The following is a 56,779-nucleotide window of genomic DNA, read 5'->3' on the forward strand; positions in this document are numbered from 1 at the left end:
ATGTCAGGGTCCTTTTGTCTTTGCCCGTACCGCATGGATCTGGATCTGTAGTATAGCAACCTCCGATTGACCAACCCGTATCGATTTTAGGATTAGTGGAAGAAAAATAGTCCTTGCCTTGAAATGTAATACCCGTTGCGATGTCTGGGCCTAAATTGATATTTTTTAAGTAAATAAATACGTTCTCGGTTGGTGATCCTTTTCTGTCTACCCAGCACTCGAGATTCACATTTTGTACCGGTTGACGCCAGAGCACGGTTTTCGCAGCCGCTGAGTTGGGGATGGCGATGGTCTCAGTTATTGTTACGCTATCTTGTGTTACTTTTGAATTGACGGTCCTACAGATCATGGCATAAGCATTCGGGATGCTAGTTAGAAGTAAGCAACCCATTAAGATCAGTTTCTTAATAAACATCCTGAATCCTCTTGTGCTGATTATGGTTGGACGTTGTTACGATAAGCCTGGGGTGTTCCACCGTCACTGACGAGCGAGTAAGTCACCTCGCGTACCGGTCTGTCGCAAGCCATTATTGGAAGTTCGTAGGTGGCAAACGGAGCCACCATCAAATGATCAATGGTTTTTCCGCAGTCGACGCCCTTCGGATCCCGCAGGATCACTTCGGTGAGGGTAAGGTAATAAGGGGAATTGTTACGGACCTGATAAGTGGTTGAGCCCGATGGGGACCAGCGAAGGGTTTTAATTGCCTCTTCGGGCGAGCCGAGCAACTTCGGCCGGTAGAACAACTTCAGATTGTGCTGCAGCGCGATGGAAATCAGATTTTCATCGCTGCTTTTCTTCGGCACTGACAAGACTTTCAGCAGCAGAAACGATTCTCGGTCGGTTGGCAAGCCGGCCCCTTGGTAGAAGATATCGACCGATGCTTTACTTCGCTCTGCAATCAACAGCAGTGGCTTCGACAAAGCCATCGGTATATCCCGGTTTTCTTGAGGATCGCCCCAACTGAGATTGACTTGCGCCAGTGCTGGTTCGTTGCTGTCATTGACCAGAATGACAGGCACCTGGTGTTGGCCGGCTTCATAAATAAAACGCGTGTAACCATCGAAACTGATCTCGGCTTGCGCCGTCGGGGCGAGCATGAGCGCCAAGAGCAATCGGGTACTGAAGGTGAGGGGGCGGAGCTTGTGATTGAGAGTGAATAGCATGGGCCAATCATGGCAGTGCAAGGCATCTGAGGTGTATCAGACGATCCCTAAAGGCTGAGGGCGGCACTCGTCCCCCTTCATTTGACTGATAGCAAGCAACCTAATTATTCCATTTGACATTCGCTGCCTAAGCAGTAACATCTCGTCACACACTCACTGCCTAGGCAGTAATAAGGTGGCTTTCGATGCCTCACTTCACCCCTGACAACTTCCACAACTGCCATCTCGGCCTGTTGCTGGGCCGCGCCGCGATCCTTAAGGACCGCATCATCGACACCCATATGGAACCCCACGGCATCACTGCCGCGCAGTTCAAGGTGTTGATCAACATGGCCCAGTTCGGCGTCGATACCCCGGCGGAGCTGTGCCGCAACCTGTCCCTGGACAGTGGCTCGATGACCCGCATGCTCGACCGTCTGGAGCAAAAAGACCTGTTGGCGCGCAAGCGTTCCGAACAGGACCGGCGCCAGGTGCAGTTGGTGCTGACCGCAGAAGGCCAACGTCTGGCGGACATGCTGCCGTACATCGGCGCCCAGGCCTTGAACCAGTTGGCAGGCGCATTGGAGCCGGGCGAATTGAAAACCCTGGAACATATTTTGACGAAAATTCTCGTGGCTGCAGGTGATGCAATGACCATTCAGCGGGTAGGTGGGAAATGAACAATCGCGCTTTGCGTGCCGGCCTCAGCCTGGTGCTGGTGGCCATGACTGTCGCCGGTTGTGCCAATTACAGTGGCCTGGACACCGAAGGCAAACGCCTCGAAGCCAATCACCTGCAAGCCGGCAAATCCCTCAGTGGCGTGACCCTGTCGCCTGCTGCCTGGCCCAAAGCCGACTGGTGGAAAAGCCTCGGCGACCCGCAACTCGACGGCCTGATCCATGAAGCCCTGCGCGACAGTCCCGACATGCAAGTGGCCAGTGCTCGTGCCCACCAGGCCGAAGCGGCCGCTTATGCTGCTGATGCTGCACGCATGCCGACCCTGGATGCCAGCGCGGGTGTCAGCCGTTCGCGCCTGGCCAAGGATCAGGACCCGCAAGGGATTGGTGGCACTTACGCCACCGTGCGTAACATCAGCGCCGGTTTCAACTACAACTTTGACCTGTGGGGCGGCCAGCGTGCCGCCTGGGAAGCGGCGCTGGGCCAGGCGCGCGCCGCCGAAGTCGATCAGCAGGCCGCTCAACTGACCTTGGCGGCCGACGTTGCGCGGGCCTACAGCGACCTGGGCCGGGCCCATATCGTTCGGGACCTGGCCAACGACGACCTCAAGCGCACCCGGCAAATGCTCGACCTGAGCAAGCGTCGGCTGAGTTCCGGGATCGACAGCCAGTACCAATACCAGCAAACCGAAAGCCTGGAAGCCAGTTCCGAGTCGCAACTGATCGACGCCGAGAAAACCCTGCAAAGCGCCAAGATCAGCCTGGCGGTGTTGCTCGGCAAAGGCCCGGACCGGGGCAATGAACTGGCACGCCCTAACGTCCTCAAGCCCAGCGCCGTCGCTGTGCCTTCGGTGCTGCCGGCCGAGCTGCTGGGGCGTCGACCGGACCTGATTGCCGCCCGCTGGCGGGTGGAGGCGGCGAGCAAGAACATCGTCGCCGGCAAGGCCAACTTCTATCCCAACCTGAACCTGAGCGCGAGCGCCGGGGCCGAGTCGTTGCTGGGGGATGCGATGTTCGGTTCCGCCAGCCGGTTCTTCAGCATCGCACCGACGGTGTCGCTGCCGATTTTCGACGGCGGCCGCCTGCGTGCCGACCTCGATGCCCGCGACGCCGATTACGACCTGGCGGTGGCCCAGTACAACAAAAGCCTGGTGAAAGCCCTGGGGGATGTCAGCGACAGCCTCTCGCAGTTGCGCGATATCGGCCGGCAGATTCAGGCCCAGCAACATGCGACGGACATTGCCCAGGAGTCCTACAACACCGTGGTTCAGCGTTACGGCTCAGGTATCGGTAATTACCTGGACGTGCTCAGCATCGAACAGCAATTGCTGCAGGCCCAACGTCAGTTGGCCAGCCTGAATGCCGAGCAAATCGATCTTTCGATTCAATTGATGCAGGCCCTGGGCGGCGGATTTAACGCCGATAACGTGGCCTCGACCACCCCAGCCACGCGCACTGAATAATTCAAGGTACTAGTCATGGCCACTGCCGAAACCAATAACACAAGCCAACAACCTGCAGACACCAGCAATCCGGGCAAACGCAGATTCATGCTGCTGGTCCTGGCGTTGATCGTCATCCTCGGCGCCTTGGGCGTTTGGGGCTGGTATGAGTTTTACGGACGCTGGGGCGAAAGCACCGACGACGCCTACGTGAACGGCAACGTGGTGGAAATCACCCCGTTGGTGACCGGTACCGTAGTGAGCATCGGTGCCGACGATGGCGACCTGGTCCATGAGGGCCAGGTGCTGATCAATTTCGACCCTAACGATGCGGCCGTCGGCCTGCAAAGTGCCCAGGCCAACCTGGCGCGCACGGTGCGTCAGGTGCGTGGTTTGTACAGCAACGTCGATGGTATGAAGGCCCAGGTCAATGCACAGAGAGCCGAAGTGCAAACCGCCCAGGACAATTACAACCGTCGGAAAAACCTGGCGCAGGGCGGGGCGATTTCCCTGGAAGAACTGTCCCATGCTCGTGACAGTTTGACCTCGGCGAATAACGCGTTGGCCAACCTTGAGCAGCAACTCAAGACCACCAATGCTCTGGTTGACGACACAGTAATTTCTTCGCACCCGGACGTGCAGGCCGCCGCCGCGCAATTGCGCCAGGCTTACCTGACCAACGCCCGAAGCACGCTGATCGCGCCGGTCACCGGTTACGTCGCCAAGCGCACCGTGCAACTAGGCCAGCGTGTGCAGCCGGGTACCGCGTTGATGGCGGTTATTCCACTGGACCAACTGTGGATCGACGCCAACTTCAAGGAAACCCAACTGCGCCAGATGCGCATCGGCCAGCCGGTGGAGATCGAAGCGGACATCTACGGCAGTGACGTGAAGTTCAGCGGCTCCATCGACAGCCTCGGTGCCGGGACCGGCAGTGCGTTTGCCTTGCTGCCGGCGCAGAACGCCACCGGTAACTGGATCAAGATCGTGCAGCGCGTGCCGGTGCGGATTCATATCAATGCCGAAGAGCTGGCCAAGAACCCGTTGCGGGTTGGCTTGTCCACTGTGGTTAACGTCAACTTGCACGACCAGAGCGGCCCGGTATTGGCCCAACAGGCGCCACAAAAGGCGTCGTTCAGCACCAACGTGTACGACCGTCAGTTGGCCGAGGCCGATGCGATGATCACTCAGCTTATCCATGACAACAGCCTGGCCGCCCCCAAGGCCGTCCAGCGCTGATTCGCCGATCCGTCAGCTACGGCCCTTGCTGGCCGTAGCGTCCACTCCGTTTCACAGGATTAGCGATGAGCAATAACGCCTCCTTCACGCCGCCCAGTTTGCTGATGGCCACCATCGGCCTGTCGCTGGCGACCTTCATGCAGGTGCTCGACACCACCATCGCCAACGTGGCGTTGCCGACCATTTCCGGCAACCTGGGCGTGAGTTCGGAGCAGGGCACCTGGGTCATCACCTCGTTTGCCGTGAGCAACGCCATCGCCTTGCCGCTGACCGGCTGGCTGAGCCGTCGCTTCGGCGAGGTGAAGCTGTTTCTGTGGGCCACCATCCTGTTTGTGCTGGCCTCGTTTCTCTGTGGTGTCTCCACCTCGATGCCCGAGCTGATTGGCTTCCGGGTGCTGCAAGGCCTGGTAGCCGGCCCGCTGTACCCGATGACCCAGACGCTGCTGATCGCCGTCTACCCGCCGGCGAGGCGCGGCATGGCCCTGGCGTTGCTGGCGATGGTCACGGTGGTGGCGCCGATCGCGGGGCCGATTCTCGGTGGCTGGATCACCGACAGCTACAGTTGGCCGTGGATCTTCTTTATCAACGTGCCCATCGGGATCTTTGCGGTGATGGTGGTGCGCTTCCAACTGAAGAAGCGACCAGTGGTTACCAGTCACCAGCCGATGGATTACGTGGGGTTGCTGAGCCTGATTGTCGGCGTCGGTGCCCTGCAGATCATCCTCGACAAGGGCAATGACCTGGATTGGTTCGAGTCGAACTTCATTGTTATCGGTGCGGTGATTTCGGTGATTGCCCTGGCGGTGTTCATCATCTGGGAAATGACCGACAAACACCCGGTGGTCAACCTGCGGCTGTTCGCCCATCGCAACTTCCGTATCGGCACCATTGTGTTGGTGTTGGGCTATGCCGGGTTCTTCGGGATCAACCTGATCCTGCCGCAATGGCTGCAGACCCAGATGGGTTACACCGCCACCTGGGCCGGTCTCGCGGTAGCACCGATCGGGATTCTGCCGGTGCTGATGTCGCCCTTTGTCGGCAAGTATGCCCACAAGTTCGACTTGCGCCTGTTGGCCGGGCTGGCGTTCCTCGCGATTGGCTTGAGCTGCTTCATGCGTGCCGGGTTTACCAATGAGGTGGACTTCCAGCACATCGCTCTGGTGCAACTGTTCATGGGGATTGGTGTGGCGCTGTTCTTCATGCCGACCTTGAGTATCCTGATGTCCGACCTGCCACCGCACCAGATTGCCGATGGCGCGGGCTTGGCGACCTTCCTGCGGACCCTGGGCGGTAGCTTTGCGGCGTCCCTGACCACCTGGATCTGGATTCGTCGGGCGGATCAGCACCATGCCTACATGAGCGAAAACATGACGACCTACGACTCGGCCACCCGCGATGCGTTGAATGCGCTGGGCGGGGCAGGGCACAAGGCATATGCGCAGTTGGATCAGATACTGACGAGCCAGGCGTACATGATGTCCACCGTGGATTACTTCACGTTGCTGGGGTGGATGTTCATGGGCTTGATTGTGCTGGTGTGGCTGGCCAAACCGCCGTTTGCCGCGAAGGCGGGCCCGGAAGCTTCAGGCCACTGATCTGGAGTTGGAATGCAATCCAATGTGGGAGCTGGCTTGCCTGCGATGGCGGTGGGTCAGCTTACGCAGAGGCTGACCGACAGTCCGCTATCGCAGGCAGGCCAGCTCCCACATTTTGGGTGGTGTTGTTCTGGAATTAAGCGCCAGGCAGCGCCAATTGCGGGTTGACGAAGTCAAACGCCGCCAACTGAAACCCTTGCTCGTCCACCTGCAACGCCCAACCTTGCTTGTCCCAATCCCCCAGCACAATGCGCTTGGCCGCTTGATCACCAATCTGCAACTTGTGAATGGCCGGACGATGGGTGTGCCCATGCACCAGGGTTCGCACGCCAAACGCCTGCATCACCCGTGGCACTTCCTCGGGTGTCACATCGACAATGTCGTTGGCCTTCATCCGCGTTTGCGCGCGGCTTTCACTGCGCAGCTTGCGCGCCAGCTTGTGCCGGGTACGCAGGGGCAGGTGGCGCAGGATAAACAGGGTGATGGGGTTACGCAGGATACGCCGCAGCTTCATATAGCCGACGTCGCGGGTACACAGGCTGTCGCCGTGCATCAACAGCACCGGCTCGCCATACAACTGCACCACACTCGGGTCCTTGAGCAAGGTAGCGCCTGCGGCTTTGCAGAAGGCCTTGCCGATCAGGAAGTCCCGGTTGCCATGCATGATGAAAATCTGGGGGCCGCTATCGCTCAGCTCGCGCAGAGCCTCGCAAATCGAACGCTGGAAGGGCGTCATCCCATCGTCGCCAATCCAGGCTTCGAAGAAGTCCCCCAGAATGTACAACGCCTGGGCGGAACGGGCGCGGCCGTTCAGTAAATCCAGAAACGCCCGGGTAATATCCGGGCGCTCCTCTTCCAGATGCAAATCTGAAATCAGCAATATCACTCAACGATCTCGGCTTTCTCGACGATCACGTCTTCTACCGGGACGTCCTGGTGACCGGACTTGCTGGTGGTCTGTACGCCTTTGATCTTGTCGACCACGTCAGTGCCGGCAGTCACTTTGCCGAATACCGCGTAACCCCAACCCTGCATGTTCTTGCCGCTGTGGTTCAGGAAGCTGTTGTCAGCCACGTTGATGAAGAACTGTGCGGAGGCCGAATGCGGCTCCATGGTACGGGCCATGGCGACGGTGTATTTGTCGTTGGAAAGGCCGTTGTCCGCTTCGTTCTGGATGCTTGGACGCTTGTCTTTCTTTTCTTTCATGCCTGGCTCGAAACCGCCGCCCTGGACCATGAAGTTGCCGATCACACGGTGGAAAACCGTGTTTTCGTAGTGGCCGGCTTTAACGTACTCGATGAAGTTGGCGACGGTGATCGGCGCTTTCTCGGCGTTCAGCTCGATGACGATGTCACCGTGGTTGGTGGTCAGTTTGACTTGAGTCATGTTCGCTACTCTTTCAAGGAATTCGTGGATTTGGGCGCCGATGGCGCTTGCACCTGTTTGGCAAAACACTGCCAAGGCGCGCAGTTTAGCGTGACCTGCAGGAATTTCGAGGTGGTTTTTTACCGCCCATGCAATAAATGCAGCAGTTTTTGACCACGCTCTGTCAGGTGCTTGACAGCATCGGCTATGATAACGCCTTTGTTTTATCTGGCCTGACCTGGCCACGTACCTGTCTGTTCAAGGATCCTATGAGCAAGCCCACTGTCGACCCTACCTCGAATTCCAAGGCCGGACCTGCCGTCCCGGTCAACTTCCTGCGCCCGATCATCCAGGCGGACCTGGATTCGGGCAAGCACACGCAGATCGTCACCCGCTTCCCGCCAGAGCCCAACGGCTACCTGCACATCGGTCACGCCAAGTCGATCTGTGTGAACTTCGGCCTGGCCCAGGAGTTCGGTGGCGTCACGCACCTGCGTTTCGACGACACCAACCCGGCCAAGGAAGACCAGGAATACATCGACGCGATCGAAAGCGACATCAAGTGGCTGGGCTTTGAATGGTCCGGTGAAGTGCGCTATGCCTCGAAGTATTTCGACCAGTTGTTCGACTGGGCCGTCGAGCTGATCAAGGCCGGCAAGGCCTACGTCGACGACCTGACTCCTGCGCAAGCCAAGGAATACCGTGGCACGTTGACCGAGCCGGGCAAGAACAGCCCGTTCCGTGACCGTTCGGTAGAAGAGAACCTGGACTGGTTCTCCCGCATGAAAGCCGGCGAATTCAAGGACGGCGAGCGCGTGCTGCGGGCCAAGATCGACATGGCCTCGCCGAACATGAACCTGCGCGACCCGATCATGTACCGCATCCGCCATGCCCACCACCACCAGACCGGTGACAAGTGGTGCATCTACCCGAACTACGACTTTACCCACGGTCAGTCGGACGCCCTCGAAGGCATCACTCACTCCATCTGCACCCTGGAGTTCGAAAGCCACCGTCCGCTGTACGACTGGTTCCTCGACAGCCTGCCGGTACCGGCGCACCCGCGTCAGTACGAATTCAGCCGCCTGAACCTGAACTACACCATCACCAGCAAGCGCAAGCTCAAGCAACTGGTGGATGAAAAGCACGTCCACGGCTGGGATGACCCACGCATGTCGACGCTGTCGGGCTTCCGTCGTCGTGGCTACACCCCGGCATCGATCCGCAATTTCTGCGACATGGTCGGTACCAACCGTTCTGACGGCGTGGTCGATTTCGGCATGCTCGAATTCAGCATCCGCCAGGACCTCGACGCGAACGCTCCGCGCGCCATGTGCGTGCTGCGTCCGTTGAAGGTGGTGATCACCAACTATCCGCAAGACCAGGTCGAAAACCTCGAACTGCCGCGTCATCCGCAGAAAGAAGAGCTGGGCGTGCGCAAGCTGCCGTTCGCCCGTGAAATCTACATCGACCGCGATGACTTCATGGAAGAGCCGCCAAAAGGCTACAAGCGCCTGGAACCGAACGGCGAAGTGCGCCTGCGCGGCAGCTACGTGATCCGTGCCGACGAAGCCATCAAGGACGCCGATGGCAACATCGTCGAACTGCATTGCTCGTACGATCCGGACACCCTGGGCAAGAACCCTGAGGGCCGCAAGGTCAAAGGCGTGGTGCACTGGGTACCGGCTGCGGCCAGCGTCGAGTGCGAAGTGCGCCTGTATGATCGTCTGTTCCGTTCGGCCAACCCTGAGAAGGCTGAAGACAGTGCCAGTTTCCTGGACAACATCAACCCTGATTCGCTGCAAGTTCTCACTGGTTGTCGTGCTGAGCCATCGCTTGGCAATGCACAGCCGGAAGACCGTTTCCAGTTCGAGCGCGAAGGTTACTTCTGCGCGGATATCAAGGACTCGAAGCCCGGTGCTCCGGTATTCAACCGTACCGTGACCTTGCGTGATTCGTGGGGCCAGTGATTCTTTAAGGAAACTGTTGTGCTAACGATCTACAACACGCTCAGCAAGAGCAAAGAAGTCTTCAAGCCCCTGGATGGCAACAAGGTGCGCATGTACGTGTGCGGCATGACCGTGTACGACTACTGCCACATCGGCCACGGCCGCAGCATGGTTGCCTTTGACCTGGTGACCCGCTGGTTGCGATTCAGCGGCTATGACCTGACCTACGTGCGCAACATCACCGACATCGACGACAAGATCATCAATCGCGCCAAGGAAAACGGCGAACCGTTTGATGTGCTGACCGAACGCATGATCGCTGCCATGCACGAGGACGAGGCGCGCCTCAACATCCTCAAGCCGGACATGGAACCACGCGCCACGGACCATATCCCTGGCATGCACGCGATGATCCAGACCCTGATCGACAAGGGGTATGCCTACGCGCCGGGCAACGGCGACGTGTACTACCGCGTCGCCAAGTTCATGGGCTACGGCAAGCTGTCGCGCAAGAAAATCGAAGACCTGCGCATCGGCGCTCGCATCGAAGTCGACGAAGCCAAGCAAGACCCACTGGACTTCGTCCTGTGGAAAGGCACCAAGCCCGGCGAGCCGAGCTGGGAATCGCCATGGGGCGCCGGGCGTCCGGGCTGGCACATCGAATGCTCGGTGATGTCCACCTGCTGCCTGGGCGATACCTTCGACATTCATGGCGGCGGCAGCGACCTCGAGTTCCCGCACCACGAAAACGAAATCGCCCAAAGCGAAGCGGCCACCGGCAAGACCTACGCCAACGCGTGGATGCATTGCGGCATGATTCGCATCAATGGCGAGAAGATGTCCAAGTCCTTGAACAACTTCTTCACCATCCGCGACGTGCTGGAAAAGTACCACCCGGAAGTGGTGCGTTACCTGTTGGTGTCGAGCCACTACCGCAGCGCGATCAACTACTCGGAAGACAACCTCAAGGACGCCAAAGGCGCTCTGGAGCGTTTCTACCATGCGTTGAAAGGCCTGCCGGTTGTTGCGCCTGCCGGTGGCGAAGCGTTCGTTGAACGTTTTACCCACGTCATGAACGACGACTTCGGTACACCGGAAGCGTGCGCGGTGCTGTTCGAGATGGTGCGTGAGATCAACCGCCTGCGTGAGAGCGATCTGGATGCAGCGGCCGGGCTTGCGGCGCGCTTGAAAGAGCTGGCCAGTGTCCTGGGCGTCCTGCAAATGGAAGCCGATGACTTCCTGCAAGCCGGTGCGGAAGGGCGTGTGGATGCGGCTGAGGTGGATGCACTGATTCAGGCGCGTTTGACGGCGCGTGCCAACAAGGACTGGGCGGAATCCGACCGCATCCGCGACCAACTCACCGCCATGGGCGTGGTGTTGGAAGACGGGAAGGGCGGGACGACATGGCGGTTGGCTGATCAGGCTTGATTGCTGAACGCTGAATAAAAAACGCCCCGACTGGTTCGGGGCTTTTTTTTGCGGCGCTATCCTGACAGAGCGCTTTTTTAGAAAACTCCAGTGATGAGCACTGTTATCCCCGTCCTCCCAGCGCCCGCACCGCATACAGCGCTATATTCCCCAACTGCTCCACACTGGCTCCGCCTTTGCTGCTGACTTTCATGCCAACAAGCGTTGCCATCAGAAAATCACAGGCCCCTGCCACGTCCGTGTTGGCGCCCAGTTCGCCTTGTTCCAATGCCTGTATCAACGTCTGCTCAAATGCCTTGCGCAGCCGTGCGGCGCTTTGTTCGTTGAGCTGATTAACCTCCACATCGTCCTGCCCGAATTCACAGATCGCATTGACGCCCATGCAGCCACCCGTGCCCAAGGAGTACAGGGTGTCGTGTATTGCGTGTAACGGCGTCGGACCCTGACTCAAGCGCTCGATCAGGTCATCGACACCGCTGCGCTGATACTCGGCCATGGCCAGCAGGTACAACTGGCGTTTGTCGCCGAAGGTGTTGTACATGCTCTGGCGGCTCAGCCCCATGGCCTGCATCAGTTCCTCGGTGGAGGCCGCGGCAAAACCCTTGTCGCAGAAAACCTGGATGGCCTGGCGCAGCACCTGGTCGCGGTCGAATGCTCTGGGTCTTGCCATGGTTACCTCGGGGATTACAGGTGAAGGCTCATGCCAGGTAACCACCGTCGATGGTCAGGCTTGCGCCGGTAACAAAGGCCGCGTCCTCGCTGGCAAGGTAAGCCACCATGCCGGCGATATCGTCGGCAGTGCCCACGCGGCCCAGGGGTATCAGGCTTTTGATCAACTCGTGAAAAGGCCCGTCTGCCGGGTTCATGTCGGTGGCGACCGGGCCGGGCTGGACGTTGTTGACGGTGATCCCGCGTGGGGCGAAATCAATGGCCAGGCCGCGGATCATACCGGCGATCGCCGACTTCGTCATGCTATAGACGCTGGAGCCGGGAAAGGCGGAGCGTTGGGCGACTACGCTGCCGACCGTGATGATCCGGTCACCTTTTTGCATCACCGCCGAACAGGCTTTGGCGGCTGCGAACGCCGCGCGGACATTGACGGCAAACATCCGGTCGAAGTCCTCAAGGCTGAACTCGTCGACGCTGCCGAGCTGCAAGATACCTGCGTTGTTGACCAGGATATTCAAGCTGCCAAAGCGCTCCACCGTGGTGGATACGGCCCGCTCAATCGCAGCGACATCCGCGCTGTCGGCTTGGATGGCCAGGGCCTTGCCGCCTTCATTCTCGATCTGGCTGACCAGGGTTTGTGCCTTGTCGGTGGAAGCGGAATAGGTGAACGCAACGGCGGCGCCTTCGGCGACCAGGCGGCGCACGATGGCTTCGCCGATGCCGCGGGAGCCACCGGTTACCAGGGCGACTTTATTGCTGAAACGAGGGGTGTGAGTGGTCATAGGGGAGGGCCTGAGGTTTAGTGGATTAAATAATCTACTAAACCGTACCAGCCACAATGAATCGCGCCAAGTTATTTTTGGATTAATTAATCTTTAACTGGGTCAGTCACCTTGTCAGTTCGGCGGCTGCTGACCTCAGCCGGCACATCATCTCCCGCCATACGTTTGCGGAACAACGCGGTGCGCGCCAGCAGCAACGTGGTCACCGGCACCGTGATCGACAGGAGGATCGGAATCAACCAACCATGCAGCACCGGGCTGCCCTTGAGCAGCGAAAAATAGATGATCGACGCCAACGCCACACTCCAGGCCCCCAGCGTCGAGGCCAGTGCAGGCGGGTGCATGCGTTGGAAGAAGTCCTTCATCCGCAACAAGCCAATCGCGCCGATCAGCGCGAATACGCTGCTGAGTACCAGCAACACCGCCACAATCACTTCAACCCATAGCGGCATCATTCAATCACCTCCCCACGCAGCAGGAATTTTGCCAGGGCAAACGAGCCGACAAAGCCGAACAGCGCAATCAGCAACGCCGCTTCAAAGTAGGTGTCACTGGCATACCGAATACCCAGCACCAGCATCATCAGCATCGCCAGGATGTACAGGTAGTCCAGCGCCAGTACCCGGTCCTGGGCCGACGGGCCTTTGAACAGGCGGATCAGCGTCAGCACCATGGCCAGGGAAAACAGGAACAGGCTGAGCAGGATCGCATTGGAGAGCAGGGCACTCATTCGAAGATCTCCATCAGGGGCCGTTCGTAGGCGTGCTTGAAGTGCTGGATAAATTGCGCTTCGTCATCCAGGTCGAATACGTGCAGCAGCAGGATACTGCGGTCCAGGGCCAGTTCCGACCAGACGGTACCCGGGGTCACGCTGGTGATCATCGACAACACGGCCAGGCCGTTGGCATCGCGCAGGTCCAGGGGGATTTTGATAAAGCGCGAGCGCGGTGGACGCGAGCCGCAGGTCAGTACGCCCCAGGCCACGTGCAGGTTGGAGATGATCACGTCGCGGCCCACCAGGAAGAACAGGCGAATGATCACCCCGGGGCGGCGGATGCGGATCGGCAGCGGGCGCAGTGGCGCCATCATCAGCGGTGCGGCAAAGCCCAGGATCGCGCCGAGCAGCAGGTTGCCGGGGCTGATGGACAGGTTCAGCACCAACCATAAGAGCCACAGTGCCAACGACAACCACGGCGCAGGGAAGAGGCGTTTCATGGCTGTACCTCCGTTGCTGCGGCCTGAGCTTCAGGGCTCGGCACCGGGCGGGTCGCCATCACGGCCATCACATAGTGTTCCGGATTGTTCAGGCTGTCGGCGGCGGCCTGGGTGTAGCGCATCAGCGCTTCGGCCTTGAAGGTCAGGGCGATGCTCAGGCCCAGCAACAGGAAGATCGGCACACATTCAAAGCGGCGCAGCAGCGGCGAAGGGCGCTCCTCCGGGGTCCAGAAACGTTGAATGCCCAAGCGGGCGAAGGCGATCAGCGAGGCCAGGCCGGAGAAGATCAACAGTGCGACCAAGCCCCAGGCGGCCGGACGGATCGGCTCGTCAACGGCATTGCCCAGGCCCATTGGATTGATCAAGGCGCTGAGCAGGCTGAGTTTGCCGATAAACCCGGACAGCGGCGGCATGCCGATAATCAGCAGGGCGCAGGCAATGAAGCTCAAGCCAAGGAAGGCCACGGTCCAGGGAATCACCTGGCCGACCACGGCTTTTTGTTCATCGTCGAGGTTGGTGCCGGGTGGCGGATGCAGCGACGCCATGGCCGACGGCAGGGATTCGATTTCTTCTTCCATCGGTGCATCGTTGGCCGAGCGCGAACGTTCGATCAGTTCTGCCAGCAGGAACAGCGCGCTCAGCGCCAGGGTCGAGCTGATCAGATAGAACAGCGCGCCTGCGGTCAGGCTCGGCTGGGCAAACCCCACCGCCGACAGCAGGATCCCGGCCGACACCAGGATGCTCAGGCTGGCCATGCGTTCCAGGCGTTGCGCGGCGATCATTGCCAGGGCGGCGCAGATGATGGTCGCCATGCCGCCGTAGATCAGCCAGTCGCCACCAAAGTACGCCGAGGCACCCGCTTGCCCGGAGAACAGCAGCGTCCACAGGCGCAGCACGGTGTACACGCCGACCTTGGTCATGATCGCGAACATCGCCGCCACCGGCGCGCTGGCCGCGGAGTAGGCAGGCACCAGCCAGAAGTTCAGCGGCCACATCCCGGCCTTGGCCAGGAACGCGACCGCGAGGATCGCTGCGCCGGCATGCAGCAGACCGCGATCGGCTTCCGGTACCAGCGGGATTTTCAGCGCCAGATCGGCAAAGTTCAGGGTGCCGGTGACGCCGTAGATCAGCGCCGCGCCAATCAGGAACAACGACGAGGCCAGCAGGTTGATCGAGATGTAATGCAGCCCCGCCGACACCCGGGCGCGGCCCGAACCGTGCAGCATCAGGCCGTAGGACGCGGCCAGCAGTACCTCGAAGAACACGAACAGGTTGAACAGGTCGGCGGTGAGGAAGGCGCCATACAGCCCCATCATCTGGATCTGGAACAACGCATGGAAGCTGGTGCCCGCGCGGTCCCAGCGGGCCATGGCGAACAGCAGGGCGCTGACGCCGATGATCCCGGTGAGCACCAGCATCAATGCGGACAGTTGGTCCACCACCAGTACGATGCCGAACGGCACCTGCCAGTTGCCCGGCAGGTACACCCCGATGGAGCCGGGGCCGCCTTTCTGGGTCCAGTACAGCAACAGCACGGCGATGCCGAGGCCGAGCATGCTGGAAAACAGGTTGATCCGCGCCTTGAGCGGGCGGTGCTTCTCGCCCAGCATCAGCATCAGCCCGGCGGTCAGCAGCGGCAGCAGGATCGGCGCGATGATCAGTTGATTCATCCAGGTCATTCTTTAGGCTCCCGACCGTCCACGTGGTCAGTGCCGGTCAGGCCCCGGGAGGCCAGCAGCACGACAAGGAACAGCGCGGTCATGGCGAAGCTGATCACGATCGCCGTCAGCACCAGGGCCTGGGGCAGGGGGTCGGTGTAGTTGAGCAGGTCTTGCGGCACGCCGTCCTTGATGATCGGCTCCTTGCCGATAAACAGGCTGCCCATGCTGAAAATGAACAGGTTGACCCCGTAGGACAACAGGCACAGGCCCATCACCACCTGGAACGTCCGTGGCCGCAGGATCAGCCAGACGCCGGAGGCCGCCAGGACCCCAATGGCAATTGCGATGACTTCTTCCATCAGGCGGCAGCTCCTTTAGGCGTGGCAGCGGCTTTCGCCTGGTTGCTGGGTTTATGGGCACGTACCGATTGGTGACCCAGGGCGGTGAGTATCAGCAGGGTCGCGCCGACCACCACGGCGTATACGCCAACGTCGAAGAACAATGCGCTGGCGATGTGGATATCGCCGAACACCGGCAGGCTGAAGTGCAGCGTGTGGGTGGTGAGGAATGGATACCCCACGAACAGCGCGCCGAGCCCCGTCAATGTCGCTGACAGTAAACCGAAGCCCATCCAGCGCATCGGTCGCAGGCTCATCTGCGCCTCGACCCACTGGGTGCCGGCGACCATGTATTGCAGGATGAACGCCACCGACATCACCAGGCCGGCGACAAAACCGCCGCCCGGCTGGTTGTGGCCGCGCATGAACAGGTAGAAGGAGACCACCAGCGCAATCGGCAGCAGCAGACGTACCAGCACGGCCGGTACCATCATGAAGCCCAGGGCGGTGTCGCTGGCATGGCGCGGGTTGACCAGGTCGGTGGCCACGTCCGGCGCGAGTTGGCGCTGTTGTGCGGGTAACTCCATGCTTTCTTTAGAGGGACGGAAGCGTCGCAGCAGGGCGTAGACGGTCAATGCCACGGCGCCCAGCACGGTGATTTCCCCCAGGGTGTCGAAGCCCCGGAAATCCACCAGCATCACGTTCACCACATTGCTGCCGCCGCCTTCGGGCAGGGCGCGGCTCAAGTAGAACGAGGAGATATCGTTGGGTGTCTGGCGGGTCAGCATCGCGTAGGACAACAACGCCATGCCGCCACCGACCACGGTGGACAGCAGCAAGTCCCGCAGACGGCGGATGCGCGCCTTGGGCACCGAGCTGGGCAGTGGCGAGACGTCTTCGATCCGCCGTGGCAACCAGCGCAGGCCCAGCAGGATCAGCACGGTGGTCACCACTTCCACCACCAATTGGGTCAGGGCCAGGTCCGGCGCGGAGAACCAGACGAAGGTGATGCAGGTCATCATCCCGCAGACGCTGACCATGGTCAGGGCGGCGAGACGGTGGTACTTGGCTTGCCAGGCAGCACCCAGGGCGCAGGCAATCGCCAGCAGCCACAGGGTGACGAAGACGATGGAACCCGGGATCTTCGGTCGGTCGCCCCAACTGATGCCGCTGTGCAGCATCGGGATCAAGCCGGCGATCACGGCGGCCAGCACCAGCAGGAACAGTTGGGTTTGCAGGCGCTTGGTGCTGATGCGTTTTTCGAGCTTGCGCACGCCGCGCATCATCACCACCAGCGTGCGTTCGAACCCACGCTTGCCGTTGAAGTAACTGATGATCGGCGGGTAGTTGAAGCGGCCCCGCTTGAGTTGCTTGCGCAGCAGCAGGTAGAGCAAGACACCGCCGGACATGGCCACCAGGCTCATGATCATCGGCGCGTTCCAGCCGTGCCAGATGGCCAGGCTGTAGTCGGGCAGTACGCCGCCGACTACCGGCAGCGCGGCGGCCGCGAGGATCGAACCCACCACCTGGGCCGGGAAGATCCCCACCAGCAGGCAGGTAAACACCAGCAATTCCACCGGCGCACGCATCCAGCGTGGCGGCTCATGCGGGGTATGCGGCAGGTCGGTGGCCGCCGGGCCGAAGAACACATCCACGGTAAAGCGCAGGGCATAGGCGACACTGAACGTCCCGGCGATGGTGGCGATCACCGGCAGGGCGATTTCCACCCAGGCGGTGGCGGAGATAAATACGGTCTCGGCGAAGAACATTTCCTTGGAGAGGAAGCCGTTGAGCAGCGGCACGCCCGCCATGGAGGCACTGGCGACCATGGCCAGGGTCGCGGTAAACGGAATCAGCTTGAACAGGCCGCTGAGTTTACGGATATCGCGGGTGCCACTTTCGTGGTCGATGATCCCTGCCGCCATGAACAGCGACGCCTTGAAGGTCGCGTGGTTGAGGATGTGGAAAACGGCGGCAACCGCGGCCAGCGGGCTGTTGAGGCCCAGCAATAAGGTGATCAGGCCGAGGTGGCTGATGGTGGAGTAGGCCAGCAGGCCCTTGAGGTCATTCTGGAACATGGCGCAATAAGCGCCGAGCAATAAGGTAAGGGCTCCGGCACCGCCGACGATCCAGAACCATTCTTCGCTGCCGGACAGCGACGGCCACAGGCGGGCCAGCAGGAACACGCCGGCCTTCACCATCGTCGCCGAATGCAGGTAGGCCGAGACCGGTGTCGGTGCGGCCATGGCGTGGGGCAGCCAGAAGTGGAAGGGGAATTGCGCACTTTTGCTCAGGGCGCCAATCAGCACCAGCGCCAACATGATCGGGTACAGGGCGTGAGCGCGGATCTGGTCACCGGCGGCCAGCACCTGGTCCAGGTCGTAGCTGCCGACGATATGCCCCAACAGCATCACCCCGGCCAGCAGGCACAAGCCGCCTGCGCCGGTGACCATCAGCGCCATATACGCGCCACGCCGGGCATCGGCGCGGTGGTGCCAATAGCCGATCAACAGGAACGAGAACAGGCTGGTCAGTTCCCAGAAGAACACGATCTGAATCAGATTGCCGGAGATCACCAGGCCCAGCATCGCGCCCATGAACGCCAGGAAAAACGCGAAGAACCGTGGCACCGGGTCTTCCGGCGACATGTAATAACGGGCGTACAGCGACACCAGCGTGCCGATGCCCAGGACGAGCATCGAGAACAGCCAGGCAAAACCGTCCATGCGCAGCACAAAGTTCAGGCCCAGGCTGGGCAACCACATGAACTCTTCGCGAATCACGCCACCGTGGGCGATCTGGGGGTAGAGCAAAGCGACTTGTACGGTACCGACCAGGGCAACGAGGCCGGCCAGCAGGGATTCAGTATTGCGTGCGTTGTGCGGCAGCAAGGCCGCCAGACAGCTGCCGATAAAAGGCAGAAGCAGTAGAACTATCAGGGACATAGGCTTCTAATCTGCGGGAGTTTGGGATGCATCATACGTGCCGGAATCCGGATCACCAAACGGCAACCTGTGGCAGGATCCTACAAGCTAAGCTGAAAAAGTCGATTTAGCACTCAGCTCTGGCGCTCTTGTTCCAACTCATCGCTCAACTCGACGGCCTTGCGCCCACGGGTCTTCATCTCACTGACAATCACCGCCACCACAATCAGTGCTGCCCCCACCATGGCAATCGGCGGAAAACGCTCGCCGGCAATCCGCCCAACCACACCGGCCCACACCGGCTCCCCGGCGTAGATCAAGGTGGCACGGGTCGGCGAGACGCTTTTCTGCGCCCAGTTCATCGCCACCTGAATCACCGCACTGGTCAGCCCCAGGCCCACGGCGCTGAACAACAGCAGCCAGGAGAACCCCGGCAGCGCCTCGCCCATGGGCACCACCAACAGGAACGACAGCACCGAGGCGGTAGCCAGTTGCACCACGGTCACCCGGCGCACATCCACTTGCCCGGCATAGGCGCTGATCAAGATGATCTCGGCGGCAATCGCAATCGCGCCGATCAGGGTGGCGATTTCACCGGGGCTGAAATTCAGCGACGCACCGGCAGGGCCGGTCAACAGCATCAACCCGGCGAACGCCAGCATGATGCCAATGCTTGGCATCAACCCCGGCCGGCGGCCCAGCACCAGCCACTGTAACAGCGGCACAAAGGGCACGTACAACGCGGTAATAAAGGCCGATTGGCTGCTGAGAATCGTCTGCAGGCCAATGGTCTGCAAGCCATAGCCGAACATGATCGCCACCCCGATAAAGCACCCGGCCTTCAGCTCGAACAGGGTCAAGTCACGCAAGGTGCGAAACGAGAACAGGCCAACCATCAAGGCCGCAGCGGCAAAACGCAGGCCGACAAAAAACATCGGCCCGCTGACGGTCATGGCGTGCTGTACCAGCAGAAAGGTGCCGCCCCAGATCATGGTGATCACCACCAGCACGCACTCGGCTTTGCTGAAACGGGAGAAACGCGAGGAGGAAGTCGAGGTGGTCATGGCGGCTCTGGTCTTGCACAGGAAGGGCGCGGAACGCACAATGCGCCGCAGCTGGGCAGTATACTGCGCAACCCCACCCTGTGAGCAATATAGTGCACAAAGAAAATCCGCAACGGGCCTCGGTCCTGCAACACGTCAGCCAGAACGTTCGCCGCTTGCGCCATGCCGCCGAACTGAGTCAGACCGCCTTGTCTGAAAAGTCCGGCGTCAGTCGGCGGATGCTGGTGGCCATCGAGGCGGGTGAAAAGAACGTCAGCCTGTCGACCCTGGACCGTGTCGCCGAGGCTTTGGACGTGGCGTTCAGCGACCTGATCCAGGCTCCGGATGTGCGTGATCACAGCCGCATCAACGAACTGGCCTGGGCTGGCGAAATCGACGGCAGCAAAGCGGTGTTACTGGCCAAGGCCAGCGCTCGCCGAGAAGTCGAGTTGTGGGAATGGCGGCTGGAACCCGGTGACCGTTATTGCCCGGATCCGGACCTGGAGGGCTGGAGTGAACAGCTGTATGTTTTCGAAGGCTGCCTGACCCTGGTCGTGGGGGATGAAACACAGCAGATCGGTGCCGGCGAGTTCTACATGTTCGCCAGCCACCAGCCCCACAGCTATCGCAATGAGGGTGATATTGCGGTGAGGTTTGTACGAAACGTGGTGATCTGACTGTTGGTAGCGCAACAGTGGTTGAACACTTTGCTGGTTTGAGGCTACAAATATTTCTCTGATACTTATGTAATTCACTGATTTTATTATCTATTCCATTCAGGCACGACTCCTGCAATTGCTCCGGTATCTCTCTGAAGCCGGAGTCGGCCCATGCCAGCCCAACCTCTACACCTTGCCCACATCATCCGCTCGGACGCCGAAGCCATTGCTGTCGCCACTGAATTGGCCAAGCGCTTCGCCGTCGACGCCAGCGTGCGTGACCGTGAGCGTCGCCTGCCGGTCGCCGAGCTGGACGAATTCTCCGCCAGCGGCTTGTGGGGCATCACCGTTCCGAAGGCTTACGGCGGCGCCGAAGTGTCCTATGTGACGGTGGCTGAAGTGATCAAGCTGATCTCCGCTGCCGACCCATCCCTGGGGCAAATCCCGCAGAATCATCTGGGCGTGGTGGACATCCTCGTACAAACCGCCAGCGAAGCGCAGAAGCAGCACTACTTTGCCAAGGTGCTGCAAGGCTATCGCTTCGGTAACGCCTTCTCTGAAGCCAAGAGCAAAACCGCCGCCGCCTTCGAAACGCGCATCCGTTTTGACGGCGACAGCGCGCAGATCGATGGCGAGAAGTTCTACTGCACTGGCGCGTTGTTCGCCCATATCGTGCCGACGGTGGCGGTCAACGAGGAGAATCAGGCGTTCATTTCCTTTATCGAACGCGACAATCCCGGCCTGACGGTGATCGACAGCTGGGACGGCTTCGGCCAGCGCACCACCGCCAGCGGCGGGGTCACTCTCAATGCGGTCAAGGTCCCGTTGGACGCGGTGATCCCGGCCCACAAAGCGTTTGACCAACCCACCGCCGACGGCCCGATCTCGCAAATCATCCAGGCCGCCGTGGACACCGGCATCGCCATCGGCGCCCTTGAAGCCGCCAAGACCTACGCCCGCCAAGCCCGGCCGTGGATCGACAGCCAGCAGGACCACGGCTGGCAAGACCCGTTCACCATTGCCGCCATTGGCGACCTGGAATGGCGGGTCCACGGCGCCGAAGCCATCCTCGCCAAGGCCGGCCGCGCGGTCGACCTGGCCCTGGCCGAGCCCAATGAAGACACGGTGGCCAACGCCTCGCTGATTGTCGCTCAGGCCAAGGTCCTCTCCACCGAGATTGCCTTGCTCGCCAGCAGCAAGTTGTTCGAGCTGGCCGGCACCCGCTCGGTGCTCGGTAAACACAACCTCGACCGGCACTGGCGCAACGCGCGGACCCACACCCTGCATGACCCGGCTCGCTGGAAGTACCACCTGATCGGCAATTTCCTGCTCAACGGCGTCAAGCCGGCGCGCCACGCCTGGAACTGAGGAGCTTTCGATGAACGCACTGACCCAACCGGATGCCTTGCAGCAGGCCCGCCATCTACTGGAAAGCACTTTGCGCTTTGTGCAACACAGCGACGATCCCTATGTGATCAGTCGTTTTGGCGACTTGCAGATTCGCATCGACGTCGCGGCGGCACTGCTCGAACGCGCTGAAGCGCTCAAAGGCCAAAGCCCTGTCGAAACACAGATCGCCTTGACCGAAGCCCAGATTGCCAGCGCCGAAGCCTTGATCGCCGCCAGCAACGCCGAATTTGAGCTGACCGGCCAACGCACCGCGCTGCCGCCCACCCTGGATGACCCGTTGCGCTGGAAATACCAGATTGTCGGCAACTACCGCCTCAACGGCGTCGCCCCCAGGAGTGCTGTTTGATGTCCCGTGAAATCCGCTTGAATGCCTTCGACATGAACTGCGTCGGCCACCAGTCGCCGGGCTTGTGGGCTCATCCACGGGATCGCTCGTGGCAGTACAAGGACCTGGAATACTGGACCGACCTGGCGAAGATCCTTGAGCGCGGCAAGTTCGACGGCCTGTTTATCGCCGACGTGTTGGGCATCTACGACGTGTACAACGGCAACGGTGACGCGGCGATTCGCCAGGCGGCGCAAGTGCCGGTCAACGATCCGTTGTCGCTGATCGCGCCCATGGCGTTGGTCACTGAGCATTTGGGCTTTGGCCTCACGGCGTCGCTGTCCTTTGAACATCCGTACCCGTTCGCCCGCCGTCTCTCGACCCTGGACCACCTGACCAAGGGCCGTGTCGGCTGGAACATCGTCACCTCTTATCTGGAAAGCGGCGCCAAGAACCTCGGCCAGAAGGCCCAGACCGAACACGACGCACGCTACGACTACGCTGAGGAATACCTGGAGGTTTGCTACAAACTCTGGGAAGGCAGCTGGGAAGAGGGCGCCGTACTGCGCGACCGTGAACGGCGGATCTTCAGCGACCCGAGCAAAATCCACGAGATTCGCCATGTCGGCAAACACTTCCAGGTGCCCGGCATTCACCTCTGCGAGCCGTCGCCGCAACGCACGCCGGTGCTGTACCAGGCCGGGGCTTCCAGCCGTGGCAAGCAATTCGCCGCCGAACAGGCCGAATGCGTGTTCGTCGCCGCGCCGTCGAAAGTGCTGCTGAAAAAGACCGTGGCCGACATCCGCCGGCGGGCGGCAGAAGCGGGGCGTGATCCGAAGAAAATCCTGATCTTCAACTTGCAGACGGTGATCGTTGGCGAAACCGATGCCAAGGCCAAAGCCAAGTTCGAGGAATACAAATCCTACGTCAGCTATGAGGGGGCGATGGCGTTGATTTCTGGCTGGACCGGTATCGATTTCAGCCAGTTCAAGCCGGATGAGCCGCTCAAGCATGTGCACACCAACGCCATTCAATCGGCGGTGGAGGCGTTTTCCACCGCAGACCCGAACAAGGTCTGGACGCCCAATGAGTTGGCGGACTGGGTGGGGATCGGTGGCTTTGGACCGTTGTTTGTCGGCGGGCCAGAGACGGTGGCGGACCTGTTGCAGGAGTGGGTTGAGGAGACGGATGTCGATGGCTTCAACCTGGCGTATGCGTTGACCCACGAGACGTTTATCGACGCTGTGGAGTTGCTGGTGCCAGAGCTGCAAAAACGTGGGGTGTACAAGACCGAGTACGCCCAGGGCACGCTGCGGGAGAAATTGTTTGGAGACGGCGCACGGTTGCCGCAGAACCATCCGGGCGCCGGCTATCGCGACCTCAAGGCCACCGCCATCTAACTGCAGAAAGCCAATCAGTGTGGGAGCTGGCTTGCCTGCGATAGCGGTGTATCAGCACCGAAAAAGCAGGCTGACCCACCGCTATCGCAGGCAAGCCAGCTCCCACATTTGATCTTCATTGTTTTATCGATTTCAGCCAGCGGACCACCGCACGCTTACCCACCAATAGGAGCATCACCCCTATGAGCGTGCACACACTCAACCGTCCGCTGGACGTGGAATGGCCTGCCGAATGGGTCACGGGCTTGCCCAAGGCCCTGGAACAATTGCATCACTGGGCACAGGTCAGCCCGCTGCATACCGCATTGCGCCACAAGCGTCATGGCCGGTGGTATGCCTGGCGCTGGATCGACGCCCTGCGGGATGTCGAACGTCTGGCTGACGGACTTCGCCAGCAGGGTTTTACCGAGCAATCGCGATTGGCCTTGAGCGGTGCCTTCGAACCCAATCTATTGCTGCTGGCCCTGGCCGCCGAGTCCATCGGCGGGCAGCTCTTGACCCTGGCCGATGACCTGGAACCCACCACGTTGCACAAACTGCTGTGGCGCCTGCGCCCGACGCACGCCTACGTCCAGGGCCGGCAACAGGTGCAGCACTGGCTGGCGGTGGCCGGTAGCAGTGCCGCACCTCGGTGGTTGATCACCGAGCAAGCGGCGCCTGGGAATGGGGTACTGGCGTTCGCCCAATTGCTTGGCCCCGTGGACCCTGCGCGACGCCTCAGCCGCTGGTGGCAGGCCAGCGGCGAAACCGCGTTGTGGAGCGAGGAGGGCACCCACTGGCAAGGCGGCCTGGCCGTGGTGTTGGAGCAATGGCTGAGCAGCGGCCAGAACCTGGCCTTCCCGGAAAGCCGTGGCTCGGCCCGGCGCGATCGCAGCGAAGTCGCACCCACCGGTTTGCTGCTGTCACCTGCGCGTTTGCAGCACCTGGCCGATGAGATCGAAAGCCGCCTGGCTGCGCCCGGCACCTGGCGCCGTCGGTTGTCCGACTGGGCTATCGCCCATCCGCAAAGCGGCCTGCGTCGGCTGATCAAAAATCGTGTACGGCGGCTGCTGGGGTTCCAGCGCTTGCAGTACATCTGGCAGGCCCCGGCTACCCGGCAGAACAGCACCGAGCCGCAATGGCTGGCCGAATTCAAACGGGATATCGCATGAGCGAGGCCATTCTCCAGGTGCGCGACATTTCCCTGTCCTTCAAAGGAGTCAAGGCCATCAACGCCTTGTCCTTTGACGTGCAACGCGGTGAGATCTGCGCATTGATCGGCCCCAACGGCGCCGGTAAAAGCTCGCTGCTCAACGTGCTCAATGGTGTGTACCGATTCGATGCCGGCGAGATCGTGTTCGAGCAGCAGCATTTTCACCGCATCGACCCATTGGGGGCGGCGCGTCGAGGCATTGGCCGCACGTTCCAGAACAATGCCTTGTTCAAGAAGATGAGCGTGATCGACAACATCCTCACGGGCCTGTCCCGGCATACCCGCAGCACCTTCATCGAACAAGCCCTCGGCTTGCCCAGAGCGCGGCGCGAGGCTGAAGCCTTCCTCCAGCGCGCCCAGGGCATCCTCGACTTCCTCGAACTGCAAGCCCACCGCGAGGTGCTGGTGGGCAACCTTTCATACGGCCTGCAAAAGCGCGTGGAACTGGGGCGGGCGTTGATCGCCGGTCCCCGCCTATTGCTGCTGGACGAACCGATGGCTGGCATGAATGCCGAGGAGAAGCAGGAAATGGCGCGCTTCGTGGCTGACGTGAACCGCGACCTCGGCACCACCGTCGTGCTGATCGAGCACGACATGGGCGTAGTGATGGGCCTGTCGGACCACGTGGTGGTGCTCGATTACGGACGCAAGGTGGGTGACGGCACGCCAACGCAGGTGCAGGCCAACCCCGACGTCATCGCGGCCTATCTGGGAGTGGTCAGCCCATGACGTTCTTTTTCGAAACCCTGCTCGGTGGCCTGCTCGCGGGCACCATGTATTCGTTGGTCGCCATCGGTTTTGTGCTGATCTACAAGGCCAGCGGCGTGTTCAATTTTGCCCAGGGCTCAATGTTGCTGTTCGCCGCCCTGACGTTCGTCAGCCTGCACGATCAAGGCGTGCCGTTTGCCCTGGCCTTGTTGCTGACGGTGCTCGTGATGATCGTCGGCGCCTTACTCATCGAACGGCTTGTATTGCGTCCGTTGGTGAACCGCTCGCAGATCACCTTGTTCATGGCCACTCTCGGCCTGTCCTTCATCATCGAAGGCCTGGCCCAGGGCTTGATGGGCTCACAGGTACGCGCCCTCGACCTGGGCATCGACGATGTGCCGCTGTTTCTCGGGCCACTGATGCTCAGCCAGTTTGACCTGATTGCCGCAGCGGCCGCCGTGGTGCTGGTGACGGCGCTGGCGTTGCTGTTCAACAAGACCCGCATCGGGGTGTCGCTGCGGGCAGTGGCGGATGACACCACCGCGGCGTTGTCCATCGGCATCAACCTCAACCGCATCTGGCAGATCGTCTGGGCGGTGGCCGGAGTGGTCGGGCTGGTGGCCGGGTTGCTTTGGGGCGCGCGCCAGGGCGTGCAGTTTTCCCTGTCGCTGGTGGTGCTCAAGGCGTTGCCGGTGTTGATCATCGGCGGCTTCACCTCGATTGGCGGGGCGATTGTCGGCGGGCTGATCGTCGGTGCGGCGGAGAACCTCGCCGAGGTGTACATCGGCCCGCTGATCGGCGGCGGTATCACGCCGTGGTTCGCCTATGTCCTGGCCCTGGCCTTCCTGTATATCCGTCCCGCCGGCCTGTTCGGCGAGCGCGCCATCGAGCGAGTCTGAAAGCATGTCGATCCCTGTTGCCCATGAAACCGCGCCATTGTTGTTGATTCAACGACGCTTGCCCTGGGGCCTGATTGGCCTGTTGGGGCTAGCCTTCATCGTGGTACCGCTGTGGGGCAATGACTATTGGCTCAACGCGATTCTGATTCCGTTCCTGGTGCTGTCACTGGCCGGGCTGGGCTTGAACCTGTTGACCGGTTACACCGGTCAGACGTCGGTCGGCGCGGCAGGCTTCATGGCGGTTGGCGCGTTTGCCACGTACGGTTTCCTGCTGCGCCTGCCGGAGTTGGGCTTGCCGGTCGCCTTACTGGGCGGCGGGATTATCAGTGCCGTGGTGGGGCTGGTGTTCGGCCTGCCCAGTTCGCGGATCAAGGGCTTCTACCTGATGGTCACCACCTTGGCGGCGCAGTTTTTCCTCGAATGGCTGTTCGTCAAATTCCCCTGGTTCTACAACTATGGCTCCTCCGGGACCATTTCCGCGCCGAAGCTTGCGCTGTTCGGCCATGACCTCAACACGCCTGTGGGCCGTTATCTACTGACCCTGGTGACGGTGCTGCTGTTGACCTGGACCGCCGTGAACCTGGTGCGCAGCCAGGTGGGCCGCAACTGGATGGCGATCCGTGACATGGACACCGCCGCCGCTGTGGTCGGCATTCCGGTGGTGCGCTACAAGCGCCTGGCATTTGCCGTCAGTTCGTTCTACCTGGGGATTGCCGGCGCGTTGTGGGCGTTCGCGTATCTGGGCACCGCGAGTGCCAGCAGCTTCGATATCAATCGCTCGTTCCAGATCCTGTTCATCATCATTATCGGCGGCATGGGCAGCATTGCCGGCAACTTCGTCGGCGCGGCGTTCATCAGTTTGCTGCCGATCTTTCTCAGCCATGCCGGGCAAGCGTTGTTCGGTGGCTCGGTGGATGCCGGGCAGTTGCAGAACCTGCAAAAAATCATCTTTGGCGTGTTGATCATCGTGTTCCTGATCAAGGAACCCGAGGGCTTGATTCGCCTGTTGCACAACGTGCGTGAACGGCTGCGCCAATGGCCGCTGCGTTTTTGAATCCGTCCCTTAAGAGAATCTCCATGCGTGCATCCTTGAAACGTTCCCTGGCCGGCGCTGCTTTCGCGCTGGCGGCATTGGCGGGCGCAGTCCCGCAGGCCATGGCTTCGCCCGACCAACAATTCATTCCGCTGGCCACCTACCGCGTCGGCGCCTATGCCTCCAGCGGTGTGCAGGTGTGGGCCGGGATGATCGATTACCTGCGTTATATCAATGAGGTCGAAGGCGGCATCAACGGCGTCAAGCTGGTGTGGCAGGAGTGCGAGACCGAATGGACGGCGGAGAAGGGCATCGAGTGCTATGAGCGTTTCAAGAATGGCCTGGACGGCGCGCCGGTTGCGGTTTACCAGCCTAACGGTGCGCCTGCTGCCTATGCCTTGAGCGAGCGGGCCGAGGTGGACAAGATTCCGCTGATCACCCTCGGTTACGGGCGCACCGAAGCCACTGACGGTACGGTGTTTCCCTATAACTTCCCGGTGATGCTGACCTTCTACAGCGAAGCTTCAACCCTGGTGAACTACATCGCCCAGCGCGAAGGCGGGTTCGACAAGCTCAAGGGCAAGAAAATCGCCACCGTTTACCACGACTCCGCCTATGGCCGGGAAACCCTCGGGCCGCTGAAGTTGCTGGCCGAGAAATACGGTTTCGAAAACATCCAGATTCCCGTGGCCGATCCCGGCAACGAACAGTCGGCGCAATGGCGCCAGGTGCGCCAGGCCAATCCGGACTGGGTGTTCCTGCGTACCTGGGGCGTATCGACCCCGGTGGCGGTCAAGACCGCTGCGCGCTTCGGCTTCCCGGTGGACCATATCATCGGTGACATCTGGGCCAGTTCCAGTGAAGACGTATTGCCCGCCGGCGCTGCCGCCAAGGGTTACCTGGCGCTGACGCCGTACCCGGCGGGCAGCGATTTCGAGATCCACAAACGGCTCAAGCAATACGTGCTCGACAAAGGCCACAGCGACCTCAAGGACCTGAAGAACTTTGGCAGCGTCTACTACAACTCGGGCCTGGTGAATGCCGCCGTGGCCGTGGAAGCGATTCGCACCGGCCAGGCCAAGTTCGGCAAGCGCCCGCTTAACGGTGAAGAAGGGCGCTGGGGCCTGGAGCACCTGAACATCGACGACGCACGCCTCAAGGACATGGGCTACCTGGGCTTGATGCAGAACCTCAAGCTCTCGTGCCGCGACCATGAAGGCGGCGGTTCAGCACGAGTCCAGCAATGGGATGGTGCCAACTGGACGTTGATCAGCGACTGGATCGCTGCCGACCGTGCCCTGCTGCGTCCGCTGATCGACGAGAAGTCCGCTGCGTTCGCCAAGGAAAAAGGCCTGACGCCGCGCACCTGCACCGGGGATGAATAAGCCATGAGCGAAGCTGTCCGCGAGCCGTGGAGCCCGGCGCTGCTTCAGGTCAATGACATTGAAGTGATCTACGACGGCGCGATCCTGGCCGTGGCCGGGGTGTCCCTGAGTGTGCCAAAAGGCGCCATCGTCGCCTTGCTCGGCGCCAATGGCGCGGGCAAAAGCACCACCCTCAAGGCGATTTCTGGTCTGGTGCGGGCGGAACGGGCTGAGGTCAGCCGAGGTGTGATCGAGTACCAGGGGCATGATCTGGCCGGGGTCGACCCCAGCCAGCGCGTGCGCCAGGGCATGGTCCATGTGCTGGAGGGCCGGCACGTGTTTGGCCAACTGACGGTGGAAGATAACCTGCGCAGCGGCGGCTTCGTGCGGCGCTTGAGCCGCAAGGACATGGAGCAGGATCTGGAGCGGATCTACACCTGGTTTCCGCGTCTCAAGACCAAGCGCCATACCCGTGCCGGGCTGACCTCCGGTGGCGAACAGCAGATGGTCGCCATCGGCCGGGCGCTGATGACCCGTCCGACGCTGGTGCTGTTGGACGAGCCCTCCATGGGCTTGGCGCCGATGATCGTCCAGGAGATTTTCGAGATCATCAGCCAACTCAATCGCGAGCAGCAGGTGAGTTTTTTGATCGCTGAGCAAAATATCAATGTCGCCCTCAACTATGCGTCCCAGGGTTATGTGCTGGATACTGGGCGAGTCGTCCTGAGTGGCAGCGCAGCCGAATTGCTGGCGCGGGGTGATTTGCATGACATCTATCTGGGCAGACAGTAAGGGCGCATGTTCATGAGAGAAACCCAACGCGGACAGGCGACGAGCGCCATCCGCCAGGCCGATGTGCTGATCATCGGCGGTGGCCTGAGCGGTACGATGCTGGCTGCGCAACTGCTGCGCCAGTCGGGTCAGCGGCAGATCCTGGTGATCGAGCCGCGCCGTGAGTTGGGGCGAGGCGAAGCCTACAGCGCGGTGGAGTTGGGCCATACCTTGAACGGCAACGCGGCGCGCATGAGTGTCGACCCGGACAATGCCGATGACTTGACCCAGTGGCTGACCGAGTACATTGCCAACGGCGGCTGGCCGGAGTCGGACCAGCAGCCTGTGCCGGTCAGCGAGCTGTTTCCACCTCGGGGGATTTTTGGCTTGTACGCGCAGCAGCGGCTGGCCGAAGCCCAGGCTGCGTCCCAATCCACGGTAGAACATATTCGCGCCGAGGTGATCGACCTGCAGGTCGAGGAACACTCGACGCTGCTGACTCTGGACAACGGCCAGCAATTGCAGGGGGTTTTTGCAGTATTGGCCACGGGCATGTTCCCGGCGGCGCGCACGCCACAGACCTTCTCCAGTGGTCTCAACGCCGCAGCGGTCGACCCGTGGGATGTCAGCGTGATGACCGAACTGGACCCGCAGTCGACGGTGCTGATCATCGGTTCCGGGCTGACCATGGTCGATGCCGTGGTATCGCTGGAGCAGGCCGGGCATCGCGGGCCTATCGAGATTTTTTCGCGCCACGGTTTGCTGCCCCACGTGCGCCGGCAACCGCCGAGCTGGGTGGATTTCTTGGCTGAAGATCACACGATTCGCAGCCCTCGGCAGTTGTTGCGTGAAGTACGCCGCCAGTGCCGGGTCGCGCTGGATCAGGGTATCGATTGGCAAGCACCGCTGGACACTGTGCGGGGGCATATCGGACGCTTGTGGAGCCAGGCCAGCGAGCCTGAAAAACGTCAGTTTGTACGGCATGTGCGGCCTTGGTGGGAAAGCCATCACCACCGTTCGCCGCCCTTGAGTGCTGAGTTGGTGGCGCGTTTGCACGGGGAGGGGCGATTGCGCATTCAGGCCGCTTCGTTCAAGGGCTTGGAACCGTCAGTGGCAGGCGAGGTGAGTATTCGTCTGCGGCGTCGCGGTGAGCAGCAGAGCATGCTGGTGACGGGAGCTGCGCTGATCAACTCCAGTGGCATTGAATATGACTGGCGCCGCGTGGCCCGGCCATTGCCCCGGCAACTGCTGGCTCGCGGTTTGATTCAGCCGGGGCCGTTGGCGTTGGGGATTGCTGCGGATGTGTCGGGTGCGGTGTTGGATGCGCAGGGGCACGCTAGCCCGCGGCTATTCGCCATGGGGCCGCCGTTGCGAGGGATGTGGTGGGAGAGTACGGCGGTGACGGATGTGGCGAGCCAGGCGAAGGCGTTGGCGGCAAAGCTGGCGCAGCTCTAAAATGTGGGAGCGGGCAAGCCCGCTCCCACATTGAATTTGCAGGGTTTCAGGACCCGACTTTCACAAACCCCGGTTTAAGCCCAAACACTTCAACCCCCTGCGCTGTCGACTGCCCCGTCGTCACACTCACCCGTTCCACCGGCTTGTCCATCGCCGCCCGATACTCCACCGACAACCCACTGTCCCCGCGCGTGATCGCCTGCGCCGGCACGATGATCGCCTGGTCATTGTTGTAAGTAACGATGGTCAGCCGGGCGCTCATGCCCAGGCGTACCCGTTGCAGTTGTGGCGGGGTCAGCTTGGGAATCGACAGGGTCACCGGGAATTGCGCACTGCCTTGGGCTTCACTGGCAATTGCCAGGCCGCTGACCACGCTGACGGAACCGGTCAGCCGTTCACCGTCAAAGCCATCGCCCATGACTTCCACCGCCTGGCCCTGGTGTAACTGGTTGATGTCCAGTTCCGAGACCTTGGCGACGATTTTCAAGCGTTCGATATTGGCCAGTCCGAACAGCACCTGGCCCTGGTTGACCTTGCTGCCGGCCTGCACCGGTGTGTTGTTGGCGGCTCCCCCTTGGGGCGAACTGCTGCCAGGCGCCGGCACCACGATGCCAGAGAACGGCGCCTTGACTTCCTTGCCATCGAGCAGCGTGCGCAAGGCTTCATATTTCACCGTGGCATTGGTCAGTTCCATATCGGCGATCTGCCGGTATTCGCCTTTGCCCTGGTCCAGCGCCTGTTGCAATTCGCTGCGGGCGGCCGTCAGGTCCAGCTGTTGTTGCTGGGCCTGTTGCTTGAGGTCGTCCAGTTCGTTGCGGGGGATGATGCCGCGTTTGAACAGGTTTTCGCTTTCAGTCAATTTGCGTTGAGTGTTGCCGGCGGTCATTTGGGCCGTGCGCAGGCTGCGCCGAGCGCGGCCGACCAGTTGGCCGCTGTCCCAGTCCTGCATTTCCTGCACGGTGCGCCGGGCCTTGAGCTGGGCGGAGAGGGCGTCGCGCAGTTGCACTTCGAGGGTGGACGGGTCCATGCGCAACAGCACCTGGCCGGCGTCCACCCGTTGGCCCTGTTCCACCAGATTGGCTTGCACGTTGCCGTCGAAGGGCGCGGTGAGGGTGATGGTGGTGTCGGGCTCGATCTTGCCCACCAGGCCAATCTGGTGCACCAGTGGATCGGTCTTCACCGCCAGCCATTGTTCGGCTGTCGCGGGCTGGTCGGCGGCGGGGCTGCGATAGCTGACCAGCGTGACCCCGGCACCGGCCAACAGCACGATCAATACGGCGCCCAGCAGGCGTTTTCGATTAGTAGTCATTGAGGGCGATTTCCCAACTTTCCAGAGTCATGCCCAGGGTCAGGTCGAGCTGGGTCTGGGCATTCAAATAGGCAATCAGTGCATTGAGCCGCGAGTTTTCGGCGTTGCGCAGGTCGGTCTCGAAACTCAGCACCTGGAAGTTGGTGGAGCGCCCGGCGCTGAGTTTTTCCCGTTCAATTTCGATCTTGCGCTTGGACAGCTCGACTGCCCGTTGCGAGATTTCATACTGGCGCCAGCGGGTGCCCAGGTCGCGCACCACATCGTTGACGTTGCGTTCCAGTTGTTGCTTGGCGTCGTCGATGGCGATCTGCTGGTTTTCCACATCGACCCGGGCGTGCACCTCGGCCTGGCGTGTGCTGATGTCGCCGATGGGGATCTGCACCTGAATGCCAGCGTAGCTGTCCCAGCGGCGGGTGTTGGTATTGCCGCTGTCGTTGTTATAGGCATCGCGAAACTGATTGCCCCCGGCGATCAGGTCCACCTGCCAACGCCCCGAGTCCTTGGCGATCACCAGGTTGAGGTCGGCTTGCTGGCTGCCGAGCAGGGCGGCCAGGTATTCCGGCTGCTGGTTCTGGGCAAGATTAAAGGCCTGGCGTTTGTCGATCTCCATGCGCGTGGCTTCCAGGGCTTCGGTGGCACGAATCGGCGTGGACAGGTCCAGCGCGAGCAAGCGCAGGAGGGACAGGCGGCTGGTGTCCAGTTGGTTCTGGGCTTCTTCCACGCCCAGTTGCTGGGTGGCAATGTCGGCTTCGGTCTGTACGATCTCGAACTCGGCCATGCGCCCGGCGACGATCAGCGCTTTGTTGACCTCAAGCAAGGTGTTTGCGCGCTTGAGCGCGTCCTGGACGATGCTCAGTTGTTCCTGGGCCCGCAGCAGTTCGCGGTAGGTGGCGATGATCTGGCTGATGGTTTGTGCCACGGTGGCCTTGAGGTTCAGCCGATTGGCCTGCTCTGCCAGCCGCGACAGGCGCAGCGGCGCGGTGGTGGCATCCCAGCCGGCACCGCGCATCAGCGGCTGGATGATTGCCAGGTCGAGGCCGTCGCTGCGAAAGCGCCCGGCACGGTTGGCGTTATTCATCTGTTGGGTCCAGGACATGCTCAGCCGGGTACCGTATTCGCCGAGTAAGGTGGCGGCGGGTGCCACGTTGCTATTGCGGGCGTTGTCTGCCGAGCCCCGGTTGGCGCGGTAGTAGCTGTTGAGCACGAGTTTGGGGTTGAAGGTGTCTTCGGCCACCCGCAGGTCGAACTTTTGCGCGACCCGTTGCAGATAGCTGCTGCGAATCGCCGGGTTGTTGCGCAGGCCCAGGTAAACCGCGTCACCCAGGGTCAGGGTGGTGGTCTGGTTGCTGAGGGACACACTGCGCTCATAGCCGCTGCGGGTGGTGCTCGGCGCCGAGGGATTGATCACCACTTCGGCGGCCAGGCTGGGCAAGCTGATCAGGCCGATCAACAGCAGAACGTGGCGTTTATTCATCACGCAACGCCTCCACCGGCTGCAACCGCGAGGCCGACACCGCCGGGTAGATGCCAAAAAACAGCCCCACCAGCAACGTGCTGCCCACCCCCAAGGGCAAAGCGGCTATTGCCAGGGAAAACTGCCAGCCGGATAGCCACGCGTAGAGATAAGCGGCGCTCATGCCCAGCACGGCGCCACACAAGGCCCCGACGGCGGTGAGGGTGACGGCTTCCAGCAAAAACAGGTTGCGAATGTCCCGCTGGCGCGCGCCCAGGGCCATGCGAATACCGATTTCCCGACGTCGCTCCGAGACGTTCATCAGCATTACATTCATCACGCCAACGCCGCCGCCCACCAGAGAAATCGCCCCCAGGGCCAACAACAGGTAGGCGAAGGTGCGGCTTTGCCGGGTCATGCCATCGATCATTTGCTGGGGCACCTGGATGTCGACATCGTGGTCGGTAAGTTGGGTTTTCAGCGCGGTGGCGGCATCGCGCGCGATGCGTTCCATGTCCTGGCCCGGCGTGGCGCGGATCACCACATTGCTGATTTGTGGCGTGGGGTAGATGCGGCGCATGCCCTCGGCGGGGATAAACATGGCTTCGTTGGCCTGTACCGGAATCAGCATTGACCGGGGCTGGCTCTGAAGGATGCCGACGATCAGGAACAGGTAGTCGCTGATCCGCACCCGGTCCCCCAGTTGCAACGGGTCACCCGGCAGGCTGAGGGCTTGGGCGACCTGATCGCCAATCACCGCATAGATTTCACCACCGTCAAACGGCGACAGGAAACGCCCTTCGCGCAGGGACAGGCGCATGGCGTCCTTCAAGTCCGGTGTGCTGCCGATAATCCCTGTATTGAACGTGCGGCCATGGAACACCACCGGACCGCTGAACTGCGAAATCGCACCGATATGTGCGATGCCCGGCACGGTTTTGCGTATGGCGGCCAGGTCCAGGCTGGCGCGCATGGGCGCGGTGCTGCTGCCGCGCGGCGGGAATTGTGCCACCAGGGTGTCGGTGCCCATGTCCTTGAAAATCGCCGCTGCGTCTTCGGCGGCGTTGTGGCCGATATTGATCAGTGCAACCACCGAAGAGCTGCCGATGACGATCCCCAGCAAGGCCAGGATCGAACGCTTGCCCAGGGTTCGCAGGCTGACAAACGCCTCGTGCAGCAGTTGGCTCAGGCTCTGTTCGACCCGCAGGCTCATAGGCACCCAGCCTCTTGCACCACGCCATTGCGCACCAGGATCTTGCGATTCAGGCGTTCGGCAATGTGCGGGTCGTGGGTGACGATAATCAGCGTGACCTGCTGCTCGCGGTTGAGGGTCAGCAGCAGGTCCATGATGTCCTGGGCGGTGTGGCTGTCGAGGTTGCCGGTGGGTTCGTCGGCGAGGATCACCGAGGGCTTGCCCACCAGCGCCCGGGCGATCGCCACCCGCTGGCGCTGGCCGCCGGACAGGTCGGCCGGACGATGGTGGGCACGTTCGGCCAGGCCCACCTGATCGAGCATGCGCAGTGCCTGTTCTACTGACTCGTGACGGGAGATACCGCGATAGCTCAGGGGCAGGGCGACATTGTCCAGGGCACTCAGGCGCGGCAGCAGGTTGAAGCTTTGGAACACAAAACCGATTTGTTGATTACGGATGGCTGCCAGTTGATCGGGACTGGAGCTGAAAATGTCATGGCCGGCAAAGTGGTATTGGCCGCTGTCGGGCAGGTCCAGCAGACCGAGGATATTGAGCAGGGTGCTCTTGCCGGAGCCGGAAGCGCCGAGGATGCCGCAACTGTCGCCGTGGGTGATGGACAGGCACACATCATTAAGAATGGACAGATGCTGCCCGGCCAGCTGATAGCTTTTGCCGATGCCTTGCAGGGAAATGAAGCCTGGGAGCGTGGGGGTATCTGTCATCGTGACTACGCCTGCAGCCTCGACGCTCCTGTCACATCCCTGAAAATTTTTGTAACAAGTTCAGGGGCTGCCTGGGACACGTCACGGACTGGTTTTATTTCTTGTTTTTAAAATATTGTTTGAATAGTAACCTCGATCATCCTACTCCGCCAGCCACAGAGATAGAGCGGTTTTACCCCTCCGAGCAGCCATGCAATCCCACTGTGCAAGGTGCTGGTAGTCAACACTCGCGCGGCGGCCAGCGGTGTCCTCGTGGAGGGATGGCGCAGTGTCACTACTTGCTTTCGAATCGCGCCCCCGGTATAAAAAATCAAATTTATTTTTAAAACATAATATTTCCCACGTGGAACCCCTATGGTCGCGAAGAAACTCAGCGCTCCAAACGTTACCAAGACTCGATTGCTGGATGCGACAGAGGCTCTTTTCATCAAATACGGCTATGACGCTGTTTTGTTGCGGCAGATTACCGAGAGGGCCCAGGTCAATCTCGCTGCGGTGAATTACCACTTCGGGGACAAAGACTCCCTGATGAAGACCTTGCTGATGCAGCGCCTGGAGCCGCTCAACGAGCAGCGCCTGGAGTTGCTGGCGCGCTGCGAGGCTGAATCCGATGGCCCGCTGGATTGCGACACCTTGCTGGGTGTGTTGTTCGCGCCGGCCATGGGCATGGAACGCGCCGACCCGGCCAGCGGCGAAGGGCGTTCCTTTATCCGTTTCCTGGGGCGGGTGTACAGCGACACCTCACCGTTTATCCAGGAATACCTCAAGGTGCATTACCAACCGGTATTTCAGCGTTTCTTCGAAGCCTTCGCCCTGGCGCTGCCGGACTTGCCGCGCAACGAGCTGGGGGTACGCCTGCAATTTGCCCTCAAGGCGATCTCCGGCGTGATGGCCGGTACTGAACTGCGCTTGCTGATGAACTCCATGAGCCTGGGACGGCCAGCCACTGACGCAGAAGTCATGGCCAAGCTGATCACCCTGGTATCGGCAGCCATTCGTGTGCCACAGCAAAGCCCCGAGGCGGAAACTGCCTTGGCGCGGGTACTGGATACCCAGCGGGCGATTCGCGAACAAGCGCCAGCAGCGACGCTGAGCAAGGCTGCACGCTGACCTGAAGCCGGCTCGCAATGAGCCGGCGCGCTATCTCTCGACACACCTTCCCTGGTTCAACCCCAGCTAAAACGCAGGCAAAAAAAACCCGCTGGGGCGGCGGGCTTTAGATGACACGTTTGTAACGGATGAGGCTTCACCCTACGGTGGTGGATGTGAATAATTCGTGAAAAAATTGTAAGTGAAAGTGTGAATCTATTCGGTTGTGTAAACGGGGCGACGAGTTACATCGAGTACCTCGGGATCTGTCTGATAGATAAAGCCCTGCAGGTATTCACTGACCCGCTCCGGGGCGTCTTCCATCAGAAAGTGTCCGGCATTTTCCAGCACATGCAAGGTTGCCCCAGGGATATCCCCCAGCAGTCGGTGCGCATATTCAACGGGCTGCCATTCGTCGTCGGCCCCCCACAGAATCTGTACAGGCAGGTCCATGCCGGGCAGGCGTTCGGCAAAGTCGCGGGTATAACGCGAGTCGTAATGGGCCACCTGATGCTGATAGAACGCCGGCTGGCCAATCACGCCGCTGATCGGCGCCAGGTAGGCCTCCAGCAATGGGCCCTGCATCAACGTTTTGTTGAAGACGGCCATCCCGATCTGACGCGCCATCAGTGCTCGATGCTGGTCTGCGGGCATTCGGGCGTATTCGTCGAAACGTTCATGAATGTCGCGCCAGGTCGGGGAGGGCCAGGAATCGTAGCTGGGCAAGTCGGCGATGGTCAGTGAGCGCACCCGTTCAGGGTGGTCCAGGGCAAACAGCACCGCACTGACGCCGCCGATGTCATGCCCCATCAAGTGCGCGCGGCGCAGTCCCCAATGGTCGAGCAGCGCTGCGACCAATTGGCTTTGCGCCGCCACTGACGTGTCTGCCTGGCGTGGGCACTCCGAGGCACCAAATCCCAGAAGGTCGAACAGGTGAACCTGCATCCCGGCAGCGGTCAGGCGCGGCACGATGTTGCGCCAGATAATGCTGTGGGCCGGCGTGCCGTGCAGCAACAGCACCGGAATCCCGGCGCCATGGCGACCAGTGGCAATACGCTGGCCGTTGATCAGTACGGTTTCGTTGAGCAGGGTAGTCATGGCAAATCCTCGCGCAGTGAGAGCTTCACCCTACGGCGGCGCTGGTCATGACACCAATGACAACTTACTCTTCTGTAATCCCGTTTTTGTCATAGGTGAGGTCATGAACCAGCGTTTGCCCATCGATGTATTACGTGCCCTGCAAACGGTGATTGAAACCGGCAGTGTCACCCGCGCCGCCGAGCGCTTGCACCTCAGTCAGTCGGCAGTGAGCTGGAAAATAAAACGCCTGGAAAAGCAGTTGGATCGGCCGTTGATCCAGCGTGACGGCCAGCGCCTGGTGGCCAGTGAGGATGGTGTGCAACTGCTGATCCATGCCCGGCGTATCCTGGAGGCTCACGATGCGGCGCTCGCCCATTTCAATCCGGTGCAACTACAAGGCTGTGTACGCCTTGGCGCTACGGAGCAGGTGCCCATGGCTGAGTTGTCGAGCCTGCTGGCGCAGTTTTCCCGCCAGCATCGCCAGCTCGATGTGCGGATCGTGATTGAGCAGAGTCATGTGCTGCGCCAGGCGCTGATGGACGGTGAGCTGGATTTGGCGCTGCATCAGGACTTCACCCACCGTATCGAGGCCAGGGATCAGTTGTTGTGGACCGAACATGTGCATTGGTGCGCCCGTCCAGGCTGGCAACCTGAAGCCGACGCTGGCGTACGCCTGATCACTTTTGGCCCTGGATGTTTTTACCGGCAACTGGCCCAGGAACGCCTGAGTGCCCTGGGTATTCGCTGGCAGGTCGCGGTGGAATGCGGCTCGGTGGAAGGCGTGGTGTCGGCGATGGCCGCCGGGCTGGGCATCGGTTTACTCAGCAGTGCCCACCTGGACAAGCTGATCGAAGTCTACCGGCCATTCGAGCAGCGTTTGCCGCTGCCCGAAGTGGCGAATGTGCTGCGCTTTGGCAGTGAGAATCCCGAACCCAGGTTGCAGGTCTTGCATGACCTGCTGGTGCAGGCGCTGCGCCGAGGTTGATCAAATCTTCCAATGGCTGGCCGTCTTGGCCAGACGTTGGCGCATGGCATCAATGTTTGCCACTAATTGCAGCGTCAACAACCGATACCCATCCAGCGCACTGTGCACTGGAGCCTCCAACGTCGTTTCGCTTGCGTGTACGTGACTGGGCCGCTCCAGGCGTTCCGTCACTCCGGATTTCAACGCCCGAGCCATCCCGATCAATTGCACCCGAATCTGCCGATGTTCTGCCTTGAGCCCTGCTTGCATGCGCGCCATGGCTTGTTCATCCCGAGGGTCAGGCCGCGTATTGCCAAGAATCTCCAGGGTGCTGATGCACATCCGCAGATGCCGTTGAATCGCATCCAGCTCCGTCATGGAAATCCGTACTTCCTTGGACACTGACGGCATCAGCGAGCGCAGCTGCACCATGGCCGCGTTCAAGCGGCTGAGCAGCTTGAGGTGTTCATCGTCAGTGACCGACTGGCCGCTGATGATCCGGTTGTAGATCGCCGCACAATCGCGCAGCGCACTGGCCAGGTTGTAGCGCCAGGAGTACACGGCATACAGCGGCAGGGCGAAGGAAAACGCCAGGGCCAGGGCGATACCAATCAGGATATCGACGGTGCGCCACAGGCCGTCGGACAGCGGATTATCGCCATGCCCGGCGACGATAAACACGGTGATGGCCGACAGCAGCGCGGTGTACCCACCCTTGCCGATGGCGTGATAGGAAAAGAACCCGCAGACCACCGACATCAGCAGGTAGGTCAGCAGCGGCTGGCCCAGGTACGCCTGTTGCGCCACCAGCAGCAACCCGACGCTGGCACCGATCAAGGTGCCATAGGCGCGCTCCACGGCTTTTTTGCCGATATTGCCGTGGTGCTGCAAACCGCCGATCACCACCAGCATGGTCACCGAGGCCCATTCGCCGTGGGGCAGGTTGATCCCGGTGGTCAGCAGGATCGTGGCCAGCAAACCGAGGGAAACCCGTACGGCGTGAATCAGTTTGGCGTGGCGGTAACGGCGGTAAGGGTCCAGCAGGGGACGCAGCAGGCGGCGGGCGAAAGGGGGCATACGTGTGGAAAACGATGTCAAGGCAGCCTCGATCGTCTGGGTGCCGGCGATCCCTGTGGGAGCTGGCTTGCCTGCGATAGCGGTGTAACAGTCAATATCATCGTTGGCTGTGAAGGTGCCATCGCAGGCAAGCCAGCTCCCACAGGAGTCCAGCGCCGAATGTGAGAGATCAGAAAGTATAGTCCGTGGTCAAAAAGCTCGACGCCCGATCATGAATGATGTCGCTGATCAGGGCCTTGTTGCTGTCCTGGAACTTGGTCGCCACCAGCGTGCGGATCGAAAACACCCGCAGTGCGTCATGTACCGACAATGTGCCCTCGGCCGAGTTCTTGCGGCCGTTGAACGGGAAGGTGTCCGGCCCGCGCTGGCACTGGGCATTGATATTGATTCGGCCGACCTGGTTGGCGAAGGTGTCCACCAGCCGTCCCACTTCAGCCGGGTCGGTGCCGAAGATGCTCAACTGCTGGCCGAAGTCCGATTCCAGCACGTAGTCGATCACCGTATCCAGGTCGCGGTACGGCACGATCGGCACCACCGGGCCGAACTGTTCTTCGTGGTAGACCCGCATCGCGGTGTTCACCGGGTACAGCACCGCCGGGTAGAAAAACGATCCACGACTGGCACCGCCATGGGCATTGACCACGTTGGCGCCTTGCTCTTCGGCGTCGGCCACCAGTGCGTGCAGGTAGTCGACCTTGCCCGGCTCCGGCAATGGCGTCAGGGACACGCCGTCTTCCCAGGGCATGCCGGGTTTGAGGGTCAACAGCTTCTGGTTGAACTTCTCGATAAAACGGTCGACCACGTCTTCATGCACAAACAGGATTTTCAGCGCGGTGCAGCGCTGCCCGTTGAACGACAGCGAGCCGGTAACCGCTTCGTTGACCGCATTGTCCAGGTCCACCTGGGGCAACACGATGCCTGGGTTTTTCGCATCCAGGCCCAGGGCCGCACGCAGGCGGTGAGGGCGCGGGTGCAGTTTCTTCAAGTCGCTGGCGGCCTTGTTGGTGCCAATAAAGGCAAAGATATCGATCTTGCCGCTGGCCATCAGCGCGCTGACGGTTTCCCGGCCGCTGCCGTAGATCACGTTGATCACCCCGGCCGGGAAGCTGTCGCGGAACGCTTCCAGTAACGGACGAATCAGCAGCACACCGAGCTTGGCCGGCTTGAACACCACCGTATTGCCCATGATCAGTGCCGGGATCAGCGTGGTGAAGGTCTCGTTCAGCGGGTAGTTGTAAGGCCCCATGCACAGCGCCACACCCATAGGCACGCGGCGGATTTGCCCTAGCGTGTCCTGTTCCAGTTCGAAACGGCTGGAGCGGCGGTCGAGTTCCTTGAGGGCGTTGATGGTGTCGGTGATGTAGTCGCAGGTGCGGTCGAACTCTTTCTGCGAATCCTTGAGGTTCTTGCCGATTTCCCACATCAGCAGTTTGACCACCGCGTCCCGCTGTTCACGCATGCGCCGTAAAAAGGCTTCGACGTGCTGGATACGCTCGACCACCCGCATTGTCGGCCAAGCACCTTGGCCCCGGTCATAAGCACGCACGGCGGCATCAAGCGCCGTCAAGGCGGTCTCGGCATCCAGCAGCGGCGTACTGCCGATGATCACCGGGGTGTCGCCATCGGGGCCGTGCAGTTGCACCGGGCTGCGCACCTGGGCCAAGGGACCGGCCCAGACCCGCAACTGGCCGTCCACCAGGTAGTCGCGCTGTTCAATGGGCGCCGCCAGCCGGTATTGCTCGGGGATGTCGGCGGCAGTGGGAAACAGATGGGCGAGCAGGTTGTCGGTGGTCATGTCGCTACCCCATGGTTGATTGCAAGATATGTCTAGAGATTCACCCATCCGAGGGCTCTGTTGCAAGGCCTGTGCGCTTTCCGCTACGCATAGGCGTGCTGTGGCGGGTAAACTGCCAGGCTTTCTTGAAGGAGTTCACATGAGTCACTACCAGCCGGGCATTCTTGCCGCACCGGTGCCGTTGCAGGCACGCCATTTGTTTTTTGCCCTGGAATCGGTGGATGCCGTGCCAGCTGCTTTCGATGCGCTGGTGCAGTTGACGGATGCTCAGGCAGTCGTGGGTTTCGGTGAGCCGCTGGTCAGTGCTCTTGGCGCCCGGATTGACGGGTTGCGGGCATTCCCCCACGTCAGTGGCCCGGGTGCCGACAATCCGTCCACCCAACAGGCCCTGTGGGTCTGGTTGCACGGTGTGGACCGTGGCGAGTTGCTGATGCGCAGCCGGGCCTTTGAAAAAGCCCTGGCCCCGGCCTTTCGCCTGGTGCAGATGACCGAAGGTTTCCGCTACAAGACCGGTTTCGACCTGACCGACTATGAAGACGGCACCGAAAACCCCCATGACGACGCAGCGGTTGATGCCGCCGTGGCCACCGGCGGCGCCAGCTTCGCCGCGATCCAGCAGTGGCAGCACGACCTGGACGGTTTTGCCGCGTTGCCGGCGCAAGAGCGCGATCACATCATCGGTCGGCGCCATGGCGATAACGAAGAACTGGACGATGCGCCGGAGTCGGCCCACGTCAAACGCACCGCCCAGGAAAGCTTCACCCCGGAGGCCTTTGTGGTGCGCCGCTCCATGCCGTGGGCCGAAAATGGCCAGGCCGGGCTGATGTTCCTCGCCTTCGGTCATTCCTTCGATGCTTTTGAAGCCCAACTGCACCGCATGAGCGGGTTGGAAGACGGCATCGTCGACGGCTTGTACCGCATCAGCCGGCCGTTGACCGGGGGGTACTACTGGTGCCCGCCGCTCAAGGACGGGCATCTGGATTTGAGCGCGGTCGTGGCGGGTTGAAGTCAGCGCTTCCTGGTCTTCACCCAACATGAAAATTTGGACAGCCACCCATTTGTCCGCTGAAAAAATCCGCCGCTGCCCGTAATCTAGACACCTTTGCCACGCGCGCGGATCCGCCATGTCTTCAGTTGCCGATGGGTTGCCCAGTCACAAACGCCTACCGGCGGTGATCGCTATTTCCTTGGGGATCGGCATGGCGACCCTGGACACCGCCATCGTCAACACGGCGTTGCCGACCCTGGCCGCAGGCATTGGCACCGACTCCGCGTCAGTGATCTGGGTGGTCAATGCCTACCAGCTGGCGATCATCGCCACGGTGCTGCCGTTTGCTTCCTTGAGTGATGTGCTGGGCCACCGTCGGGTGTACCTGGGCGGTTTACTGCTGTTTATCGTGTCGTCACTGTTTTGCGGGTTGGCCGGCTCGCTGGTGACCCTGACCGCCGCACGCGTGGCCCAGGGCCTGGGCGCGGCGGCGATCATGAGCGTCAATACCGCGTTGTTGCGGTACATCTACCCCTCAAAAATGCTCGGCCGAGGGCTGGGCTACAACTCGCTGGTGGTGGGCCTGGCCTTTACCCTCGGGCCTACCGTGGCCTCGGGGATTCTGTCGGTCGCCTCCTGGCACTGGCTCTACCTGATCAACGTGCCGCTCGGGCTGTTGGCCTTGGCCTTGGGCCTGCGTTCGTTGCCGGCGATTCCCATGACCGGGCACGCCTTTGATCGTTTCGCGGCACTGTTATGCGCGGGGCTGTTTGCCTTATTGGTGTTGGGCCTGGGCACGGCGGTGCATGGGGCCCAAGGCGCGCTGACCTTGGGATTGATCGCGGTGGCGCTGGTGTGCGGCGCCTTGCTGATTCGCCGTCAGGCCGGTCATCCAGCGCCAATGCTGGCCCTGGACTTGTTCAAGCGGCCGGTGTTTGCCCTGTCTTCATTGACGGCAGTCTGTGCGTTCAGCGCCCAGGGATTGGCGTTTGTGTCTTTGCCGTTCCTGTTGCAGGCGGTGCTTGGCCACAGCCAGGTGGCCACTGGTTTTCTGATGACGCCCTGGCCGGCCGTGGTAGCAGTGATGGCGTTGGTGGCGGGGCGTCTGGCGGATCGGGTGTCGCTGGGGTTGTTGTGCGGGATCGGCCTGCTGATGTTGAGCGTGGGCATGGCCGCCCTGGCGACCCTGGGCAATGACGCCACAGCATTCGAGATTGGCTGGCGGATGGCGTTGTGTGGCGCCGGTTTCGGTTTCTTTCAGTCGCCCAACCTCAAGGCCTTGATGACCAGCGCGCCCTTGGCCCGCAGTGGCGGGGCCAGCGGCATTGTCGCGATCTCGCGGTTGCTGGGGCAAACACTGGGCGCCTCGTTGGTCGCCTTGTGTTTCCACCTGTCATTGAGCAGCGGTCCGCAATACGCGCTGTGGCTGGGTTGTGCGTTCGCCTTGGTGGGCAGTGTCGCCAGTGGATTGCGTTTGCTGCAATTTGCTCCCAGGGACTGATGGGTCCTTGTAAAACACTGAGCGAGAACGCTAACGTTGCAGCCCTGATGTTTCTGAATATTTCAGCCCTATGCCCAGCCAGGTTCAACGCACCGCTGATGCCACCTCGCGCCGCGCCGCCCTGACCCTGGGTTTGTGCCTGCCCAGTGACGTATTGCTTTACCTGCTGCTACCCATGGAGTCCCAGGCCTTTGGTATTACCCTGGCCCAGGCCGGGGTGTTGCTGGCGGCCAATCGGTTGGTGCGGATTTTCGGCTATCGGCATGTGCTGAATTTCTACGCCCGCCGCGGCGATCGGCTGACGTGCATGCTGGCGGCGGGTGCGGCGGCGGTATGTGCCCTGGGCAATTCATTCCTTTGCGGTTTTGCGGCGTTGCTGGTGCTGCGGCTGATCTGGGGTTTGTGTTTTGCCGCGTTGAACCTCTCGACCCAAGTGCTGGCCACTTCCGAACCCTTGGGCGCGGCGCGTAGGGCAGGGCGCTCCCGGGCGTTGATCGCCCTCGGTCCGATGCTGGCTTTGCCTCTGGGCGGTTTGTTGACGTTGTGGGCCGGGCCACGGCCGATCTTTCTGATTCTGGCGGTGTGTTGTCTGGTGGGGTTGTGGATGGCGCGCGGACTGCCCACGACCGGGCATGATTTGCACGGCACACCCGGCCGACGTTTTCGCTTGCCCGACAGTGTCGCGGTATGGTCGTTTATCGAAGGCGTGGCCCTGGACGGGCTGTTTATTTTCGGCTTGTCGATCCAGGCGCAAAAAATCCTCGGTGGCGATGCGGTGCTGATCGCCGGTGGCTTGATGGCCTTGCGTTATGTCTCGGAATTGCTCCTCAGTCCCTTGGGTGGGCGCGCGGCACAGCGGTTTGGCGCGACGTCCATGTTGCTGCTGTTTTCCTTCTTGAGTGCCCTGGCTCTGGCTGCGTTCGGCAGTTATTGGGTGATCGTCGGCGCCGCTGCGGTGCTGGTGTTGCGGGCATTGCAGTTGCCATTGGTGACCACGTTGGTGGCCGAGCGCAATCCGGGACCCATGCGCGTCTCGGCCCTGGCTTCCAACGCCGTCTGGCGCGATATCGGCGCCGGGCTCGGGCCGTTGCTGGCGGGTTTGCTGCTGCCGGTGGCGTCGGCGCCCTGGGTGTTCGGCGTTGCCGGTGCGGCGATTGCGCTCAGCGCAGTGTTTTGCTGGCGGGCAAAGGTCTGAATCAAGGGGTTTTCATCGCCGCCAACCACGCCGGGTCGAGACGCGTCTGTTCGGTCTCGATCCCCAGCGCTTGCATCTTCGTCTTGTGCGCTTCGATCTCCCGGACCAGTTGCGCCTGGGCACTGGAGTTGGCATCCAGCTCGTGCATCTGCGTCAGTCCCAGGTGGTAGAAACGCAGCAACTTGAGTGCTGCCGGGTTGTTGGCGTGTACCTGCTCGGTGACGGTGTGCATCACGTTGGTCACCTTCATCAGGCTGCGCTTGAGCTGCCAACCGTAGATCGCCGGTGCGAGCCAGGGTTGCGACCAGAAGGGGCCGCGCACCAGGGCCACGGTCAGCAACACCCCGGCCATGACGCCACCCACGTTGAAACGGAAGTTGTCCCCGCCAGGCTCGCCAAACAGCATCACGGCCAGGCTGGACAGCAGCATTGCCAGGGCCACAAACAGCACAGCAACAATCAACGTGCTGCGACGGGTTTGTTGACGATAGGTTTGCGGGTCGCAGGGTTTGATCTCGAACATCCGTGGGCATTCTCCATGAGGCGAGCAGGGGTATAGCGAAGCCCGGCATCATCGCATGCTTCGTGGTCCCGGGTGATGGGCTTTCCCTGTCTTGTACTGAATGGATGCAGAACGGCTCAGAAAGTTTATGGCCCGACACGCCATGTTTTGACGCAGGCCACGATTGGCAAGTCGCAGCCTTCAGGGTATTAGTGGCGTCTTCACCTCATGCTCAAGGATCGCTTCATGTTTGAGGAATCCCCCCGTCTGATCCACAGTCGCTTGTACCTGCAACGCCTGGGGTATGACACGCCCCCCGCGCCGACCCTGCAAACCCTCAAGGACTTGCAACTGCGCCATGTCAGCACCTTTGCCTTTGAAAGCCTGTCGACGCTGTTGCGGGCACCGGTGCCGATCGATTTGCCCAGCGTCGAACAAAAAGTCCTGTTCGACGGACGCGGCGGGTATTGCTACGAACTGAACCAGATGTTCCTGGCCTTGCTGCAAGAATTGGGTTTCGAGGCGCGGGGTATTACCGGCCGGGTAGTGATGGGCGGGCCACCGGATGCGCACACGGGGCGCACTCATCGCTTGAGCCTGGTGACCGTCGACGGGGTGCGCTATGTCAGCGACGTCGGCTTTGGTGGCATGGTACCGAGCAGCCCGTTGCAACTGGACAGCGAAGCGCCCCAGGTAACGGCTCACGAACCCTATCGCCTGAGTCTGCACGAGGGCAGCTACACCCTGTGGGCCCAGGTCGCCGGGGAGTGGCGGGGGCTGTATGTGTTCGATTTGCAGCCGCAGTCGCACTTCGACTATGAAATCGGTAACTGGTACGTCTCGACTCACCCACAGTCGCCGTTTTTTGGCACGTTGAAAGTGGCACTGCTTGCTCCGGGCTTGCGCCGCACCTTGAATAACGGCCACTACGCCATCCACTACCTGGACCGCGACAGCGAAAAGCGTGCGATCCAGGATGTGGATGAGTTGATGGCACTGCTGCAAGGCAGTTTCGGTATTCGCCTGCCCGAGCATCCGCAACTGCGTGAGCGTCTTGGAAGTGTGCTGACTGCGTCCTGAGTGGCTGCGGGAGCGGGCACGTTCGCTCCCCACAACCCTGGCCGCCGAAGCCCCCCTTTATGTCCCCCAATACCCTCAACGCCCGGGCGCCGCTGCCTTAGTGTGGATCAGGCTTTCCACACAACAAGAGAGAGGGTGTTTATGTCGGCAACAACCCCTTGTCGCCTCGGCCTGCTGCTGGCCTTGATTGGCCTGCTGGCGGCCTGTGGCGATGGATCAAAACCTTCCCCCGAACGCGCCACATCGGCCAACACCATGCCCGTCGACCCGGCGTTGGCCCAGGTGTACGACACCAGTTGCAAGCTGTGCCACGGCAACCCGGCCTCCGGCGCGCCGTTGACGGGCGACGGCCAGGCCTGGAACCCGCGCATCGCCCAGGGCGCGGACACCCTGCTGGACCACACGATTAATGGCTACAACGGCATGCCACCCATGGGCCTGTGCATGCAGTGCTCCGAGGAGCAATTCCTCGGGCTGATCAGTTTTATGTCCGGTCAACACATCCAATAACAACAACGGGGTAGGGGTATGGCGATGGACCTTTCACGACGGCAACTGCTGCAGCGCTCGGCGCTGGCGGGAGCGTTCCTGGCGTTGAGCAGCAACCCGGTGTTGGCGCAACTGGCCCGGGCACCACGGCTGATTCCCTGGCGCAACTGGTCGGGTGCGCAAAACTGCCTGCCCCTGGCGCGCCTGGCGCCGAAGAACCTGGATGAACTGGTGCAGGTGATTGGCCAGGCGCCGGGCAAGATCCGGCCAGTAGGCTCGGGCCACTCGTTCAGTGCCCTGGTGCCCACGGACGGGACGTTGCTGTCCCTGAGTTTTTTCAACGGACTGCTGGATCACGACGCCAAGACCTTGCAAGCAACCTTTGCCGCCGGCACGCCGATGTCGCGCATGGGACCGGCCCTGAAGGCTGTCGGCCAGGCCTTGCCCAATATGGCGGACATCGACTACCAGACCCTGGCGGGTGCCATTTCCACCTCGACCCACGGCACCGGCGTGGGCTTCACCTCGTATTCCGGCGGCGTCACCGGCCTGCAACTGGTCACCGCCCAGGGTGAGGTGCTGGACTGCGACGCCCAGCGTCATCCCGAGGTGTTCAGCGCTGCCCGGGTATCCCTCGGCGCCCTCGGCGTGGCGACTCAGGTGCGTTCGCAGAACCGTGCGCCGTATCGTCTGCGGGAACGGCAATGGATCGCCAAGACCGAAGAGTTGCTGGAGGACGTAGAAAAAAACACCCGGGAAAATCAACACTGGGAAATGCTTGTGGTCACCCATTCCGATTACGCCCTGTCCATCGCCCTGAATGAAACCACCGATGCCGAGACGCCGCCGATCGACCCGGCTGAAGCGGGTGGCAATGAGTTCGTCTCGATCATCGAGAAACTCGACAAATACGGCAGCGATTTCCCCGAAGCCCGACGCACCTTGCTGAACAGCCTGCGCTATTTCGCCAGCTTCGAAGACCGGGTCGCCGAGTCGTTCCAGGTTTACGCCAATGTACGCAACGTGCGCTTCAATGAGATGGAGTATTCGGTACCCGCCGAACATGGCCCGGCGTGTCTGCGGGAAATCCTCAAGCTGATCCGCGACAAGGACCTGCGCACCTGGTTTCCCATCGAGTACCGCTACGTCAAGGCTGACGATATTCCCTTGAGCATGTTCGAGGGGCGCGACAGCTGTTCGATCTCTGTGCACCAGCACTACACCATGGACCATCACAACTTTTTCGCCGCTGTGGAACCGATTTTCTGGAAGTACGCCGGCAGGCCTCACTGGGGCAAATTACACACCCTCAATGCGCGCAACTTGCAGCCGCTTTATCCGCGTTGGGATGAATTCACCCGAGTGCGTCAGGCCCTGGACCCCAGCGGCAAATTCCTTAATGCGCACCTGTCATCGATCCTGGGGGTGGCCTGATGAACCGCAGAAACTTCATGCTCGGCACCGTTGGACTGGGGGCGCTGGCGGTTGGCGGCGCGGCCTTGTTGCGCCCGGGTGATCGCGGGAGTCCCTACAACGATTATTTCCGCACCTTGAACCAGGAGCTCAAGGCCCATGGGCCGATGCGCCCGGTGATGCTGATCGACCTGGACCGTCTGGACCACAACATTGATGTGGTGATGCAGTCGGTGCAGCGTGGCGGCAAACACCTGCGGCTGGTGGAGAAATCCCTGCCATCGCCGGGATTGCTGGCCTACATCGCCAAGCGTGCCGGTACCCAGCGCTTGATGTCGTTTCATCAGCCGTTCCTCAACCATGACGCCCAGGTTTTCCCCGACGCCGATATCCTGCTGGGCAAGCCGTTGCCGGTACGTTCTGTCGAGCTGTTTTACCAACAGCACAAGGGCCCGTTTGATCCTGCGCGGCAGTTGCAATGGTTGCTGGACACCCCCGAACGCCTGCAGCAATACCTCGCGCTGGCGCAAGGGCTGGGGACGAAGATGCGGGTCAACATCGAGCTGGATGTGGGCCTGCACCGTGGCGGTATCAGTGACAACGCCATGCTGGGGCAGATGCTGGGGATGATCAGCGCGCATCCACAGCACCTGGAATTTGCCGGGTTTATGGGCTACGACCCATTTGTGGGTATGGGGGTGCCGGGGATTCTCGGCTCGCCCCAGGCGTTGTTCGACAAGGTCATGCAGCAGTACAACGGCTATGTCGACTACACCCGCCAGCAGTTTGCGCCCTTGTGGCGTGATGGTCTGACGTTGAACACCGCTGGCAGTCCGACTTATCGCATTCATGAGCAGGAGCGTCTGAGCAGTGAAGTGTCGGTGGGTACGGCGATGCTCAAGCCGACGCACTACGATTTGCCGTCGCTGAGTGAGCATGTGCCTGCGGCTTTTATCGCTACGCCGGTATTGAAAAGCACGGGGGCGGTGAATATTCCGGCGTTGGATGACAAGTCGCGGTTGTTCTCGTGGTGGGACCCTAACCAGCGGGCTACGTTCTTTATCTATGGGGGGAATTGGTTGGCGGAGTTTGAGTCGCCGGGGGGGCTGCAAAGCAATGAGTTGTATGGGCGCAGTTCCAATCAGGAGATGGTGAATGGTTCGCCCAAGGTTGCCTTGAGGGTGGAGGACCAGGTGTTTTTGCGTCCGACTCAGAGTGAGTTTGTGTTGCTGCAGTTTGGGGATTTATTGGGGGTACGGGGCGGGAAGATTGTTGAGCGGTGGCCGGTTTATAGCTGACAGGTTGGTTGGGTGTGGGGTCTGGGGGCATATCCGTTGCTGCGGTGATGGCTACGTATGGTTCCGCCCTTACGGCGGGTCACTTTGGAAAAGAGCCCCAAAGTAACCAAAGGGCTCTTGCCCCACCACTCGGTGCCTCGCTTAGGCTCGGCATGCCCTCACTCCGGCATTGCTCCGTGGGCCGCCGCAATGGGCCATCCCTGGCCCAGTGCGGCTAAACCGGCGTCCTGCCGGTTTACCCACGGCCCAATGCCTGCGTTCGGCCATCGTGGTTTAACGGGGCGCCTAAGATCAAAGTCAAAAGCAGATCAAGAGCACAGCGGCCTACCGGCCGGCTTGAGTGGTGTGAAGCAAAGGCAAGGGCCAGAGCGAAAGCAGAGCTGCTTTTCTGTGGGAGCTGGCTTGCCTGCGATGGCATCACCTCGGTCTTTCAGGAACACCGAGCTGATGTCATCGCAGCATAGGTATCTACATATTTTTGAATCCTGCAAAAAACCTGTAACCGCTCGATGGGCTGCGTAGCGGCCCCTAGGGCGGTCCTGCGGACCGCATCGCAGCCTCGTACCTCGGCAGCGGCTACAAAAATCAGGCTCCTGCGCAATTGTGTAGATACCTATGCTGCGATGGCATCACCTCGGTGTTCTTGAAAGACCGAGTTGCCTGCATCGCAGGCAAGCCAGCTCCCACAGAAAAGCAGATCTGCTTTCGCTCTGGCCCTTGCTGGGCCTTGCTTTTGCTTCTACCACTCAGGTCGGCTTTCAGGCCGCCGTGCTTTTGATTTTGATCTTAGGCGCCCCGTTAAACCACGCTGGCCGAACGCAGGTATTACGGAGTGGGTAAACCGGCAGGACGCCGGTTTAGCCGCGTTGGGCCATGGATGGCCCGTCGCGGCGGCCCACGGAGTAATGCCGGAGTGAGGGCATGCCGAGCCTAGGCGAGGCACCAAGTGGTGGGGCAAGAGCCCTTTGGTTACTTTGGGGCTCTTTTCCAAAGTGACCCGCCGTAAGGGCGGAACCCTAAGCGGCCATCACCGCAACAACGGATATGTCCCCCAATCCCAACCCCAACATCAGAGAGCAAACGGAATCGTCAACTTAGCCCACAACATATCCCCTTCAGGCCGATTCTTCACATCGAACTCCTTGGCCCACCGCACCTCCGCACTGGCGTACTTGAGAAAGGTGAAATACACCGCCGGACCTATGGCAAACACCTGCCCCTTCACACCGTCATCGACGTCTTCCCCATAGATATTCACCACCGTCCGCCCGTACTGCTTATCGTCAGTGGTCTGCTTGAGGTAGTACCCATTCACCCCCAGGCTCAGGTTATCGGTCACTTTGTAGCTGGCCGAATAATCAAAATGGAAAATCTGCCCCGAGCGGTAATGGGTATCAGGGTTTTCCTTGTTGAAACTGTAGGTGGTCTTGATCGACAACTCGGTGCGTTCATTCGGCATCCAGGTCGCCGACACCAGCGGTTTGTAGGTATAGAAATTGTTGCTGGTGTTGGCCAGCCGCGTGGCGTCGTACTCGCCGGTGGGCAAGGTGATCTCCAGGGCCGTCGCCAGGGTCAGGTTCTTGCCCATGTCCCAGAGGATGATCGGTGCCAGGGTGGTATCGCCCATACTTTCGCGCTGGTCAGACATGCCGAACATCGACACCTGCTGTTTAATCCAGGGCTGGGCGATGTAGGCACCCAGTCGCCCGCCGAACACCCGTACCGGGCTGAGGTAATCCAGGCGCGGGATGACCGCATCGGACTGGATATCCACCCCCGACACCTTGCCGCCCAGGGAGCTGATATTGAGCTTCCTGGCTTCGTAGTGGTTGTAGTAGAGGTTGAACGCAAACATGTGGTCCGGCAGGTTGTTGACGTCCAGCGGCAAGATGTAGAAGCCGTCGGTGCCGGGGCCGATGTTGTCGACACCGCCTTCGGTGGCCAGGGCCGGCAGGCTGATCAGGGTCAGCAGGGCGAGTTGCACGGGGCGAAGCGCACGGATCGGTTTCATGTCTGGGCTCATTATTATTGTTAGGGGAACGCTACCTATACAAATAAGCCCTTGGTGCCCAACGGGGCAGGGTATTGGCGGCCAGATAGGGGGACTTTGGCGGACAGCTTTCATCCAGAGTGCGGCGGATCTTGCAAGCGCCTATGATTGTCAGGATGTTTCTAAAACAACAACCGAGCACTCAGTCGGGAATCGAAGGTCCATGCAAAGCAAAGTCGTTGATCCGCACTATGAACTGGCGTTGGTCTCGCCATTTCTCCTGCAAACCCTCGGGCAAGTCGTCGCGCAAAAGGGCGCCAGCGCCGAGCATTTGTGTCGCGGCCTGGGGTTTACCCTCGATGACCTGGATGACCCGGCCCAGCGGATTTCCTATCGCCAGGCGGTCACTATGATTCAACGTGCACTCAAGGTTCTGCCCGACCAGGGATTGGGCTTGTGTGTGGGCCATCAGAATGTGCTGGGCACCCTGGGCCTGCTGGGGCACGTGATTTCGCTATGCAAGACCCTGCGCGATGCGTTCGCTGTCGGCGAACGCCATCAACACACCTCCGGTGGCATTGCCACCACGCGTACCCACGAAAGCGCCGACGAGGTGTTTGTCGATATCGAATGCCTGTTGCCCTACGCACAGGTGCAAGTGTTTGCCGCCGAAGAGTTCTTCGCCAGCCTCATGGTCTATGGCCGGGCCTTGGTGGGCGCCGACTTCATGCCGCTGCGGGTGGAGTTCATGCATGCCGCGCCGTCGTATGTTGCCGAATACCTGCGGTTGTTCGGTGCGGATGTGCGCTTTGGTTGCCTGCACAATCGCATGGTCCTGGCCCGCCATTGGCTGGACGTATGCCTGCCCAATCATCATGCCCTGGCGTTGCGCCAGGCCCTGGAGCTGCTGGAACTGGAAAGCGCCCAACTGCACCAGAAGATGGACTTGACCCAAGCCGTGGAGCGCGCGATTTCCCGTGACTTGCAGGGCAGCCAACTGGAAAAGGTCGCCAGTGACTTGAACATGAGCGGCCGTACCTTGCGCCGGCGCCTGACCGAACACGGGCTGACGTTTGAGGGGTTGCTGGAGCACGTACGGCGTGCGCGAACCATGGGCTTGTTGAGCAACCCTGGGTTGTCCATCGAGCGCATCACCGAGGAGGTGGGTTACAGCGATGTACGCAGTTTCAGACGGGCGTTCAAACGCTGGACGGGACTGAGTCCCAGCGCGTTTCGCAGTGAAGGGGGAGGGGCCGTGCTCTGATTCTTGTAGCCGCTGCCGAGGTACGAGGCTGCGATGGGCTGCGTAGCAGGCCCCAGGGGCGGTCCTGCGGACACGCATCGCAGCCTCGTGCCTCGGCAGCGGCAGCAGGATTACGACCGTTGGATCTGCTCCTTGGCCACCTTCACTACATTCTCCAGCGTAAACCCGAACTTGGCCTGTAACTTGGGCAGCGGTGCCGAAGCCCCGAAGCTGTTCATCACCACCTTGGCCCCGGTCTGCCCGACATAACGATCCCAACCCAAGGGCCCGGCCTGTTCCACTACGACCCGGGCTTTCACGGCCGGCGGCAAGACGCTGTCGCGGTAGGCCAGGTCCTGTTCCTCAAACAACTCCCAACTGGGCATCGATACCACCCGGGCCGCCACGCCGTCCGCTTTCAATTGTTCATAGGCGTCCACCGCGAGGCTGACTTCACTGCCGGTCGCCATCAGGATCACCTCGGGCTTCTCGGCCCCGGCCAATACATAGGCCCCCCGGGCAGTGCCCGACGCAGCTGCGTATTGGGTGCGATCCAGCGTCGGCAGATTCTGGCGCGAAAGCACGATGCAACTGGGGCGATGGGTTTGGGCGAGCGCGATTTTCCAGGCCTCAAGGGTCTCATTGGCATCCCCGGGACGCAGGGTCAACAGGCCCGGCGTGGCACGCAGCTGGCTCAGGTGCTCGATAGGCTGGTGCGTCGGACCATCTTCGCCGACACCAATTGAGTCATGGGTAAACACAAACACCACCGGCAGTTCCATGATCGCCGCCAGGCGGATCGGTGGTTTCATGTAGTCGCTGAATACCAGGAACGTCGAGGTGTAGGGCCGCAGATAGGACAGCGCCATCCCGTTGGCGATGGCCCCCATGGCATGCTCGCGGATACCGAAGTGCAGGTTGCGCCCGCTATAGTCCTCGGCACTGAAACGCCCGGCACCGTCGAAGGTCAGGTTGGTCTTGGTGGACGGCGACAAGTCTGCCGAGCCCCCCAGCAGCCAGGGAATCTGCTGTGCAAACGCGTTCAACACTTCGCCGCCCGAAGCACGGCTGGCCAGGCCTTTGGCATCGCTGGCAAAGCTCGGCAAACGGTCCTCCCAATGCTCGGGCATTTCACCGGCGCGCATACGCCGCAGTTCATCGGCGAGTTCCGGCTCGTACTGTTCGAGCCGGGACAGGGTTTGCGTCCATTGCTCATACAAGGGCCGGGCGCGTGCCACCAGGGCGTCGTGCAATACACTACGGGCCTCATCTGGAACCAGGAAGCTTGAGTCTTCGGGCCAGCCGTAAGCGGCCTTGGTCAGGCGAATCTCATCCACGCCCAGGGGCTCGCCGTGGGCAGCAGACGTATTGTGTTTGTGGGGCGAACCGTAGCCAATCACGCTGTCGACCACGATCAGCGTCGGCGCCCCAGTGTTGGTCTTGAAGGTGTCCAGGGCATCACTCAGGGCCTTGAGGTCATTGGCATCGGTCACGTGCAAGGTGTGCCAGCCATAGGCCTGGAAGCGTTTGATCACGTCTTCACTGAAGGCCAATTCGGTGTGGCCCTCGATGCTGATGGTGTTGTTGTCGTAGATCCAGCACAGGTTCGCCAGCTTCAAGTGGCCAGCCAGGGACGCGGCCTCGCTGCTGATGCCTTCCATCATGTCGCCGTCGCCGCACAGGGTGTAGACGTTGTAGTCGAACAACACGTTGGCGTCCCGGTTGAAACGCTGGGCCAACCAACGTTCGGCCATGGCCATGCCGACGCTGTTGGCGCAACCCTGGCCCAGCGGGCCGGTGGTGGTTTCCACCCCAGTGGTCATGCGGTATTCCGGGTGGCCTGGTGTTTTGGAATCCATCTGCCGGAACTGTTTGATGTCCTCAAGGCTGATGGCCGGGTTACCGGAGCGCTTGCCGTGTTCATCAATCTCGACCACGCCGGCCAGGTGCAGCAACGAATAAAGCAACATCGAGGCATGGCCCACCGACAATACGAAGCGGTCACGGTTGGGCCAGTCGGGGTGCTCGGGGTGATAGCGCAGGAAGCGGTTCCACAAGGTATAACCCACCGGCGCCAGGCCCATGGGCGTGCCGGGGTGGCCGGAGTTGGCCTTCTGCACAGCGTCCATGGCGAGGGTACGAAGGGTGTTGATGCACAGGGTGTCGACAGCGTTGGCAGCGTGATTCATGGAACCTGTCCTCCTCGGGTGGCGATCTACAGTGGAGGGCAGGGCACGGTAAAGGTTTTATCCCATGACCCCTACTGCGACGAACGGGGCTGCAAACACGACAGCCTTGATCTCGAACATGACAAGCGCCCCTCCGATAGGCTAGCTTCAAAGGGCATCAGCCATTGAACAACTTGCGGAGGTACTCCATGCCAGTGAAACACGACCTGTATCAGGACCTGGGTTTGAGCAAGGAAGTCGTCGACGGGCGCCGGGCAGAAAATCCTCATTTGAATGCGCTGCTCGATAAATACAAAACTGTCGATGAGCTGGTGTTGAGCGCTGAAAAGGCGGCCGGCAGTGATGATGAGTTGAAGAAGTTGAAGGAGAAGCGCTTGCTCGTTAAGGACGAGATTGCCAAGTTGCTGTAAGCGGCATACATCCCGTGTGGGGGCGCCGTACTGCCGCTCCCACATTTGTTCAGAATTTTCCGAAGGACAGCATCACCACAGCTACCTATCATGCCCATCGTTCGCCCGACCCTGGGGCTCGTTTACGGCGCAAGGACTGCGCTGTGGCGTCGGGCGAACTCTTTACCTCACGCCAGTGCCGGCAAGCCCAATGCCTGCGCACATTCCATGATCGACCGCTGTTGGGTTTCCCCGTACAGCTTCAGCTCATCAATCGTCCGACGCCCCAAGGCCTTTTCAAACTCCACTTGATTGGAGTTGGCTGCGTAGTGACTCTGAGCCGCATCCCCCAGGTTCGACTGGAAAATCCCCGCCGCGCTCACCGGCAGAAAGTCCTCGTACACCAATGGCTCCACATCCACATGCCCGGTCTCGATCAAAGCGCCTAATGTGCGTGGCAGGTCTGCCCGACCCCGTGCCGCAAGCCCCTTATCGGTCACGAAGTAGCGAAAGAACGCCAATTCCTGCTCACGCATTTGCCGATGATCATCCGGGAAGGCCTGGAAGTGTTGTTCCATCAGTGCGGTGTAGCGTCTGGCATTGGCTTCGGTGGGGAACGCGCCCAGTTCATCCCGCGCGGCATTCAGCAGTTCGTCGTACAACGCCCGGCCCTTGGGGGTGAGTGCTACGCCGCGCTGTTCGATTTCGCCGAAACGCGCGCTGTGGCTGCCCTTGGCGTCGGTAAAGGCAATGGCTTCGTCCAGGGCCTTGAAGCTGGTCTGGCGCAGCAGGATCGGGCATTGGCGGCGGGGTGGGCCTTCGATCACGGCTTTGGGCGTGATGCCTTTGCCGGGCATGGCGGTTTGTACCTGGTCGATGTCCAGGGTGCGCGGCGTCAGGTGATTGATGTGTGGGCCCTTGAAGGCCACCACGTCGGCGATCAGCCGGTGCTGGTCGCTCAACTGCTGGTATTGCGCGGCGCTGACGGTAGCGGTGTGGTGCCAGCGGAAGGTTTCCAGGGCGTGCTGGATGAAGGCTTCGGCATCGGCGGCGTTGAGGCCGCCGTCTTTTTCCGATTGTTCGATCAGTGCCAGTGCGCCTGGGGTGAAAATCGAACGATTGGCCAGCGCGGCCT

At 61.1% G+C, this 56,779-nt stretch carries 51 protein-coding genes and 1 pseudogene (1 of these 52 cut by a window edge); 28 read left to right on the forward strand and 24 right to left on the reverse strand.

Features of this window, described 5'->3' with window-relative positions:
• Together GNF76_RS29450 and GNF76_RS04220 are read right to left on the reverse strand one after the other, a co-directional pair.
• Positions 1–415, reverse strand: a pseudogene (locus tag GNF76_RS29450) (hypothetical protein); the annotation flags it as partial.
• A 20-nt stretch (positions 416–435) separates the two neighbouring features.
• Positions 436–1,164 carry a fimbrial biogenesis chaperone gene (locus tag GNF76_RS04220; RefSeq protein ID WP_246211866.1) on the reverse strand — a complete coding sequence of 243 codons (729 nt, stop codon included), beginning with the start codon at positions 1,162–1,164 and terminating at the stop codon, positions 436–438.
• A gap of 185 nt (positions 1,165–1,349) precedes the next feature.
• On the opposite strand from GNF76_RS04220, the gene GNF76_RS04225 reads away from it, so the two are divergent.
• From GNF76_RS04225 to GNF76_RS04240, 4 genes are all read left to right on the forward strand, one after another.
• Positions 1,350–1,823 carry a MarR family winged helix-turn-helix transcriptional regulator gene (locus tag GNF76_RS04225; RefSeq protein WP_155581929.1) on the forward strand — a complete coding sequence of 158 codons (474 nt, stop codon included), beginning with the start codon at positions 1,350–1,352 and terminating at the stop codon, positions 1,821–1,823.
• Positions 1,820–3,283, forward strand: a complete 1,464-nt coding sequence (locus tag GNF76_RS04230) for an efflux transporter outer membrane subunit (RefSeq protein WP_155581930.1) — start codon at positions 1,820–1,822, stop codon at positions 3,281–3,283. Before GNF76_RS04225 ends, GNF76_RS04230 begins: the two co-directional genes overlap by 4 nt.
• Before the next feature lie 15 nt (positions 3,284–3,298).
• Entirely contained in the window at positions 3,299–4,501 is a 1,203-nt protein-coding gene (locus GNF76_RS04235; protein ID WP_155581931.1) for an HlyD/EmrA/EmrK family protein, read from the forward strand.
• A gap of 65 nt (positions 4,502–4,566) precedes the next feature.
• Positions 4,567–6,096, forward strand: coding sequence for a DHA2 family efflux MFS transporter permease subunit (locus GNF76_RS04240; protein ID WP_155581932.1), 1,530 nt, complete (start codon positions 4,567–4,569; stop codon positions 6,094–6,096).
• 136 nt (positions 6,097–6,232) lie between these two features.
• Here the strand turns inward: GNF76_RS04240 and lpxH are convergent, their stop codons facing one another.
• On the reverse strand, positions 6,233–6,982 hold the full coding sequence (gene lpxH / locus GNF76_RS04245; protein WP_178123174.1) for a UDP-2,3-diacylglucosamine diphosphatase: 750 nt from the start codon (positions 6,980–6,982) through the stop codon (positions 6,233–6,235).
• On the reverse strand, positions 6,979–7,482 hold the full coding sequence (locus GNF76_RS04250) for a peptidylprolyl isomerase (protein ID WP_155581934.1): 504 nt from the start codon (positions 7,480–7,482) through the stop codon (positions 6,979–6,981). The genes lpxH and GNF76_RS04250 overlap by 4 nt, the downstream gene beginning before the upstream one ends.
• Positions 7,483–7,730: 248 nt before the next feature.
• On the opposite strand from GNF76_RS04250, the gene GNF76_RS04255 reads away from it, so the two are divergent.
• Positions 7,731–9,431 (forward strand): glutamine--tRNA ligase/YqeY domain fusion protein, encoded by a 1,701-nt coding sequence (locus tag GNF76_RS04255; RefSeq protein WP_155581935.1) that lies wholly within the window; start codon positions 7,731–7,733, stop codon positions 9,429–9,431.
• 18 nt (positions 9,432–9,449) lie between these two features.
• The gene (gene cysS / locus GNF76_RS04260) at positions 9,450–10,838 is read left to right on the forward strand and encodes a cysteine--tRNA ligase (protein ID WP_178123175.1); all 1,389 of its coding nucleotides are present in this window, start codon (positions 9,450–9,452) and stop codon (positions 10,836–10,838) included.
• 103 nt (positions 10,839–10,941) lie between these two features.
• Here the strand turns inward: cysS and GNF76_RS04265 are convergent, their stop codons facing one another.
• From GNF76_RS04265 to GNF76_RS04305, 9 genes are all read right to left on the reverse strand, one after another.
• A complete protein-coding gene (locus GNF76_RS04265; protein WP_155581936.1) occupies positions 10,942–11,508 on the reverse strand; it encodes a TetR/AcrR family transcriptional regulator in 567 nt (188 codons plus the stop codon).
• 28 nt (positions 11,509–11,536) lie between these two features.
• Positions 11,537–12,289, reverse strand: a complete 753-nt coding sequence (locus GNF76_RS04270; protein ID WP_155581937.1) for a 3-oxoacyl-ACP reductase family protein — start codon at positions 12,287–12,289, stop codon at positions 11,537–11,539.
• Positions 12,290–12,375: 86 nt separating this feature from the next.
• Positions 12,376–12,744, reverse strand: coding sequence for a Na+/H+ antiporter subunit G (locus tag GNF76_RS04275; RefSeq protein WP_155581938.1), 369 nt, complete (start codon positions 12,742–12,744; stop codon positions 12,376–12,378).
• The gene (locus GNF76_RS04280) at positions 12,741–13,019 is read right to left on the reverse strand and encodes a K+/H+ antiporter subunit F (RefSeq protein ID WP_010209507.1); all 279 of its coding nucleotides are present in this window, start codon (positions 13,017–13,019) and stop codon (positions 12,741–12,743) included. Before GNF76_RS04280 ends, GNF76_RS04275 begins: the two co-directional genes overlap by 4 nt.
• Entirely contained in the window at positions 13,016–13,504 is a 489-nt protein-coding gene (locus GNF76_RS04285) for a Na+/H+ antiporter subunit E (RefSeq protein WP_155581939.1), read from the reverse strand. The genes GNF76_RS04280 and GNF76_RS04285 overlap by 4 nt, the downstream gene beginning before the upstream one ends.
• Positions 13,501–15,183 (reverse strand): monovalent cation/H+ antiporter subunit D, encoded by a 1,683-nt coding sequence (locus GNF76_RS04290; protein WP_155581940.1) that lies wholly within the window; start codon positions 15,181–15,183, stop codon positions 13,501–13,503. The genes GNF76_RS04285 and GNF76_RS04290 overlap by 4 nt, the downstream gene beginning before the upstream one ends.
• Complete coding sequence (locus tag GNF76_RS04295; RefSeq protein WP_003192163.1) at positions 15,180–15,524, reverse strand: Na+/H+ antiporter subunit C; 345 nt, start codon at positions 15,522–15,524, stop codon at positions 15,180–15,182. Before GNF76_RS04295 ends, GNF76_RS04290 begins: the two co-directional genes overlap by 4 nt.
• The gene (locus tag GNF76_RS04300; RefSeq protein ID WP_155581941.1) at positions 15,524–18,448 is read right to left on the reverse strand and encodes a monovalent cation/H+ antiporter subunit A; all 2,925 of its coding nucleotides are present in this window, start codon (positions 18,446–18,448) and stop codon (positions 15,524–15,526) included. Before GNF76_RS04300 ends, GNF76_RS04295 begins: the two co-directional genes overlap by 1 nt.
• 113 nt (positions 18,449–18,561) lie before the next feature.
• The gene (locus GNF76_RS04305; protein WP_155581942.1) at positions 18,562–19,491 is read right to left on the reverse strand and encodes a DMT family transporter; all 930 of its coding nucleotides are present in this window, start codon (positions 19,489–19,491) and stop codon (positions 18,562–18,564) included.
• A gap of 92 nt (positions 19,492–19,583) precedes the next feature.
• Between GNF76_RS04305 and GNF76_RS04310 the strand changes: the two genes are divergently transcribed.
• The 11 genes from GNF76_RS04310 (at position 19,584) to GNF76_RS04360 (ending at position 30,686) form a co-directional block, all read left to right on the forward strand.
• Positions 19,584–20,147, forward strand: coding sequence for a helix-turn-helix domain-containing protein (locus GNF76_RS04310; protein WP_178123176.1), 564 nt, complete (start codon positions 19,584–19,586; stop codon positions 20,145–20,147).
• A 153-nt stretch (positions 20,148–20,300) separates the two neighbouring features.
• Positions 20,301–21,497: an SfnB family sulfur acquisition oxidoreductase gene (locus GNF76_RS04315; protein WP_155581943.1), complete on the forward strand. Its 1,197-nt coding sequence runs from the start codon at positions 20,301–20,303 to the stop codon at positions 21,495–21,497.
• A 10-nt stretch (positions 21,498–21,507) separates the two neighbouring features.
• Positions 21,508–21,885, forward strand: a complete 378-nt coding sequence (locus GNF76_RS04320) for an acyl-CoA dehydrogenase (RefSeq protein ID WP_155581944.1) — start codon at positions 21,508–21,510, stop codon at positions 21,883–21,885.
• The gene (locus GNF76_RS04325) at positions 21,885–23,264 is read left to right on the forward strand and encodes an LLM class flavin-dependent oxidoreductase (protein ID WP_155581945.1); all 1,380 of its coding nucleotides are present in this window, start codon (positions 21,885–21,887) and stop codon (positions 23,262–23,264) included. Before GNF76_RS04320 ends, GNF76_RS04325 begins: the two co-directional genes overlap by 1 nt.
• A gap of 182 nt (positions 23,265–23,446) precedes the next feature.
• Complete coding sequence (locus GNF76_RS04330) at positions 23,447–24,415, forward strand: AMP-binding protein (RefSeq protein ID WP_155581946.1); 969 nt, start codon at positions 23,447–23,449, stop codon at positions 24,413–24,415.
• On the forward strand, positions 24,412–25,185 hold the full coding sequence (locus tag GNF76_RS04335; protein WP_155581947.1) for an ABC transporter ATP-binding protein: 774 nt from the start codon (positions 24,412–24,414) through the stop codon (positions 25,183–25,185). Before GNF76_RS04330 ends, GNF76_RS04335 begins: the two co-directional genes overlap by 4 nt.
• Complete coding sequence (locus GNF76_RS04340; protein WP_155581948.1) at positions 25,182–26,063, forward strand: branched-chain amino acid ABC transporter permease; 882 nt, start codon at positions 25,182–25,184, stop codon at positions 26,061–26,063. The genes GNF76_RS04335 and GNF76_RS04340 overlap by 4 nt, the downstream gene beginning before the upstream one ends.
• A gap of 4 nt (positions 26,064–26,067) precedes the next feature.
• Entirely contained in the window at positions 26,068–27,117 is a 1,050-nt protein-coding gene (locus GNF76_RS04345) for a branched-chain amino acid ABC transporter permease (RefSeq protein ID WP_155581949.1), read from the forward strand.
• 23 nt (positions 27,118–27,140) lie between these two features.
• Entirely contained in the window at positions 27,141–28,481 is a 1,341-nt protein-coding gene (locus tag GNF76_RS04350; RefSeq protein WP_155581950.1) for an ABC transporter substrate-binding protein, read from the forward strand.
• A gap of 3 nt (positions 28,482–28,484) precedes the next feature.
• Positions 28,485–29,252, forward strand: coding sequence for an ABC transporter ATP-binding protein (locus GNF76_RS04355; protein ID WP_155581951.1), 768 nt, complete (start codon positions 28,485–28,487; stop codon positions 29,250–29,252).
• A gap of 12 nt (positions 29,253–29,264) precedes the next feature.
• The gene (locus tag GNF76_RS04360; RefSeq protein WP_155581952.1) at positions 29,265–30,686 is read left to right on the forward strand and encodes an FAD/NAD(P)-binding protein; all 1,422 of its coding nucleotides are present in this window, start codon (positions 29,265–29,267) and stop codon (positions 30,684–30,686) included.
• Positions 30,687–30,732: 46 nt separating this feature from the next.
• Here GNF76_RS04360 and GNF76_RS04365 read toward each other — a convergent pair whose 3' ends face one another.
• From GNF76_RS04365 to GNF76_RS04380, 4 genes are read right to left on the reverse strand one after another with little or no spacing between them, the layout of a single operon-like run.
• The gene (locus GNF76_RS04365; protein ID WP_155581953.1) at positions 30,733–31,995 is read right to left on the reverse strand and encodes an efflux RND transporter periplasmic adaptor subunit; all 1,263 of its coding nucleotides are present in this window, start codon (positions 31,993–31,995) and stop codon (positions 30,733–30,735) included.
• On the reverse strand, positions 31,985–33,469 hold the full coding sequence (locus GNF76_RS04370) for a TolC family protein (protein ID WP_155581954.1): 1,485 nt from the start codon (positions 33,467–33,469) through the stop codon (positions 31,985–31,987). Before GNF76_RS04370 ends, GNF76_RS04365 begins: the two co-directional genes overlap by 11 nt.
• Positions 33,462–34,661, reverse strand: a complete 1,200-nt coding sequence (locus GNF76_RS04375) for an ABC transporter permease (RefSeq protein ID WP_155581955.1) — start codon at positions 34,659–34,661, stop codon at positions 33,462–33,464. Before GNF76_RS04375 ends, GNF76_RS04370 begins: the two co-directional genes overlap by 8 nt.
• A complete protein-coding gene (locus GNF76_RS04380) occupies positions 34,658–35,362 on the reverse strand; it encodes an ABC transporter ATP-binding protein (protein WP_155581956.1) in 705 nt (234 codons plus the stop codon). Before GNF76_RS04380 ends, GNF76_RS04375 begins: the two co-directional genes overlap by 4 nt.
• A gap of 354 nt (positions 35,363–35,716) precedes the next feature.
• Between GNF76_RS04380 and GNF76_RS04385 the strand changes: the two genes are divergently transcribed.
• Entirely contained in the window at positions 35,717–36,472 is a 756-nt protein-coding gene (locus tag GNF76_RS04385; RefSeq protein WP_155581957.1) for a TetR/AcrR family transcriptional regulator, read from the forward strand.
• Positions 36,473–36,667: 195 nt separating this feature from the next.
• Here GNF76_RS04385 and GNF76_RS04390 read toward each other — a convergent pair whose 3' ends face one another.
• Positions 36,668–37,549 carry an alpha/beta fold hydrolase gene (locus GNF76_RS04390; RefSeq protein WP_155581958.1) on the reverse strand — a complete coding sequence of 294 codons (882 nt, stop codon included), beginning with the start codon at positions 37,547–37,549 and terminating at the stop codon, positions 36,668–36,670.
• A gap of 103 nt (positions 37,550–37,652) precedes the next feature.
• Between GNF76_RS04390 and GNF76_RS04395 the strand changes: the two genes are divergently transcribed.
• Positions 37,653–38,516 (forward strand): LysR family transcriptional regulator, encoded by an 864-nt coding sequence (locus GNF76_RS04395; protein WP_155581959.1) that lies wholly within the window; start codon positions 37,653–37,655, stop codon positions 38,514–38,516.
• On the opposite strand, the gene GNF76_RS04400 is transcribed toward GNF76_RS04395, so the two are convergent.
• Both GNF76_RS04400 and GNF76_RS04405 read right to left on the reverse strand, forming a co-directional pair.
• Positions 38,517–39,572: an FUSC family protein gene (locus tag GNF76_RS04400; RefSeq protein ID WP_155581960.1), complete on the reverse strand. Its 1,056-nt coding sequence runs from the start codon at positions 39,570–39,572 to the stop codon at positions 38,517–38,519. It lies immediately after the preceding gene.
• A 169-nt stretch (positions 39,573–39,741) separates the two neighbouring features.
• A complete protein-coding gene (locus GNF76_RS04405) occupies positions 39,742–41,367 on the reverse strand; it encodes an NADP-dependent glyceraldehyde-3-phosphate dehydrogenase (protein ID WP_155581961.1) in 1,626 nt (541 codons plus the stop codon).
• A 139-nt stretch (positions 41,368–41,506) separates the two neighbouring features.
• Between GNF76_RS04405 and GNF76_RS04410 the strand changes: the two genes are divergently transcribed.
• The 3 genes from GNF76_RS04410 (at position 41,507) to GNF76_RS04420 (ending at position 45,051) form a co-directional block, all read left to right on the forward strand.
• Positions 41,507–42,373, forward strand: coding sequence for a Dyp-type peroxidase (locus GNF76_RS04410; protein WP_155581962.1), 867 nt, complete (start codon positions 41,507–41,509; stop codon positions 42,371–42,373).
• A 118-nt stretch (positions 42,374–42,491) separates the two neighbouring features.
• The gene (locus tag GNF76_RS04415; protein ID WP_155581963.1) at positions 42,492–43,856 is read left to right on the forward strand and encodes an MFS transporter; all 1,365 of its coding nucleotides are present in this window, start codon (positions 42,492–42,494) and stop codon (positions 43,854–43,856) included.
• A gap of 70 nt (positions 43,857–43,926) precedes the next feature.
• Positions 43,927–45,051: an MFS transporter gene (locus tag GNF76_RS04420; RefSeq protein ID WP_155581964.1), complete on the forward strand. Its 1,125-nt coding sequence runs from the start codon at positions 43,927–43,929 to the stop codon at positions 45,049–45,051.
• A gap of 1 nt (position 45,052) precedes the next feature.
• Here the strand turns inward: GNF76_RS04420 and GNF76_RS04425 are convergent, their stop codons facing one another.
• Positions 45,053–45,574 (reverse strand): DUF3087 domain-containing protein, encoded by a 522-nt coding sequence (locus tag GNF76_RS04425; protein ID WP_155581965.1) that lies wholly within the window; start codon positions 45,572–45,574, stop codon positions 45,053–45,055.
• Positions 45,575–45,799: 225 nt separating this feature from the next.
• On the opposite strand from GNF76_RS04425, the gene GNF76_RS04430 reads away from it, so the two are divergent.
• The 4 genes from GNF76_RS04430 to GNF76_RS04445 all read left to right on the forward strand — a co-directional run bounded on the left by GNF76_RS04430 (position 45,800) and on the right by GNF76_RS04445 (position 49,833).
• Positions 45,800–46,633, forward strand: a complete 834-nt coding sequence (locus GNF76_RS04430) for an arylamine N-acetyltransferase family protein (RefSeq protein WP_155581966.1) — start codon at positions 45,800–45,802, stop codon at positions 46,631–46,633.
• Positions 46,634–46,774: 141 nt separating this feature from the next.
• Complete coding sequence (locus GNF76_RS04435; RefSeq protein ID WP_155581967.1) at positions 46,775–47,143, forward strand: c-type cytochrome; 369 nt, start codon at positions 46,775–46,777, stop codon at positions 47,141–47,143.
• 84 nt (positions 47,144–47,227) lie between these two features.
• Complete coding sequence (locus GNF76_RS04440) at positions 47,228–48,556, forward strand: D-arabinono-1,4-lactone oxidase (protein ID WP_178123197.1); 1,329 nt, start codon at positions 47,228–47,230, stop codon at positions 48,554–48,556.
• Between the two features lie 68 nt (positions 48,557–48,624).
• Entirely contained in the window at positions 48,625–49,833 is a 1,209-nt protein-coding gene (locus tag GNF76_RS04445) for a DSD1 family PLP-dependent enzyme (RefSeq protein WP_178123198.1), read from the forward strand.
• A gap of 1,069 nt (positions 49,834–50,902) precedes the next feature.
• Here GNF76_RS04445 and GNF76_RS04450 read toward each other — a convergent pair.
• Complete coding sequence (locus GNF76_RS04450) at positions 50,903–51,844, reverse strand: SphA family protein (protein WP_155581970.1); 942 nt, start codon at positions 51,842–51,844, stop codon at positions 50,903–50,905.
• Positions 51,845–52,046: 202 nt separating this feature from the next.
• Here GNF76_RS04450 and GNF76_RS04455 point away from each other — a divergent pair, with 202 nt between their 5' ends.
• Positions 52,047–53,087, forward strand: coding sequence for an AraC family transcriptional regulator (locus GNF76_RS04455; RefSeq protein WP_155581971.1), 1,041 nt, complete (start codon positions 52,047–52,049; stop codon positions 53,085–53,087).
• Between the two features lie 110 nt (positions 53,088–53,197).
• Here GNF76_RS04455 and tkt read toward each other — a convergent pair whose 3' ends face one another.
• Complete coding sequence (tkt, locus tag GNF76_RS04460; protein WP_155581972.1) at positions 53,198–55,255, reverse strand: transketolase; 2,058 nt, start codon at positions 55,253–55,255, stop codon at positions 53,198–53,200.
• 188 nt (positions 55,256–55,443) lie between these two features.
• Between tkt and GNF76_RS04465 the strand changes: the two genes are divergently transcribed.
• Positions 55,444–55,665 (forward strand): DUF465 domain-containing protein, encoded by a 222-nt coding sequence (locus GNF76_RS04465; protein WP_155581973.1) that lies wholly within the window; start codon positions 55,444–55,446, stop codon positions 55,663–55,665.
• A 167-nt stretch (positions 55,666–55,832) separates the two neighbouring features.
• On the opposite strand, the gene hglS is transcribed toward GNF76_RS04465, so the two are convergent.
• Positions 55,833–56,779, reverse strand: the 3' portion of a protein-coding gene (gene hglS, locus GNF76_RS04470; protein WP_155581974.1) for a 2-oxoadipate dioxygenase/decarboxylase HglS. The gene runs 442 nt beyond the window's last position; only the last 947 of its 1,389 coding nucleotides appear in the window; the start codon falls outside the window, past its right edge; it ends in the stop codon at positions 55,833–55,835.

The organism is Pseudomonas spelaei (assembly GCF_009724245.1).
GTDB classification, from domain to species: domain Bacteria; phylum Pseudomonadota; class Gammaproteobacteria; order Pseudomonadales; family Pseudomonadaceae; genus Aquipseudomonas; species Aquipseudomonas spelaei.

What these genes read in the sequence shown, in the direction of transcription:
- GNF76_RS04255 (WP_155581935.1), top strand. Translation starts at nt 7,731, where the DNA reads ATGAGCAAGCCCACTGTCGACCCTACCTCGAATTCCAAGGCCGGACCT.
- GNF76_RS04405 (WP_155581961.1), bottom strand. Translation starts at nt 41,367, where the DNA reads ATGACCACCGACAACCTGCTCGCCCATCTGTTTCCCACTGCCGCCGAC.
- GNF76_RS04280 (WP_010209507.1), bottom strand. Translation starts at nt 13,019, where the DNA reads ATGAGTGCCCTGCTCTCCAATGCGATCCTGCTCAGCCTGTTCCTGTTT.
- GNF76_RS04240 (WP_155581932.1), top strand. Translation starts at nt 4,567, where the DNA reads ATGAGCAATAACGCCTCCTTCACGCCGCCCAGTTTGCTGATGGCCACC.
- GNF76_RS04415 (WP_155581963.1), top strand. Translation starts at nt 42,492, where the DNA reads ATGTCTTCAGTTGCCGATGGGTTGCCCAGTCACAAACGCCTACCGGCG.
- GNF76_RS04395 (WP_155581959.1), top strand. Translation starts at nt 37,653, where the DNA reads ATGAACCAGCGTTTGCCCATCGATGTATTACGTGCCCTGCAAACGGTG.
- GNF76_RS04300 (WP_155581941.1), bottom strand. Translation starts at nt 18,448, where the DNA reads ATGTCCCTGATAGTTCTACTGCTTCTGCCTTTTATCGGCAGCTGTCTG.
- GNF76_RS04375 (WP_155581955.1), bottom strand. Translation starts at nt 34,661, where the DNA reads ATGAGCCTGCGGGTCGAACAGAGCCTGAGCCAACTGCTGCACGAGGCG.
- GNF76_RS04235 (WP_155581931.1), top strand. Translation starts at nt 3,299, where the DNA reads ATGGCCACTGCCGAAACCAATAACACAAGCCAACAACCTGCAGACACC.
- GNF76_RS04455 (WP_155581971.1), top strand. Translation starts at nt 52,047, where the DNA reads ATGCAAAGCAAAGTCGTTGATCCGCACTATGAACTGGCGTTGGTCTCG.
- GNF76_RS04270 (WP_155581937.1), bottom strand. Translation starts at nt 12,289, where the DNA reads ATGACCACTCACACCCCTCGTTTCAGCAATAAAGTCGCCCTGGTAACC.
- GNF76_RS04330 (WP_155581946.1), top strand. Translation starts at nt 23,447, where the DNA reads ATGAGCGTGCACACACTCAACCGTCCGCTGGACGTGGAATGGCCTGCC.
- GNF76_RS04370 (WP_155581954.1), bottom strand. Translation starts at nt 33,469, where the DNA reads ATGAATAAACGCCACGTTCTGCTGTTGATCGGCCTGATCAGCTTGCCC.
- GNF76_RS04390 (WP_155581958.1), bottom strand. Translation starts at nt 37,549, where the DNA reads ATGACTACCCTGCTCAACGAAACCGTACTGATCAACGGCCAGCGTATT.
- GNF76_RS04350 (WP_155581950.1), top strand. Translation starts at nt 27,141, where the DNA reads ATGCGTGCATCCTTGAAACGTTCCCTGGCCGGCGCTGCTTTCGCGCTG.
- GNF76_RS04230 (WP_155581930.1), top strand. Translation starts at nt 1,820, where the DNA reads ATGAACAATCGCGCTTTGCGTGCCGGCCTCAGCCTGGTGCTGGTGGCC.
- GNF76_RS04250 (WP_155581934.1), bottom strand. Translation starts at nt 7,482, where the DNA reads ATGACTCAAGTCAAACTGACCACCAACCACGGTGACATCGTCATCGAG.
- GNF76_RS04305 (WP_155581942.1), bottom strand. Translation starts at nt 19,491, where the DNA reads ATGACCACCTCGACTTCCTCCTCGCGTTTCTCCCGTTTCAGCAAAGCC.
- GNF76_RS04275 (WP_155581938.1), bottom strand. Translation starts at nt 12,744, where the DNA reads ATGATGCCGCTATGGGTTGAAGTGATTGTGGCGGTGTTGCTGGTACTC.
- GNF76_RS04225 (WP_155581929.1), top strand. Translation starts at nt 1,350, where the DNA reads ATGCCTCACTTCACCCCTGACAACTTCCACAACTGCCATCTCGGCCTG.
- tkt (WP_155581972.1), bottom strand. Translation starts at nt 55,255, where the DNA reads ATGAATCACGCTGCCAACGCTGTCGACACCCTGTGCATCAACACCCTT.
- GNF76_RS04425 (WP_155581965.1), bottom strand. Translation starts at nt 45,574, where the DNA reads ATGTTCGAGATCAAACCCTGCGACCCGCAAACCTATCGTCAACAAACC.
- GNF76_RS04220 (WP_246211866.1), bottom strand. Translation starts at nt 1,164, where the DNA reads ATGCTATTCACTCTCAATCACAAGCTCCGCCCCCTCACCTTCAGTACC.
- GNF76_RS04285 (WP_155581939.1), bottom strand. Translation starts at nt 13,504, where the DNA reads ATGAAACGCCTCTTCCCTGCGCCGTGGTTGTCGTTGGCACTGTGGCTC.
- GNF76_RS04335 (WP_155581947.1), top strand. Translation starts at nt 24,412, where the DNA reads ATGAGCGAGGCCATTCTCCAGGTGCGCGACATTTCCCTGTCCTTCAAA.
- GNF76_RS04380 (WP_155581956.1), bottom strand. Translation starts at nt 35,362, where the DNA reads ATGACAGATACCCCCACGCTCCCAGGCTTCATTTCCCTGCAAGGCATC.
- GNF76_RS04420 (WP_155581964.1), top strand. Translation starts at nt 43,927, where the DNA reads ATGCCCAGCCAGGTTCAACGCACCGCTGATGCCACCTCGCGCCGCGCC.
- GNF76_RS04295 (WP_003192163.1), bottom strand. Translation starts at nt 15,524, where the DNA reads ATGGAAGAAGTCATCGCAATTGCCATTGGGGTCCTGGCGGCCTCCGGC.
- GNF76_RS04265 (WP_155581936.1), bottom strand. Translation starts at nt 11,508, where the DNA reads ATGGCAAGACCCAGAGCATTCGACCGCGACCAGGTGCTGCGCCAGGCC.
- GNF76_RS04290 (WP_155581940.1), bottom strand. Translation starts at nt 15,183, where the DNA reads ATGACCTGGATGAATCAACTGATCATCGCGCCGATCCTGCTGCCGCTG.
- GNF76_RS04315 (WP_155581943.1), top strand. Translation starts at nt 20,301, where the DNA reads ATGCCAGCCCAACCTCTACACCTTGCCCACATCATCCGCTCGGACGCC.
- GNF76_RS04435 (WP_155581967.1), top strand. Translation starts at nt 46,775, where the DNA reads ATGTCGGCAACAACCCCTTGTCGCCTCGGCCTGCTGCTGGCCTTGATT.
- GNF76_RS04340 (WP_155581948.1), top strand. Translation starts at nt 25,182, where the DNA reads ATGACGTTCTTTTTCGAAACCCTGCTCGGTGGCCTGCTCGCGGGCACC.
- GNF76_RS04450 (WP_155581970.1), bottom strand. Translation starts at nt 51,844, where the DNA reads ATGAAACCGATCCGTGCGCTTCGCCCCGTGCAACTCGCCCTGCTGACC.
- GNF76_RS04465 (WP_155581973.1), top strand. Translation starts at nt 55,444, where the DNA reads ATGCCAGTGAAACACGACCTGTATCAGGACCTGGGTTTGAGCAAGGAA.
- GNF76_RS04430 (WP_155581966.1), top strand. Translation starts at nt 45,800, where the DNA reads ATGTTTGAGGAATCCCCCCGTCTGATCCACAGTCGCTTGTACCTGCAA.
- GNF76_RS04400 (WP_155581960.1), bottom strand. Translation starts at nt 39,572, where the DNA reads ATGCCCCCTTTCGCCCGCCGCCTGCTGCGTCCCCTGCTGGACCCTTAC.
- GNF76_RS04410 (WP_155581962.1), top strand. Translation starts at nt 41,507, where the DNA reads ATGAGTCACTACCAGCCGGGCATTCTTGCCGCACCGGTGCCGTTGCAG.
- GNF76_RS04325 (WP_155581945.1), top strand. Translation starts at nt 21,885, where the DNA reads ATGTCCCGTGAAATCCGCTTGAATGCCTTCGACATGAACTGCGTCGGC.
- GNF76_RS04355 (WP_155581951.1), top strand. Translation starts at nt 28,485, where the DNA reads ATGAGCGAAGCTGTCCGCGAGCCGTGGAGCCCGGCGCTGCTTCAGGTC.
- GNF76_RS04320 (WP_155581944.1), top strand. Translation starts at nt 21,508, where the DNA reads ATGAACGCACTGACCCAACCGGATGCCTTGCAGCAGGCCCGCCATCTA.
- GNF76_RS04360 (WP_155581952.1), top strand. Translation starts at nt 29,265, where the DNA reads ATGAGAGAAACCCAACGCGGACAGGCGACGAGCGCCATCCGCCAGGCC.
- GNF76_RS04385 (WP_155581957.1), top strand. Translation starts at nt 35,717, where the DNA reads ATGGTCGCGAAGAAACTCAGCGCTCCAAACGTTACCAAGACTCGATTG.
- GNF76_RS04345 (WP_155581949.1), top strand. Translation starts at nt 26,068, where the DNA reads ATGTCGATCCCTGTTGCCCATGAAACCGCGCCATTGTTGTTGATTCAA.
- GNF76_RS04365 (WP_155581953.1), bottom strand. Translation starts at nt 31,995, where the DNA reads ATGACTACTAATCGAAAACGCCTGCTGGGCGCCGTATTGATCGTGCTG.